The organism is Halomonas sp. IOP_6 (genome assembly GCF_021151565.1).
In the GTDB taxonomy this organism is placed as follows: Bacteria; Pseudomonadota; Gammaproteobacteria; order Pseudomonadales; family Halomonadaceae; genus Vreelandella; species Vreelandella alkaliphila.
Genome location: NZ_JAIRBO010000008.1, coordinates 1 through 57,671, shown reverse-complemented (window position 1 = coordinate 57,671; position 57,671 = coordinate 1). Strand labels below are relative to the sequence as shown.

At 53.9% G+C, this 57,671-nt stretch carries 49 protein-coding genes and 1 pseudogene (1 of these 50 running past the window's edge); 26 read left to right on the top strand and 24 right to left on the bottom strand.

All coding sequences use genetic code 11. The features are described from left to right. The 6 genes in view from K7H08_RS14690 to cobT are tightly spaced (at most 11 nt apart) and all read right to left on the bottom strand, a layout consistent with a single transcriptional unit that may run on beyond the window. Positions 1-117: the 5' portion of a histidine phosphatase family protein gene (locus K7H08_RS14690; protein WP_231658369.1), read on the bottom strand. Its footprint begins 537 nt before the window's first position; only the first 117 of its 654 coding nucleotides appear in the window; it begins with the start codon at positions 115-117; its stop codon lies off the left edge, out of view. After that, positions 54-830, bottom strand: coding sequence for an adenosylcobinamide-GDP ribazoletransferase (cobS, locus tag K7H08_RS14685; protein WP_231658368.1), 777 nt, complete (start codon positions 828-830; stop codon positions 54-56). The genes K7H08_RS14690 and cobS overlap by 64 nt, the downstream gene beginning before the upstream one ends. Beyond that, on the bottom strand, positions 827-1,360 hold the full coding sequence (locus K7H08_RS14680) for a bifunctional adenosylcobinamide kinase/adenosylcobinamide-phosphate guanylyltransferase (RefSeq protein ID WP_038483339.1): 534 nt from the start codon (positions 1,358-1,360) through the stop codon (positions 827-829). The genes cobS and K7H08_RS14680 overlap by 4 nt, the downstream gene beginning before the upstream one ends. Further along, the gene (gene cobD, locus K7H08_RS14675; protein WP_231658443.1) at positions 1,344-2,459 is read right to left on the bottom strand and encodes a threonine-phosphate decarboxylase CobD; all 1,116 of its coding nucleotides are present in this window, start codon (positions 2,457-2,459) and stop codon (positions 1,344-1,346) included. Before cobD ends, K7H08_RS14680 begins: the two co-directional genes overlap by 17 nt. Continuing rightward, complete coding sequence (gene cbiB, locus K7H08_RS14670) at positions 2,456-3,463, bottom strand: adenosylcobinamide-phosphate synthase CbiB (RefSeq protein WP_231658367.1); 1,008 nt, start codon at positions 3,461-3,463, stop codon at positions 2,456-2,458. Before cbiB ends, cobD begins: the two co-directional genes overlap by 4 nt. An 11-nt stretch (positions 3,464-3,474) precedes the next feature. Beyond that, complete coding sequence (gene cobT, locus K7H08_RS14665) at positions 3,475-4,524, bottom strand: nicotinate-nucleotide--dimethylbenzimidazole phosphoribosyltransferase (protein ID WP_095604271.1); 1,050 nt, start codon at positions 4,522-4,524, stop codon at positions 3,475-3,477. Positions 4,525-4,817: 293 nt separating this feature from the next. Here cobT and edd point away from each other — a divergent pair, with 293 nt between their 5' ends. The 4 genes from edd to K7H08_RS14645 are packed head-to-tail and all read left to right on the top strand — an operon-like array spanning position 4,818 to position 9,558. Further along, positions 4,818-6,707, top strand: coding sequence for a phosphogluconate dehydratase (gene edd, locus K7H08_RS14660; RefSeq protein WP_089037972.1), 1,890 nt, complete (start codon positions 4,818-4,820; stop codon positions 6,705-6,707). After that, entirely contained in the window at positions 6,707-7,672 is a 966-nt protein-coding gene (gene glk, locus K7H08_RS14655; protein WP_198349923.1) for a glucokinase, read from the top strand. Before edd ends, glk begins: the two co-directional genes overlap by 1 nt. Positions 7,673-7,688: 16 nt before the next feature. After that, the gene (locus K7H08_RS14650; protein WP_231658366.1) at positions 7,689-8,558 is read left to right on the top strand and encodes an aldo/keto reductase; all 870 of its coding nucleotides are present in this window, start codon (positions 7,689-7,691) and stop codon (positions 8,556-8,558) included. Between the two features lie 40 nt (positions 8,559-8,598). Next, the gene (locus tag K7H08_RS14645; RefSeq protein ID WP_231658365.1) at positions 8,599-9,558 is read left to right on the top strand and encodes a carbohydrate kinase family protein; all 960 of its coding nucleotides are present in this window, start codon (positions 8,599-8,601) and stop codon (positions 9,556-9,558) included. A gap of 65 nt (positions 9,559-9,623) precedes the next feature. Here K7H08_RS14645 and K7H08_RS14640 read toward each other — a convergent pair whose 3' ends face one another. From K7H08_RS14640 to zwf, 4 genes are all read right to left on the bottom strand, one after another. Then, positions 9,624-11,120 carry a glycoside hydrolase family 32 protein gene (locus K7H08_RS14640; RefSeq protein WP_231658364.1) on the bottom strand — a complete coding sequence of 499 codons (1,497 nt, stop codon included), beginning with the start codon at positions 11,118-11,120 and terminating at the stop codon, positions 9,624-9,626. 190 nt (positions 11,121-11,310) lie between these two features. Next, complete coding sequence (locus K7H08_RS14635) at positions 11,311-11,973, bottom strand: bifunctional 4-hydroxy-2-oxoglutarate aldolase/2-dehydro-3-deoxy-phosphogluconate aldolase (protein ID WP_038483316.1); 663 nt, start codon at positions 11,971-11,973, stop codon at positions 11,311-11,313. Between the two features lie 56 nt (positions 11,974-12,029). After that, on the bottom strand, positions 12,030-12,695 hold the full coding sequence (pgl, locus tag K7H08_RS14630; protein WP_231658363.1) for a 6-phosphogluconolactonase: 666 nt from the start codon (positions 12,693-12,695) through the stop codon (positions 12,030-12,032). A 1-nt stretch (position 12,696) separates the two neighbouring features. Beyond that, positions 12,697-14,190 (bottom strand): glucose-6-phosphate dehydrogenase, encoded by a 1,494-nt coding sequence (gene zwf / locus K7H08_RS14625; protein WP_089037965.1) that lies wholly within the window; start codon positions 14,188-14,190, stop codon positions 12,697-12,699. A gap of 376 nt (positions 14,191-14,566) precedes the next feature. Between zwf and malE the strand changes: the two genes are divergently transcribed. The 7 genes from malE (at position 14,567) to trkA (ending at position 23,168) form a co-directional block, all read left to right on the top strand. Then, complete coding sequence (gene malE / locus K7H08_RS14620) at positions 14,567-15,754, top strand: maltose/maltodextrin ABC transporter substrate-binding protein MalE (protein ID WP_231658362.1); 1,188 nt, start codon at positions 14,567-14,569, stop codon at positions 15,752-15,754. A gap of 59 nt (positions 15,755-15,813) precedes the next feature. Then, positions 15,814-17,382 carry a maltose ABC transporter permease MalF gene (gene malF, locus K7H08_RS14615; protein ID WP_231658361.1) on the top strand — a complete coding sequence of 523 codons (1,569 nt, stop codon included), beginning with the start codon at positions 15,814-15,816 and terminating at the stop codon, positions 17,380-17,382. A 10-nt stretch (positions 17,383-17,392) separates the two neighbouring features. Further along, entirely contained in the window at positions 17,393-18,283 is an 891-nt protein-coding gene (gene malG / locus K7H08_RS14610) for a maltose ABC transporter permease MalG (RefSeq protein ID WP_120387142.1), read from the top strand. Positions 18,284-18,483: 200 nt separating this feature from the next. Further along, positions 18,484-19,971 (top strand): TrkH family potassium uptake protein, encoded by a 1,488-nt coding sequence (locus K7H08_RS14605; RefSeq protein ID WP_231658360.1) that lies wholly within the window; start codon positions 18,484-18,486, stop codon positions 19,969-19,971. 11 nt (positions 19,972-19,982) lie between these two features. Continuing rightward, entirely contained in the window at positions 19,983-21,077 is a 1,095-nt protein-coding gene (locus tag K7H08_RS14600; RefSeq protein ID WP_231658359.1) for an ATP-binding protein, read from the top strand. Next, on the top strand, positions 21,067-21,798 hold the full coding sequence (locus K7H08_RS14595) for a response regulator (RefSeq protein ID WP_231658358.1): 732 nt from the start codon (positions 21,067-21,069) through the stop codon (positions 21,796-21,798). The genes K7H08_RS14600 and K7H08_RS14595 overlap by 11 nt, the downstream gene beginning before the upstream one ends. After that, positions 21,795-23,168, top strand: a complete 1,374-nt coding sequence (trkA, locus tag K7H08_RS14590; protein WP_095604285.1) for a Trk system potassium transporter TrkA — start codon at positions 21,795-21,797, stop codon at positions 23,166-23,168. Before K7H08_RS14595 ends, trkA begins: the two co-directional genes overlap by 4 nt. 52 nt (positions 23,169-23,220) lie before the next feature. Here trkA and K7H08_RS14585 read toward each other — a convergent pair whose 3' ends face one another. The 7 genes from K7H08_RS14585 to K7H08_RS14555 all read right to left on the bottom strand — a co-directional run bounded on the left by K7H08_RS14585 (position 23,221) and on the right by K7H08_RS14555 (position 32,696). Next, positions 23,221-23,943 (bottom strand): anti-sigma factor, encoded by a 723-nt coding sequence (locus K7H08_RS14585; protein ID WP_231658357.1) that lies wholly within the window; start codon positions 23,941-23,943, stop codon positions 23,221-23,223. Continuing rightward, on the bottom strand, positions 23,940-24,521 hold the full coding sequence (locus K7H08_RS14580) for a sigma-70 family RNA polymerase sigma factor (protein WP_231658356.1): 582 nt from the start codon (positions 24,519-24,521) through the stop codon (positions 23,940-23,942). Before K7H08_RS14580 ends, K7H08_RS14585 begins: the two co-directional genes overlap by 4 nt. Before the next feature lie 174 nt (positions 24,522-24,695). After that, positions 24,696-25,220: a DUF3455 domain-containing protein gene (locus tag K7H08_RS14575; protein ID WP_231658355.1), complete on the bottom strand. Its 525-nt coding sequence runs from the start codon at positions 25,218-25,220 to the stop codon at positions 24,696-24,698. Between the two features lie 159 nt (positions 25,221-25,379). Then, entirely contained in the window at positions 25,380-26,495 is a 1,116-nt protein-coding gene (gene ugpC, locus K7H08_RS14570) for a sn-glycerol-3-phosphate ABC transporter ATP-binding protein UgpC (RefSeq protein WP_089037953.1), read from the bottom strand. After that, a complete protein-coding gene (locus tag K7H08_RS14565) occupies positions 26,483-28,177 on the bottom strand; it encodes an alpha-amylase family glycosyl hydrolase (RefSeq protein ID WP_231658354.1) in 1,695 nt (564 codons plus the stop codon). The genes ugpC and K7H08_RS14565 overlap by 13 nt, the downstream gene beginning before the upstream one ends. Positions 28,178-28,335: 158 nt before the next feature. Continuing rightward, positions 28,336-31,041: an HTH-type transcriptional regulator MalT gene (malT, locus tag K7H08_RS14560; protein WP_231658353.1), complete on the bottom strand. Its 2,706-nt coding sequence runs from the start codon at positions 31,039-31,041 to the stop codon at positions 28,336-28,338. A 131-nt stretch (positions 31,042-31,172) separates the two neighbouring features. After that, entirely contained in the window at positions 31,173-32,696 is a 1,524-nt protein-coding gene (locus tag K7H08_RS14555; RefSeq protein ID WP_231658352.1) for a carbohydrate porin, read from the bottom strand. A 630-nt stretch (positions 32,697-33,326) separates the two neighbouring features. Between K7H08_RS14555 and K7H08_RS14550 the strand changes: the two genes are divergently transcribed. The 6 genes from K7H08_RS14550 (at position 33,327) to K7H08_RS14525 (ending at position 40,514) form a co-directional block, all read left to right on the top strand. Then, a complete protein-coding gene (locus K7H08_RS14550; RefSeq protein WP_193059722.1) occupies positions 33,327-34,598 on the top strand; it encodes an ABC transporter substrate-binding protein in 1,272 nt (423 codons plus the stop codon). A 14-nt stretch (positions 34,599-34,612) separates the two neighbouring features. Continuing rightward, entirely contained in the window at positions 34,613-35,599 is a 987-nt protein-coding gene (locus tag K7H08_RS14545) for a carbohydrate ABC transporter permease (protein WP_038483262.1), read from the top strand. Next, complete coding sequence (locus K7H08_RS14540; RefSeq protein ID WP_009723678.1) at positions 35,599-36,441, top strand: carbohydrate ABC transporter permease; 843 nt, start codon at positions 35,599-35,601, stop codon at positions 36,439-36,441. The genes K7H08_RS14545 and K7H08_RS14540 overlap by 1 nt, the downstream gene beginning before the upstream one ends. 37 nt (positions 36,442-36,478) lie before the next feature. Continuing rightward, positions 36,479-38,095 carry an alpha-glucosidase gene (locus K7H08_RS14535; RefSeq protein WP_231658351.1) on the top strand — a complete coding sequence of 539 codons (1,617 nt, stop codon included), beginning with the start codon at positions 36,479-36,481 and terminating at the stop codon, positions 38,093-38,095. Between the two features lie 92 nt (positions 38,096-38,187). Next, positions 38,188-39,294, top strand: a complete 1,107-nt coding sequence (locus K7H08_RS14530) for an ABC transporter ATP-binding protein (protein ID WP_231658350.1) — start codon at positions 38,188-38,190, stop codon at positions 39,292-39,294. A 188-nt stretch (positions 39,295-39,482) separates the two neighbouring features. Then, a complete protein-coding gene (locus K7H08_RS14525) occupies positions 39,483-40,514 on the top strand; it encodes a LacI family DNA-binding transcriptional regulator (RefSeq protein WP_269438925.1) in 1,032 nt (343 codons plus the stop codon). A gap of 14 nt (positions 40,515-40,528) precedes the next feature. On the opposite strand, the gene gap is transcribed toward K7H08_RS14525, so the two are convergent. Further along, positions 40,529-41,533 carry a type I glyceraldehyde-3-phosphate dehydrogenase gene (gene gap, locus K7H08_RS14520; RefSeq protein WP_193067667.1) on the bottom strand — a complete coding sequence of 335 codons (1,005 nt, stop codon included), beginning with the start codon at positions 41,531-41,533 and terminating at the stop codon, positions 40,529-40,531. A 211-nt stretch (positions 41,534-41,744) separates the two neighbouring features. On the opposite strand from gap, the gene pyk reads away from it, so the two are divergent. Together pyk and K7H08_RS14510 are read left to right on the top strand one after the other, a co-directional pair. Further along, positions 41,745-43,211, top strand: a complete 1,467-nt coding sequence (gene pyk, locus K7H08_RS14515; RefSeq protein WP_038483243.1) for a pyruvate kinase — start codon at positions 41,745-41,747, stop codon at positions 43,209-43,211. Between the two features lie 49 nt (positions 43,212-43,260). Then, positions 43,261-43,737 carry a methylglyoxal synthase gene (locus K7H08_RS14510; RefSeq protein WP_038483239.1) on the top strand — a complete coding sequence of 159 codons (477 nt, stop codon included), beginning with the start codon at positions 43,261-43,263 and terminating at the stop codon, positions 43,735-43,737. 69 nt (positions 43,738-43,806) lie between these two features. On the opposite strand, the gene cra is transcribed toward K7H08_RS14510, so the two are convergent. After that, positions 43,807-44,784 carry a catabolite repressor/activator gene (gene cra / locus K7H08_RS14505; protein ID WP_231658348.1) on the bottom strand — a complete coding sequence of 326 codons (978 nt, stop codon included), beginning with the start codon at positions 44,782-44,784 and terminating at the stop codon, positions 43,807-43,809. Between the two features lie 226 nt (positions 44,785-45,010). Between cra and ptsP the strand changes: the two genes are divergently transcribed. From ptsP to pgi, 4 genes are all read left to right on the top strand, one after another. Next, complete coding sequence (ptsP, locus tag K7H08_RS14500) at positions 45,011-47,878, top strand: phosphoenolpyruvate--protein phosphotransferase (protein WP_231658347.1); 2,868 nt, start codon at positions 45,011-45,013, stop codon at positions 47,876-47,878. Further along, positions 47,878-48,849 carry a 1-phosphofructokinase gene (gene pfkB / locus K7H08_RS14495; RefSeq protein ID WP_231658346.1) on the top strand — a complete coding sequence of 324 codons (972 nt, stop codon included), beginning with the start codon at positions 47,878-47,880 and terminating at the stop codon, positions 48,847-48,849. The genes ptsP and pfkB overlap by 1 nt, the downstream gene beginning before the upstream one ends. Then, entirely contained in the window at positions 48,846-50,582 is a 1,737-nt protein-coding gene (locus K7H08_RS14490) for a PTS fructose-like transporter subunit IIB (RefSeq protein ID WP_095604299.1), read from the top strand. The genes pfkB and K7H08_RS14490 overlap by 4 nt, the downstream gene beginning before the upstream one ends. A 249-nt stretch (positions 50,583-50,831) precedes the next feature. Next, on the top strand, positions 50,832-52,496 hold the full coding sequence (gene pgi / locus K7H08_RS14485) for a glucose-6-phosphate isomerase (RefSeq protein ID WP_089037939.1): 1,665 nt from the start codon (positions 50,832-50,834) through the stop codon (positions 52,494-52,496). A 126-nt stretch (positions 52,497-52,622) separates the two neighbouring features. Here the strand turns inward: pgi and K7H08_RS14480 are convergent, their stop codons facing one another. The 4 genes from K7H08_RS14480 to K7H08_RS14465 form a co-directional block, all read right to left on the bottom strand. Continuing rightward, complete coding sequence (locus K7H08_RS14480; protein ID WP_231658345.1) at positions 52,623-53,018, bottom strand: GFA family protein; 396 nt, start codon at positions 53,016-53,018, stop codon at positions 52,623-52,625. Positions 53,019-53,076: 58 nt separating this feature from the next. After that, positions 53,077-53,442, bottom strand: coding sequence for a glyoxalase superfamily protein (locus K7H08_RS14475; protein ID WP_231658344.1), 366 nt, complete (start codon positions 53,440-53,442; stop codon positions 53,077-53,079). 90 nt (positions 53,443-53,532) lie between these two features. Continuing rightward, complete coding sequence (locus K7H08_RS14470; RefSeq protein WP_231658343.1) at positions 53,533-54,216, bottom strand: HAD family hydrolase; 684 nt, start codon at positions 54,214-54,216, stop codon at positions 53,533-53,535. Positions 54,217-54,334: 118 nt separating this feature from the next. Beyond that, on the bottom strand, positions 54,335-54,913 hold the full coding sequence (locus K7H08_RS14465; RefSeq protein WP_231658342.1) for a TetR/AcrR family transcriptional regulator: 579 nt from the start codon (positions 54,911-54,913) through the stop codon (positions 54,335-54,337). A 129-nt stretch (positions 54,914-55,042) separates the two neighbouring features. Here K7H08_RS14465 and K7H08_RS14460 point away from each other — a divergent pair, with 129 nt between their 5' ends. Further along, positions 55,043-55,525 (top strand): HPP family protein, encoded by a 483-nt coding sequence (locus K7H08_RS14460; RefSeq protein WP_231658341.1) that lies wholly within the window; start codon positions 55,043-55,045, stop codon positions 55,523-55,525. A 142-nt stretch (positions 55,526-55,667) separates the two neighbouring features. Here K7H08_RS14460 and K7H08_RS14455 read toward each other — a convergent pair whose 3' ends face one another. Then, positions 55,668-56,534 (bottom strand): hypothetical protein, encoded by an 867-nt coding sequence (locus tag K7H08_RS14455; RefSeq protein WP_231658340.1) that lies wholly within the window; start codon positions 56,532-56,534, stop codon positions 55,668-55,670. Positions 56,535-56,760: 226 nt separating this feature from the next. Here K7H08_RS14455 and uraD point away from each other — a divergent pair, with 226 nt between their 5' ends. Both uraD and aceE read left to right on the top strand, forming a co-directional pair. After that, on the top strand, positions 56,761-57,294 hold the full coding sequence (gene uraD, locus K7H08_RS14450; protein WP_231658339.1) for a 2-oxo-4-hydroxy-4-carboxy-5-ureidoimidazoline decarboxylase: 534 nt from the start codon (positions 56,761-56,763) through the stop codon (positions 57,292-57,294). A gap of 103 nt (positions 57,295-57,397) precedes the next feature. Continuing rightward, a pseudogene (gene aceE / locus K7H08_RS14445) lies at positions 57,398-57,671 on the top strand (pyruvate dehydrogenase (acetyl-transferring), homodimeric type); the annotation flags it as partial.

Here is a 57,671-nt window from a genome sequence, read left to right as displayed (position 1 = left end):
TTCTGCATCAGGAAATAGCAGCGGAATATCGCGCTGCCCTTGGTAGCGGCGCTCTAAATTCCAGGCGGTGATACCGTGGCGAACTGCCACCAACTCCACATTAAGACCAGTAGCCAAAGCTCTCCTCCTTCAATGGTGGCACCTACCATATCGCCATTGATGCCGTTAAATAGCCGCAGCATTGCCCTTCTGGCGATTGCTACCCACACGATGATGACCAACCCCCAGACCAGCAATGCTGGTGAAACCGCAACAACCAGCGCCAACGGTAGCAAGGCATAACCAGCATCACGGGCGCTAAGCGACTGCTGCCAGCTCCACGCGAGCCCCTTCGAGTGAGCGCAGGGAGTAAAAATCAGCAGTGCGACCCCAGCAAATCGACCTAATGCAGGCACTGCTACCAGCCACCACAGCGGCGCCTGATAAGCCACCAGTGCCCAAAGCAATACGCCCTTCCAGGCCAGCAAAAACAGCAAGGCCAGGATGCCGAAACTGCCTATCTGAGCGTCTTTCATGATTTCCCAACGCCGCTCAAGGGGCTGGTTACTGCCTAACGCATCGGCAAGGTCCATTACGCCATCAAGATGTAAACCGCCCGAAAGCGCTACCCATAGGCTTAGCAGTAGCAACACAGTTATTGGCGCTGGTGACGCTATGAGACTTAATAGCAGCGCGCTTAACGCCAGCATGCTGCCAATTAACAACCCTACCAACGGATAGGCGCGAATTGCCCAGCGACGGGTGGCAGGTGTCCATGGGCAGGCAACAGGAAGGGGAATTCGGGTTAGAAACTGCAGCGCGAGTATTAGGCCGAACAGCGCATTGTTCATTGTTTCCACTCCACAGCACAGCCCGCGATGACCTCAAGCACTGAGTCAGCTTCCAGCGCTAACCAACGGTGTAAGCACTGGATAAACTCAACGTAGCGCCAGGTAGTCGGCTGATCAGGAATCAGCTCTTCGTTAAGATCGTTCGACACAATCACCAGTGTTAGCCCCCGTGCTTGTGCATCACGCAGGCAGCGAGCCAGCAGCGCTAGACCTTGCTCATCACTGAATTCTTCATTTGGCTCAGCGCCAAACAGCACTTGTCCTGCCCAGAGAGTTAAACAATCGAGCAGCACCGCGTGGTGATCGGGCACTTGGGCAATGGCTTGGTCAATCGCCAGGGGCGCTTCTAGCGTTACCCATTGGCCTTCCCGGCGTGCCTGGTGGCGCGATACCCGGTCGGCCATTTCGGCGTCGTAAACTTTAGCGGTGGCAATGTAATAGCAGTTGGCGTCACCCGCCGCGCTGAGCACACGCTGCTCCGCTACTTGGCTTTTTCCAGAGCGAGCGCCCCCACTAACAAAGACAATCATGCAGCACCTTTAGCAAGCGGTTATTTGCCGACTCATCACGCAGTGCCAAGCGTAACCAACTGCCCTCAAGCCCTTTAAAGCTGTGGGTATGCCTCGCCAGTAGCCCTTTATAAAGCATACGTTCAAACAGGTCTGCGCTGGTCACGCCGCGTTCACGCTGTAAAACACCTGGCCGCACAAGGAAAAAGCAGCTGTGACTGGGCACCACCTCAAGCCCTAGCGCCTGCAACGCCTTGCCCAGACGTGGCTGCTCACTGGCCAGCCACTGCTGGGTGAGCCGTGCAAACTCGCTATCCGCTAACAGCGGTGCCACCAGTTCAGCAGCAAGATGGTTCACACTCCAAGGCGGTTGATGGTGGCTCATGGTGGCTACTATGTTTTTCGAAGCCAGCACGTAGCCTAGGCGCAATCCAGGCAAGGTATAAAACTTAGTCATTGAGCGTAGCAGCACTAAATGACAGTAACGCTTAAGCAGCGGCGTCAGCGCCTCGACGTCTATTGATAGATCGATAAATGCTTCGTCGACCACCACTTGGGTTCCGGTAGCCTGCGTATGCGCTAGCAGTATCTCTACTGCATCGATGGGTATCAGTGTGCCAGTTGGGTTATTCGGACGACACAGAAACACCACGTCGGCGTTTGCTGCGTTCTTTAGCAAGTCGGCCATATCACAAGCGAAATGCGGCTCGCGCAATACATGCTCGGTCATTTCAATACGGTGGGCAGAACAGGCTCTGGCATATTCACCAAAGCTGGGAGCCAGTAATAAGGCACGCCCACTGGCATGCAGCGCAGCGGCAAGAAAAATCGCCTCCGCCCCACCATTGCTCAGCAGTACTTGTGCTGGTTGAACACCGTTGTGCGCCGCAATGGCCTGCCGAGCTGCAGCGTAGTCCGGCGAGGGATAGCGGCTAAGCCCACCAAGCCTTGTTACCAACCAGCTTGCCAGCCATTCGGGCGGCCCAAGCGGGTTAAGGTTAGCGCTTACATCGTCAATCACATGATCGGCAGGTAGCCCAAAACGCTTCAGCAGCGCTGCGGCCTGGCCACCATGGCTTGGCCAATCAGCCGCCCCGTGAACATTGGTTTGACAACTCATAGCCATGAAATCCCCGCGCCTGCCGACCCCATTAATACGCCCGTTAATACACTCATCAACACGGCCATTAACAAGAAAAACAGCAGGCAAGCACCGTGCATTAATTTAATTGTGGCGTTGATATGCGAACACGTCAGCGTTTCCAGTGGCGAGCCAAGAGTTGCTCGATGAGAAACCGCACCCTGATAAACATTGGTGCCGCCCAATTGCACACCCAACAGGTTCGCGACCATGGCTTCTGGCCACCCCGCATTAGGGCTTGGGTGGCGAGGCGCTTCGCGGCAGGTAGCCAACATGGCCCGACGCCAATAGTGCGCCGATGATTGCCAGCTGATCAGCCCCCCGGCAACCCACAAGCATAGCGCGGTCAGCCTGGCGGGCAGCCAGTTAGCTATATCATCGAGCTTCGCCGAGGCATAGCCGAAGTCGCTATAGCGTTCGTTTTGATAGCCCACCATGGAGTCCAGCGTGTTGATCGCTTTATAAGCCAGCGCCAGCGGCGCACCGCCGATAAACGCGAAGAATAGCGGCGAGGTGATGCCATCCACCGTATTTTCTGCAATGGTTTCCACCGCACCACGGGTAATTTCCGCTTCATCCAGTTGCTCGGTATCACGCCCCACCACCATGGAAAGTGCCTTTCGTGCCGATACTAAATCACCGTTAGCCAGCGGCACGGCAATGGCGCGCCCCGCTTCCGCCAAGCCTTTTATGGCCAGCGTTGTCGCCAGCAACCAAAGCTCAGCAGCTAGCCCAAGCCAAGGGTGCACCCAAGTCAGTAGTTCCAAACTCAGCCAAGCGAGGCTAAACGTGCCCAGCACAATGGTGGCGGTGAGTAAAAAACCCAGGAGTCGACGGCGCTTGTCACTTCCCTGGTTCCAGCGCTGCTCAAGTACGCTGATGGCACGCCCAATGATGACGACTGGATGCGGCAACGAACGCGGGTCACCAACGACTAAGTCGATGACAATCGCCAGTGCAACAATAACGATCTCGCCATACATGACGCCCCCAGTCATGGCGCACTATTATCGTGAATACCCGCATCGGCAAAAGTGGCCATCTCACTGAGCATCGCGGCGGCGGCCTGCAATAACGGAAACGCCAATGCCGCGCCACTGCCTTCTCCCAGGCGCATTCCCAAGGCTAACAGCGGCGACGCATCAAGTGCCTCAAGGGCCGTGGCATGGCCGGGCTCTTCAGAGCGATGTCCAAAAATCAAATAACCACGCACCGCCGGACATAAACGGCAGGCCGTCAGGGCGGCTACTGTAGCAATAAAGCCATCCACAATGGCCGGCAGTCGGTTTGCCGCCGCAGCCAAATAAGCCCCTGTCATGGCGGCGATCTCTAACCCGCCGAGCTTGGTTAGCACCTCCATGGGGTCTTCGGCATTGGCTTGGCGTGCCTTTAGCGCCCGCTCGATCACCGCTACTTTATGGGCCTGCTGAGTGCTGTTAATACCGGTGCCAGTGCCCACCAACTGAGCCACTGGCTTGCCGGTCAGAGCCGCCAGCATGGCGCTGCTTGCCGTGGTATTAGCAATGCCCATTTCACCAACAATAATACATTTCGCGCCCGCCTGAACGGCTCGCTCAACGGCCTCGCAGCCTACCTGTAATGCAGCTAACGCTTCGTCACGGCTCATGGCATCTTCAAGCACCATATTGGCGGTGCCCGCGCGCACCTTGGCATCGGTAATACCCGGCATCACTAGGTGTGAAGCAACGCCAACATCCACGACCTCAACCTGGGCGCCAATTTGTCTAGCAAAGACATTGATCGCCGCCCCGCCATGGGCAAAGTTAGCCACCATTTGCGCCGTCACTTCTTGTGGAAAGGCCGACACGCCCTCTTCAGCAACCCCGTGATCAGCAGCAAAAACAATGATCGCCGGTGGCGTGATGCTTGGCTGACATTCACCAGTGATCTCACTAAGCGTAACGGCCAATGCCTCTAACTGGCCGAGGCTGCCCGGCGGCTTAGTGAGCGTATCAATATAGCGAAGCGTCAATGCGCCAGTGTGGCTATCAAGTGGCGTGACTTGGTTAACGATGGGATGCATAGCAGCTCCAGGGCAGCAATCGAATTCATTTTGCGCCAGATGGTAGCAAAAGCGCGGCTGCTATACTTGCGCTTTAAGCTGCTTCAACACGCAACAACCCTATCCGGGGACGGATTGCCCTGTTAGCGGTAATGTTCATAAAAGCATCATCATTTACGACGATAGTTGCTATCAACCAGGGGTAATAAAACTACAAATATGGTTTTTATTGCCGTAAAGTCTCTTATATCGACACAAAAAGATGTAAAATAACTACAAACTTGACTCACCGTCTCTACCATGCAGAGGTCTCTATGCCGAGCTCAACACCCGCTACTTTAAATCCTACCGTTGCTGAGGTTACCCAACGCATTCGTGAGCGCTCTGCTGAGCGGCGTGCTCTCTATGAGCAACGCATGGCGGACCAGCATAAGCGTGGTGTGCACCGTGCAGAACTATCCTGCGGTAACCTGGCCCACGGCTTTGCCGCGTGTAGCCCCCAAGAGAAAGACTCCCTGAAGCTAATGAACAGCGCCAACTTGGGGATCATTTCTTCTTACAACGATATGCTGTCGGCCCACCAGCCGTTTGAAACCTTTCCGGAAACCATCAAAGCCGCTGCTAGCGCCATGGGGTCAACCGCCCAGTTTGCCGGTGGTGTTCCTGCCATGTGTGATGGGGTTACCCAAGGGCAACCGGGCATGGAACTGTCGCTGTTTTCCCGCGACGTGATTGCGATGGCTGCTGCAGTTGGGCTTTCACACAACATGTTTGATGCTGCCCTTTATCTGGGCGTGTGCGACAAGATTATCCCTGGTCTGTTTATCGCAGCGGCACGCTTTGGTCACCTGCCTGCTATGTTCGTACCCGCCGGCCCAATGCCCAGCGGCCTACCGAACAAAGAGAAAGCGCGCATCCGCCAGCTATACGCAGAAGGCAAAGTGGGCCGCGAAGAGCTGCTGCAAGCGGAGTCTGACTCCTATCACAGCCCTGGTACCTGCACCTTCTACGGCACTGCCAACTCAAACCAGCTGATGATGGAAGTGATGGGTCTTCACCTGCCAGGCACCTCGTTTGTGAACCCAGGCACGGAAATGCGCGAAGCCCTGACCCGCTACGCGACCGAACAGGCTATTCGCAACACTGAACCTGGCGGCGACTACCGCCCTTTCTATAAGCAGATCGACGAACGCGCCATCGTCAACGCGGTGGTAGGTTTATTGGCATCTGGCGGTTCAACCAACCATACGATGCATTTGATTGCCATGGCCGCTGCGTCGGGCATTACGCTGAACTGGGACGACTTCACAGATCTCTCCGCCGTAACGCCTAGCCTGATGCAGGTATACCCTAACGGCCAAGCAGACATTAACCACTTCCAGGCGGCAGGCGGCATGAGTTACCTGTTCCGCGAACTGCTGGGCGCTGGCTTACTGCACGGCGATATCCCGACGGTGTTCGGCACCGACCTGACGGCCTACACACAAGAGCCCTTCCTGGAAAATGGCAAAGTGGTTTGGCGCGAAGGCCCAGAAAGCAGCTTAGATGAAAACGTTTTACGCCCAGTCGCTACCCCCTTCGCAGCGACTGGCGGCCTAACAGTAATGAAAGGCAACCTGGGACGCGGCGTGATCAAAGTATCCGCCGTTGCCGACGAACATCGTGTAGTAGAAGCACCGGTGAAAATCTTCGCCGACCAGAACGAAATGAAGGCTGCGTTTGAATCCGGCGACTTAGATCGCGATGTCATCGTTGTGGTGCGCTTCCAGGGGCCAAAAGCCAATGGCATGCCGGAACTTCACAAACTGACGCCGTTCCTGGGCGTACTGCAGGACCGTGGCTTCAAAGTGGCACTGGTGACTGATGGCCGTATGTCTGGCGCGTCGGGTAAAGTACCCGCTGCGATCCATATCAGCCCAGAAGCACTGGACGGTGGCCCGCTATCGAAACTGCGCGACGGCGACATTGTGCGCCTGGACGCCAACGCAGGTACGCTGGAAGCCAAAGTAGAGGCGGCTACCTGGGCCGATCGCGAGCGCGTAGTGGCGAATTTGGACCACTACCACGTTGGCCTAGGCCGCGAACTGTTTAGCGGCTTCCGCCACCTGGCCATGCGTGGCGAAGAAGGCGCAGGCTCGCTGGGCGGCTTTGAAGCCGATGATCTCGCTCGCCAACAGGGCCAGATTCTTCAAGAGGATGCCTAATGCGACCGGCCTTAATTGGTGATATTGGCGGTACCAATGCCCGCCTGGCGCTCGTCACGCCAGGTGAGGTGACGCCCCACGATATTATTAATCTTCCCTGCGCGGACTACCCTGGGGTTATCGACGCGATTCAGGACTACCTGGAGCGCGTGGGCGCCACTGGGGAAAATGCACCGGTGGAAGCCTGTTTGGCGTTTGCCTGCCCGGTTCACGCCGAGCGGGTCAAGATGACCAATAATCACTGGGATTTTATGAAAAGCGATGTTCAGCAGACGCTGAACCTATCGCTGTTTAAAGTGATTAATGATTTTACCGCACAGGCTCTGGGCGTACCCCATGTAGACGCCGACAACCTGGTGGAAGTGCAAGCAGGTGTGGCTCAGTCTCACTCTACCCGCTTGGTGATTGGCCCCGGTACAGGTCTGGGCGTTGCTGGTGTTTTTCCCGGCCAACACGCCTGGATACCGCTTCCCACCGAGGGCGGCCACGTCACGTTCGCCCCCACTGACAGCACCGAGCGAGCGCTGCTGGATGTTTTTCTACAGCGCTACCAACGGGTCAGCGTAGAACGTATTTTATGCGGCCAGGGCTTGCTGGAGCTGTACCAGGCCCATTGTGCTCTGAACGAGCAAACGCCTAGCTGCACGACGCCAGCCGAGGTTACCCAAGCCGCCAACCAGGGTGACTCTATCGCCACCGCCAGCCTGCTGCGCTTTTTAAAAATCCTCGGCGATGTGTGTGGCGACGCGACCCTAACAATGGGCGCAAGAGGCGGCGTTTATCTATGCGGCGGGATTTTACCGCGCCTACTGGAGTGGCTACCCAAATCCGAACTGCGTAATAGCTTTGTGAACAAAGGTCGGATGGGCGCGTATAACGCCGATATTCCCGTGTGGATTGTTACTCACCCGTGGACAGGGCTGCTCGGCGCCGCCGAAGCGCTGCATAACGAAGAAGTCTTTTAACTTATTAGGAATGTCCATGCCTGCTCACACCTTCGATGTGCCTTTTGTTCTCGGCATGATGCGTCTGCATGAAGCACCAGAGATGCACCAGGCGAGCTATCTCGCCGACTGGATCGAAGCCCGTATCGCGCAGGGGTTGCACTGGTTCGACCATGCCGACATTTACGGGAACGGTGCGTGTGAGACGCTGTTTGGTCACGCGCTAAACACGCGCCCCGGACTATCAAAACGGCTTAAGGTGGTGACCAAAGCGAGCATCGCCAACGATAACCCAACCCACGGCTCTGGCAAGGTGAAACACTACAACGCCAGCCCGGATTATCTAAGCCGCGCCATTGACAATGCACTTAACCGCCTTAGCGTCGAGCGGCTAGATCACTTTTTAATTCATCGCCCTGACTTATTAATGAACGCAGAAGCAACTGGCCGTGCCCTTGATGACGCTATCGATGCAGGCAAAATTGGCGCTGCGGGCATTTCTAACCATTTGCCAAGTCAGTGGCGTAGGCTGCAAAACGCCATGCACCACCCTTTACGTGCCAACCAAATCGAACTTTCCATTAGCCATAACGCCCCCCTGTTTGATGGTAGCTTTGATGATCTATGCGCCGACGGCCATTGGCCGATGGCGTGGTCACCGCTAGCGGGCGGCACACTAATGCAAGGCGACGTCGGTAACGTTCTTAACCGCGTAGCTCGAGAGAAAAACGGCACCTCTAACGCGTTAGCGCTGGCTTGGCTGCGGTCACTGCCTGGTCGGCCGATTCCCGTTGTCGGCAGTGTGAAGCCTGAACGTATTGGTGACATGCTCGACGGGCCTGAGACGCTCTCAAGAGAGACATGGTACGAGCTGTTAGAGGCCGCGCGAGGCCACTGCGTCGCGTAACCCCTTCATCAATTAATAATATAATGACAAGGAATGACTTATGACGCCGGTGATTGCTTTCGGTGAAGCCTTGGTTGATATGTTATCCAGCCGCTTAGGCGATGACACTGGCCAAGAAACCTTCACGCCTTACGCGGGAGGCGCGCCTGCTAACGTCGCGGTTGCCTGTGCCCGACTTAACGTACCCAGCCAGTTTTTAGGCATGGTGGGTGACGATACGTTTGGTCACTTCCTGATTCGTGAGCTGAAAAGCCATGGCGTAGATACTCAGGGCGTAGTATTGACCAAAGAGGCACGCACTGCGCTGGCGTTTGTTTCCCGGGACAGCAGCGGCGAGCGCACGTTTGATTTTTATCGCCCACCGGCGGCCGACCTGCTTTATCGCTTAGAGCACCTGCCCCACGGCGTGTTTGAACAACCAGCGATTGTTCACTTATGCAGCAACAGTTTGACTGACCCTGAGATTGCCGACACCACCTTAGCGATTGCCGCTATGGCAAAGCGCGCGGGCTGTTTAGTCAGCGTGGATGCCAACCTCCGCCACAATCTGTGGACCGAAGGGTCAGCCAACCTCTGGCTGGTAACCGAGCTATTGGATAGCGCCGATCTCGTTAAAGTCTCACTGGAGGAGCTTGATTATCTTCGTGGCGGGCATTCTCAGGAAGCGTGGCTATCTCAGCGACTAGCCGCCGGGGTAAAAGTAATTTTAATCACTGATGGCCCTAACAAGGTGGTGCTGAAAGGTGTTGGCCTTGACCACACCATCACGCCACCTAAAGTGACCGCTGTTGACACCACGGCTGGCGGTGATGCATTTATTGGCGGCCTGCTGACTGAGCTTTCACGGCACGGAATTGATGAGAACTGGTACCAAGACAGTGCCTTTCTAACCCGCGCGGTGGATATTGCCTGCCGCTGTGGTGCTCACGCAGTGACACGCCCAGGCGCCTACGCCGCACTGCCGACCGATAGTGATATTGAAGCGCTAAGAAATACGTAACGTCTGTAGCAAAAAAGGGCGTGCAACAGCACGCCCTTAACTATGTAATTACACGCTAAATCCCACTAATGCGCTACCGCATCTTTACTCGATACCACACTGCCACCGAGCAACCCTGCGCTGCCTTCCAATACGTTGACCTCAATCGAGCCTGTTGTTTGACGTGTATAGCTCACCTGAGTAATCGCTCGTTGTTGCGTAACACCGTTCACCAGGATCTCCAGCGAGCCATGATCACACCACCACTCTAGCGTGATTGTTAAACCATCAACGCTGCCCGCTGCATGGTCACAGGCGAAATGGTCATCGAAAGCTGCTTGTCCGTTCACGCCGTTACGCGTGTAGCGAAGTGCAACGCCCTCTTCTCCCGCTTTAAGAGTAAGCTGTTGATGATCTCTCTGCTGAAGCGACAGCGCCACTCGGCTGCCAGCCGTTAAGGTCAGTTCAAGCACACCACGACTTACCGGTGGCAACGAGGTTAAGACGCTATATTGTCCAACACCCAGCATCGCCTGTGGCGGGATGACTTGCGGTACGGCTGTCAACGCCTCATGGCACTCGCTGGCGATACGTTGGCAAAGCTGAATGCCGCTCGATGTCGCACGCAGGGTTAACTCTCTGGGCAGACTCATCATTCCCCGCCAGCCAGCTTCAGGCGCATGATTGGCATACTGCCAATTATTCAGCCAAGCCACGGCTAAACGGCGCCCTGAAGTATTCGACCAGCTCTGCACAGCGTAAAAGTCACGTCCTTCGTCCATCATCATGACGTCATCAGGCGAGTGGTCGTTAGTAAAACGCTGGCCGTCGAACTCGCCCACAAAATATTGCGTGAACGAGCCAAAGGCATTATCTGGCGTAGCCCCAATGCCAACGATTAATACCCAGCGGCTAGATAGCTGCCCATTGCTAGCGCCTTCCACTGGCAGCTCGAACAAATCGGGGCACTCCCAAGGGTGCTGAGTATGCACGCCGTGGCCCTCTCCAAACGCACTGGCAAACTGCCAGTCCAATAGGTTTTGCGAGGTATAAAAATGAATTTCCTGACCACAAGCCAGCGCCATTACCCAACGCTGGGTAGCGGCATGCCACAACACTTTTGGGTCGCGAAAATCTTTAAACCCTGGCGCGGGTAGCACGGGGTTATTGGCGTATTGATGCCAAGTGCGCCCCTTGTCGCGGCTATAAGCCAAACACTGTGACTGCTCATAATCTTCAGGGTCATCGGAAAGCACTCGGTGGCAGGTATAAAACGCCAGCAGCCCCCGCTGGCCATCAAACAGACCCGTCACATCATGCTCATCCACGATGGCACTACCTGAAAAACATGCCCCTTGGGCGTCTGGCGCCAGCGCAATAGGCAAGTGCTCCCAACGGCAAAGATCGGTGCTTACCGCATGCCCCCAGTGCATGGGCCCCCATACCGTGCCGTGGGGATGGTATTGATAAAAGAGATGATACTCCCCTTCGAAATATACAAGCCCGTTGGGGTCATTCATCCAGCCAGTAGGCGGCGTAAAATGCAGCGTTGGCCTAAGAGGAGTAAATTTGACGAGATTCAATGTAAAAAACCCTAACTTAATCGATTAAGTTGAGGCTATCACGCTTTTTCCCTCTCTGCCCTACGCCGTTAGGTGGAGCGCATAAAAAAGCCCGAGCATGGCAATATGCTCGGGCAAATGACTTACCCACACGACCCGATATCAGTGAGGCAAGTAACGAGAGTGCTCGTGTCGATTTACATCGTATTCGTTAGTGGTGAAAACGCTCAGCGGCCTGACGGGCCAGCTCGCGAATACCGTCCCAATCCTCTGCTTCAACCATGGCTTTCGGTGTTAGCCAAGAACCGCCTACACACATAACATTGGGTAGTGACAGGTAGGTTTCAGCGTTATCAACCGTGATACCGCCGGTTGGGCAAAAGCGTGCTTCGGGAATCGGCGCGCCAAAGGCTTTAATGGCTTTGGCACCACCACTGGACTCAGCCGGGAAAAACTTGAAGCGGCGATAGCCGTATTGCCAGCCGGTCATCAATTCAGAGATCGTTGATACGCCGGGCAACATTGGCACCGGGCTCTCTACGCCATAGCGATAAAGTGCTTCTGTCGCGCCAGGGGTCACCACAAAATCTGCGCCCACCTGTTCAGCTTGGCGGTATTGCGCGGGCGTTAACACGGTACCTACACCGATGCTGGCTCCCGGCAGCGCTTCTTTCATGCGTTTAATTGCTTCCAACGCGCAGTCGGTACGCAAGGTAATTTCCAACACGCTTAAGCCACCTTCAACCAAGGCGCGACCTAGCGGTACCGCATCTTCAAGACGCTCAACGGTAATCACCGGAATGACCTCGGCCTTTAAGCAGATGCTGTCAAGCTCGGCAGTGCGCGTTGAGGGTAACTGTTTATCGATTGTCATCAGTGAGTCTCCAAGCAGGTGTTACTGGCAAACGTTTATTGGCGAAAGCCCAGGCGTTACGGCGCCCAGTAGATCGCTAACGGGCAAGATAAAAACGCGCGAATAGGTAGCTTACGGACATCATCACCATTCATGGCGTTTGCCAATACGCTGCGCTTATCATCGCCAGTCATATGTAAAATATGTCGATGCGCCTGATGCAGGCGATCTGCTGAGAAAGTAATACGCGGCTGCGGCTGACTAGGCGTGCGTACCGCGACAAGCGGCTCATCAGTAGAGAGCGCTAAACCTAGCTCTAGACTGTCAGGGAACAGCGACGCCGTATGGCCATCGCCGCCCATTCCCAAGATCACAACACTGGCGGGCCAAGGCAGAGATGCCGTGCGTTTGGCAACCTCATCAACCCCTTCTTCCGGCGTCGAGGCATCCGAGGTTAGCGGTACAAAATTGGCGTTCGCAGCCGCTCCTTGAAGCAGGTTTTCGCGCACCAGCTTGGCATTGCTATCGCTACTTTCCTCATCCACCCAGCGCTCGTCGGCCAACGTGATATCAATGCGCTCCCAAGGCAGCGGTTTGGCTGCCAGAGCTTTAAAAAATGGCACCGGCGTAGAGCCACCCGAGACGACCAGTAGCGCGCGTTCTTGGCGACTCAAGTCTTCGGCCAATGCCTGGAAGACCGCTTCTGCCAGCTGTTGTGCTAGCGCTTGACGTGCTTCGCTCATATTAATAGTCCTCGTACCAACTGCGGCCATCTTGGGTAATCATGGCGATGGAGGCGACCGGCCCCCAAGAGCCTGCCGGGTAACGGCGCGGCGGGGTTTCGCGGGCTTTCCAACCGTCGATGAGTTGGTCGCACCAACGCCAAGCGTGCTCAACTTCGTCACGGCGCACGAACAGATACTGTTGGCCTTTCATGACTTCCAGTAGCAAGCGCTCATAGGCATCTGGGATACGTGATTTGGGGAACGCGCTGTTAAAGTCCAGGTGCAACGGGCCAGGGCGCAGGCGCATGCCTTTATGCAAACCGCTGTCTTTAGTGAGCACCTGAAGCGCAATCCCTTCATCCGGCTGCAGGCGAATGATCAGCTTGTTAGACGCAATCCCCCGCTGATCAGGATCAAAAATGTAGTGCGGCTGCTGGCGGAAGTGGATCACGATTTGGGACAGTTTTTCAGGCATGCGCTTACCGGTACGCAGGTAGAACGGCACACCCGCCCAGCGCCAATTTGAAACCTCGGTTTTCATTGCCACAAAGGTTTCGGTCTGACTTTGGGTATTCGCCCCTTCTTCTTCCAGGTAGCCGGGTACCGGCTGACCATCGTTGGTGCCCGCAGTATATTGCCCACGAACTACATCACGCCCCAGCGCTTCACCGGTAAACGGCTTTAGGGCTTTCAGCACTTTTACTTTCTCATCACGAATCGCGTCGGCATCCAGGTTGGAAGGCGGATCCATGGCAATCAAGCATAGCAATTGGAGCAAGTGGTTTTGCACCATATCGCGAAGCTGCCCGGCATCATCGAAGTAGCCCCAGCGCCCTTCAATGCCGACCTTTTCTGCAACGGTAATTTCTACATGGGAAATGTGGTTCTGATTCCATTGCGTCCCGAATAACGGGTTAGCAAAGCGCAGCGCAATCAGGTTCTGTACCGTTTCTTTACCTAAATAGTGGTCAATACGGTAAATACGCGACTCAGGAAAAACGGCCCCAATCGCGTCGTTAACTTCTTCTGATGACACTAAGTCATAGCCGATGGGTTTCTCAACGATGACCCGCGTTTGCTCATCCAGGCTGCCACTCGCCTCAAGGTTGCGGCAAATATCGCCGTAGATCATTGCGCCAACGGATAAATAAACCACCATGGGGCGATCAGAGCCTTCGCGCCATTCACGTATTTGCTCAAAACCCTCAGCTTTTTTGAAATCCAGCTGGCAATAGTCAAGCCGATTTAGAAAACGCTCGAGGCTCTCTTTATCCTGCTCATCTTTTTTTAACCGCTTTTGCAGCGCGCCGCTGACCAATTGGCGGAATGCAGCGGTGTCATGCGCTTGACGTGCCAGCCCCATAATCCGCGTGCTTGCGGGCATTAAGCCCTCACGGTCGAGGTGATAAAGCGCAGGAAACAGCTTGCGCATCGCAAGATCGCCCAGCGCCCCAAACAGCGCTAAATCAATAGCGTGTTTCTGATCGCCCAGCGGGGAATGTGACTGGCTCATCTCAGCTCCTATTTATAATTAGATGATCTAATGTAGTTAGATTACCTAAAATCTATCTGATATCGGGCATTATACGCAACATTACATGTAATTTTACTACAAAAAAATAGTATTGCCTCCCCATTTACGTCTTTTAACGTTATTTACGTCTCTCTTTGAGCAGTGCCGTCTCTGATCAGTACCGATGCCGACACCTAACGTTATACCGCATTATTGTTACCTTTCATTCCACTCTACGCCCCTTGGATACGCCATCGCTACGCCCCTTGAGGATGAGGTGACGTTGCACGTAATTGGCGACGCTGGCACTGACTAAAGCGCTGCTTATCAAAATATTCGCAGCACTCTACGACAACAACAATGAGGTATTTACATTATGGCAACGTCTCGCCCCATTATGATGCCACTGTTAGCCGCCACGCTGGCTGCCAGTGCCCCCCTTCCCGCCGTTGCGTTTGAGGACGACCGCCTGACTATCTGGATGGGTGATAATAAAGGTCAAGAAGGCATTCGCGCAGTTGCCGAGCAGTTTCTTGAAGAAACAGGCATCGAAGTGGAGGTGGTATTTCCCGACAACCTTACCGACCGCTTTCAGCAGGCGGCGGGAAGTGGCCAGGGGCCGGACATCGTCATCTGGGCTCACGACCGCATGGGCGAGTGGGCACAAAGCGGCTTATTGAAACAAGTCGCCCCAAGTGACAGCTTCCGCGAGGCGTTTTACGACTTCACCTGGGAAGCTGCGCTGTGGAATGGTGAAACCTACGGCTACCCGATTTCGGTAGAGTCACTGGGCCTCATTTACAACAAAGCCCTGGTAGAAACACCGCCAGAAAGTTTTGCCGAGCTGATGGAGCTTGACGAAACGCTCTCTCAAGACGGAAAAAAGGCCATCTTATTTGATTACAGCGAGCCGTATTACGGCTGGACCTTACTAGCGGCCAACGGCGGCTACCCTTTCAAGCAGACTGACAGCGGCTATGACGTCAGCGATATAGGCGTTAACAACGAAGGTGCCTTACAAGGGGCAGAACTGCTGGTTGAGTTGATCGAAAGCGATGTACTCCCCCGCGGCACTGATTACAACCTGATGGACACCCGCTTTAACCAGGGCGAAGTGGCTACCATGATTAGCGGCCCATGGGCTTGGCCGAACCTGGAGCGTAGCGGAATTGACTACGGCGTCGCGTTACTGCCGAAAGTGGGCAATGAGCGTGCTAAACCCATGTTTGGCGTGATGACGGCAATGATTAACTCCGCCACACCTAATGATTTTCTCGCCGTGGAGTTTTTAGAAAACTACCTGCTTAGCGAAGAGGGCATGCACACATTCAACAGCGACGGCTCACTGGGAGCGGTTGCTCATATCGATTATCAGGCTGAGCTTGCTGATAACCCTAACATTGCCGCGACGCTTGAAAATGCCGAAGTCGGTATGCCCATGCCAAATATTCCTGAAATGGGTGCTTTCTGGGCAGCCATGGAGCCCGCCCTGCAAAACATCGGCAGTGGACGCCAATCGCCCCAAGAAGCGCTGGATGCCGCTGCACGGCGTATGCGCCAGTAAGCTTTTTCTGCCCTTCTGCCCGGTAGCCAATAACACCGGGCAGCTTTCAGGATGTCACTATGTATACCACTAACGCCTCTCGTGGCCTTCCCCGCCACCGCTCTCGCCATCTCACCGAACGCTACACCCGCTGGGCACTTCGCTGCGTCATTGCCACCTTGGTAATCGCGCTGTTATGGCTGGTAGTCGCCTTTCACCTTAACGGCCAGTGGATATTCGCGCTGCTCTTTCTAGTGCTGGGCGCCTCGCTAGGCGTGGTGTTTACCAAACGCACGTTAATGAGCCACCGGTATATTTTTCCTGCCGTGGCGGGGCTGGGCGTATTTGTTATTTTCCCGCTGCTTTACACCATCGGCATTAGCTTTAGTAATTACAGCTCAAGCAACCTGTTATCGGAAGAGCGCGTGCGCGGCCAGTTGATGAGCCAAACCTATCAACAGGAAGGCAACGCGTTTGAGCTAACGCTTTACCAAGCAGGTGAGCTTGTCCGCTTATACCTGGAAAACAGTGAGGCAGACACGCCCCAGCGTTTCGTTTCTTCACCGCTCAACTTCGCCAACCATGAAACCCGCCAAATAGGCATTCAGGCAGTAGACGCTTCGCCTGCCCAAGAGCCACTGGGAATGCGCGCTATTATCCAGGCACGTGATTCTCTGCAAGGGCTTAGGCTGCTGACACCGGATGGCGCGGAGCTGCGTATGGCAGGGTTACGCCAGTTTGCCCCTATGGTAGATCGCTATGAAGCTCGTGAAGACGGCTCGCTTTATGATCGCCGCGATGACCGCGTTCTTACCCCCGACCCCGCTAGCGGATTTTTTATCGCTGATAACGGTGAAAGCATCACGCCGGGATGGCCAGTCAATGTAGGGTTTACCAACTATACGAAGATATTCACCGACCCCGACATTCGCGGCCCGTTCATGCAAATTTTTGTGTGGACCTTTGTGTTTGCCGCACTGACGGTGGTCTTCACCCTAGCCGTTGGCTTTGTGCTGGCGTCACTGTTGCAGTGGGACCAACTCAAGGGCAAAGCCGTTTATCGCACGCTGTTAATTCTGCCTTACGCCGTGCCCGCCTTTATCTCCATCCTGATTTTTAAAGGCATGTTTAACCAACACTTCGGTGAAGTGAATATGATTCTGGACACGCTGTTTGGTGTTCGTCCAGAGTGGTTCACCGACCCGTGGCTGGCGCGCTCCATGCTGCTGATTGTTAATACCTGGTTGGGCTACCCCTATATGTTGCTGCTGTGCATGGGGCTAATCCAGGCTATCCCCCAAGATCTCTACGAAGCCTCGGCGGTAGATGGCGGCGGCCCCATTACCAATCTATTCAAGATTACCCTGCCACTGATTATTAAACCGCTAACACCACTGTTAATTGCCGCCTTTGCATTTAACTTCAATAACTTTGTGCTAATTGCGCTATTAACCGGCGGCAACCCTGACATTTTGGGCGCCAGCACCCCTGCAGGCACCACCGATCTATTGGTCAGCTACACCTACCGCATTGCCTTCCAGGATGCCGGACAGAACTTTGGGCTGGCAGCCGCCATCGCAACGCTCATTTTCCTCTTGGTCGCGGGTATGTCGTTGCTTAATTTGCGCCTTTCCAAGGTTAAGGTTTAGGAGGTTACTCATGGCCATGGTTCAACCCCGTTCTGTGGGCGCGCGCCGCTTGGGCGCTCACCTTGCACTGATCTGCTTTGTTTCGCTGATTGTCTTCCCACTACTGTTGGTGATTTCAATCTCATTCCGCGAGGGTAACTTTGCCTCTGGCAGCTTGATTCCCGAGAATTTCTCGTTGGAACACTGGTCTCTGGCACTGGGAATTCCCTGGGAGCGCCCAGATGGCAGTATTGTTCAACCGCCCTTTCCCGTGCTGTTGTGGCTGTGGAACTCGATAAAAGTGGCGGTAGTTTCTTCGGTGTTGATTCTAATGTTAGCGACGACGAGCGCTTACGCCTTCGCACGCATGCGCTTTAAAGGCAAAGAACCACTTTTGAAAGGCATGCTGATTTTCCAAATGTTCCCAGCCGTACTGTCGCTCGTGGCGCTTTATGCCCTGTTTGATCGGCTGGGGCAGTTTGTTGGCTGGTTAGGCATCAACACCCACGGCGCGCTGATTGTGGCATCACTGGGCGCGGTCGCGCTGCATATCTGGACCATTAAAGGCTACTTTGAGTCGATTGATGGCTCGCTGGAAGAAGCGGCTATGGTTGATGGCGCCAGCACCTGGCAAGCGTTCCGCTACATTCTGCTGCCGCTGTCGATTCCCATTTTGATGGTGGTTTTTATTCTGGCTTTCGTGATGAGCATCATGGAATATCCCATGGCCTCAGTACTGCTGGTGGATGAGCACAAACTCACCCTGGCGGTAGGTGCCCAACAATACCTTGCCGACCACAACCAGCGCTGGGGCAACTTTGCCGCTGCTGCTGTGCTTTCCGGCCTGCCCATTACCGTTGCGTTCTTGGTCTGCCAACGCTGGATTATTGGTGGATTAACCGCTGGGGGCGTCAAAGGCTAGATTCCTGGATTTAACCACTAAGTGCAGCACTCCCGATTCCTCGCTTGAGCACCTTGCTCGTCACCGGCTCTATTGATGGGGCCGGTTTTTTCATCATTGCATTCATTACTTGAGTATTTTTTAGAGAAATTTTACGGACTTTTTGCGCTTACCATGGTGTTATATCGCGATAAACATTAGGGCAATTTAAGAGCGGATATATGACCATCTTTCCCAGCGGGATTTACTATCGAGACGCTTACCGCAATTGGGCACAAATATTTAAAATCATGGCAGTGTTATGGTTAGTGCTTGCCATGTTTATGACACTGCCTTGGATTGTTCTGGTTATTGAAAAAGATCCTGACGCTCCCGCGTTCGGGATGTCGCTTCTCATTATTCTGAGCGCCACGCTGATCACTTGGTTGCTAACCCGCCGAGTATCGCTGGAGCTGAAGCCCTGGCAAATGTTTATATTGACGGCGGGCAGCTGGACCAGCATTAGCTGTTTTGCCAGCCTCCCGCTTATCTTAGGTGCGCCCCAACTTAGCGTTACGAATGCCGTCTTTGAGTCGGTCTCCGCGATTACCACTACCGGTTCCACCATTTTAACGGGGATCGAAGAGTTATCCGACGGATTAAAGCTGTGGCGAGGCTTAATGCAGTGGATGGGTGGTATCGGCATTATCGTCATGGGCATCGCTATTCTGCCATTTCTTAAAGTAGGCGGCATGCGGCTATTTCACACTGAATCTTCGGATTGGTCCGATAAAGTAATGCCTCGTACGGGAGGTATTGCAAAAGCAACGCTAACTATCTACGTGGCGCTGACACTACTGGCCATGTTGAGCTATTGGGTCGGTGGAATGCTGCCACTAGATGCCGTGGTTCACGGGATGACATCACTGGCGACCGGTGGCTTTGCCAACTCTGACGCATCGTTTGGTGCCTACGCTGAGCAACCGTGGTTGGTATGGATGGGTAGCCTTTTTATGCTGAGTGGCGCGCTACCCTTTGTCTTATATATTCGCTTTATTCGTACCTCCCGCAGCGCCCTGTGGAAAGACCAACAGGTGCGTGGTTTGTTAAAACTCCTGCTAGCGGCAATTTTAGTTCTTAGCACATGGCGCGTTTTACAAGGCGATGATTGGTTTGTCTCGCTCACCCACGTCACGTTTAACGTCATTTCAGTTGTAACCACCACTGGCTATGCATCCGACGACTATACGCTGTGGGGTTCATTACCCATCGCGGCGTTCTTCTATCTTACGTTTGTAGGTGGCTGTAGCGGCTCTACCAGCGGTGGTATGAAAGTTTTCCGGTTCCAAATCGCTATGCTGATGCTGCGTAATCAGTTGCGCTATCTGATTCACGCTAATGGTGTTTTCACAACGCGCTATAATCAGCAGCCGGTGACCAACGATATTTCCCGTAGCGTAGTGGCCTTCTCTTTCTTCTTTTTTATCACGATTGCAGTGCTTGCCTTGAGCCTTTCAGCATTGGGACTGGACTTAGTCACTGCCCTTTCCGGTGCGGCCACTGCGGTGGCGAATGTAGGCCCGGGTCTCGGTGACACCATTGGCCCGGCAGGTAACTTTGCAACACTACCCGATGCCGCTAAATGGCTACTGTGCCTTGGCATGTTAATGGGCCGCCTGGAGATTTTAACGGTCGTGGTGCTGCTCACACCGATGTTCTGGCGACGTTGAGGACTCTTTTCATGTCACTTTCCCTGCGCTTACCCAACCTTCACGAGCTTCTAACAGTTGTAGTGAGCAATTCCGTTGCCTTAGCCATCGCTTGTTGGTTGCATGAATGGTTGGCTCTGGCTAACCTCTCCTTGATCTTTCTAACCGCTGTATTAGCCTGCGCTATACTAACTAGTAGCTATGCAGCGCTTCTCAGTTCAGTTGTTAGTTTTATTACGTTTAATTTCTTTTTTACTACGCCTTACTTTTCTCTCGCGGTATATGAACGTGAGCAGCTGTTAACACTGCTGTTCTTCCTACTTATCGCGTTAGTGGTTGGCAAGACTGCTGGCGATAGTCGTAAACGCATGCTGGCACTCAACGCATCCCGGCTTGCCGAAGAACAAGAGCAGCTGCGTTCTGCTTTGTTAGCCTCTGTTTCTCACGACCTTCGCACCCCACTAGCGTCTATTATTGGGGCCACTAGCTCGCTTCGTACTCTAGACGAGCAATTAAGCCGACAAGATCGATTTGAATTATTAGACGGCGTGCTAAGTGAAAGCGAACGATTGAACCGCTACATTCAAAACCTGTTGGATATGACCCGACTAGGTCATGGTGAATTAGCCATTGAACGTGACTGGGTAGCTTTTGATGACCTAGTCACCTCGGCCATCAAGCGCCTAGCAAACACGTTGGTTCATTTAAAAATTGAACAGCAGTGGGCAACAGATACGCTGCCGTTGCTCTATGTTAATCCCGCTCTGATCGAGCAAGCTTTAGTTAACGTGATAGAAAATGCCGCACGTTTTTCGCCTTGCAACGGTGTCATCAATATTGCAGCCGCCGAAAGTGATGATGGACAAACGCTCCTGTTTTCAGTGACCGACCAAGGCCCTGGCATTCCGCCAGAAATGCGCGCACAAGTATTCGAAATGTTTTTTACGGGTAATCAAGGTGACCGAAGCTTACATGGAAGTGGGTTAGGGCTGGCAATTTGCCGAGGGATGCTAGGCGCCCATCAAGGCAAGGTTTATGCAGAGACAGGGCCAAATGGTATAGGCACCCAAATTATCATGATCCTGCCCCTTGCTACCGAAAACCAGGAGCCAATCTATGACGCTTGAGCGACCAAAGGTGCTAGTGATTGAGGACGAACCTCACATCCGTCAATTTTTGCGCATCAGCTTAAGCTCTCAAGGATTTCAAATCATTGAAGCTGACACAGGACAGGCAGGTATAAGAGCGCTAGTAACTTCAGAAAAAAGCGCCATAACTGGTGTTGATCTTGTGTTACTAGACCTCGGCTTACCCGATATGGACGGCCAACAAGTACTTGACGAAATACGCTGCCAAAGTGAGGTGCCGATCATCGTGGTTTCAGTAAGGGGTAACGAAACTGAAAAAGTAAGAGCTCTCGACAATGGAGCCAACGACTATGTGACCAAACCCTTTGGCATCCAAGAGCTCTTGGCACGTATCCGCGCATTACTGCGTAGGAGAGAGCTGAATACGACGCCCCACCGTTACCACTACGGTAACTTAACCGTTGATTTATCAGCACACGTTGTTACGCTAAATGACCATATAATCCACCTAACACCTAAAGAGTTCTCAGTCCTGACTCTGCTGATAAGTCACGCCGGCCGATTGGTCACACAGACACACCTATTACGCGATATTTGGGGTCCTACTCATCAAGAAGATACCCATTATCTGCGCATCGTCGTTAGCAAACTTCGTCAAAAACTAGGCGACAACCCTCAATCACCTTCGTTACTGCAAACCGAGCAGGGCATTGGCTATCGATTATGTGTTGACTTAGATCGTAAGGAACATCAGCAATGAAAATCATTATTTTGGGTGCCGGCCAAGTTGGTGCCACCCTGGCGGAGCACCTTGCCCGCGAAGAGAATGACATCACCGTTGTCGATACCGACGGCGCAAAACTGCGCGAACTGCACACCAAACTGGATATCCGCACCGTGACGGGCTCGGCGTCATATCCCATTGTGCTGCGTCAGGCGGGCTGTGAAGATGCTGATATGTTGATTGCGGTGACCAACACCGATGAAATCAACATGATCGCCTGCCAAGTCGCCCATACGCTGTTTCGCACGCCTACCAAAATTGCCCGCGTACGCTCAACCGCCTACCTCACCCGTAAGGGATTGTTTGCCCACGAAGCGATTCCTATTGATGTACTGATCAGCCCTGAACAAGTGGTCACGGATCATGTGCGCCGCCTGATTGAGCACCCCGGTGCGCTGCAGGTGTTGGAATTTGCCGGTGGTTTGGTGCAGTTGGTGGCGGTCAAGGCGTTCTACGGTGGCCCGTTGGTGGGACAGGATTTAGCCTTTTTAGCCAAGCACATGCCCAATGTGGAAACACGCGTGGCGGCAATTTATCGCCGCAACCGACCGATTATTCCCCGTGGCGATACGGTGATTGAAGCCGACGACGAGGTGTTTTTCCTGGCGGCACGGCGTGATATTCGCGCGGTAATGAGCGAACTACGCCGCGTTGAACGGGATTTCCGACGGGTAGTGATTGCCGGTGGGGGGAATATCGGTGAACGTTTAGCCGAACACCTGGAGCACAGCCATCAGGTCAAGATTATCGAGCACAGTTTAGAGCGCTGTACTGCGCTTTCCGAGCGGCTTGACCGAACAGTGGTGCTACACGGCAGCGCCACCAGCAAGCGGCTGTTGGAAGAAGAGAACATCGAAGACTGCGATATCTTTTGTGCTCTGACCAACGACGACGAGGTCAATATTATGTCGTCGCTGCTGGCCAAACGCTTGGGCGCCAAGAAGGTACTGACGCTGATTAACAACGCTGCCTACGTGGACTTGGTTCAGGGGGGCGAAATCGATATCGCCATTTCCCCCCAGCAAGCGACCATCGGTAGCCTGCTTACCCACGTCCGCCGCGGCGATATTGTCAACGTACACTCACTGCGCCGTGGCGCTGCGGAAGCCATTGAGGCGATCGCCCACGGTGACAAGCAGTCGTCCAAGGTGGTAGGCCGTACCATAGCTGAGATCAATCTGCCTGAAGGCACCACCATTGGTGCCATTGTGCGAGGCAAAGAGGTCATCATTGGCCATGGGGATGTGATGGTAGAGAGCGGCGACCACGTCATTCTGTTCGTGATTGATAAGCGGCGCATTCGTGACGTGGAGCGGCTGTTCCAAGTGGGTTTAACGTTCTTTTAAGCCACTCGGAACTCGCCTGTGATGTCGTTAGCATCGTTCATAATGCTATGCGTTAAATCTCCACCGCGCGGCCGATAAACTCAATCGGGCCAGTTGGTAAACCGGTGGGCGAACCAGTGTCCTCTTCTAGTGTGAGTTCAAAGAGCTGGTTATTCTCAAGCGGCGGTAACTGGTCTAAACGCAGGCGCAACGGTTGCCCTGGTTCTACTAGGCCAAGTGAAACCGGCGCTTGCCAATCATCCGCCTTGGTCCAGAACTCCAGTGCTTTTCCTTCGGGCACTTCAAAAGCGCCTAACGGGATCAGTTGAATTTCCTGGCGGTTGGCGGCCTGTACTACCCACCCGGCTGATTGAGTTTGCGGCGCTAACAGCACCACCATATATTCCGGCGTTGTTGGTGCAGTAGAGACATTGGTCAATATCACGCCCATGGTCACCGCGGCAGCCAAACCAAGGCCGGTAGCGGCGCGCCAAAATGGTAGGCTGTGCACCAAGCGGCGTGGCGTTGGTGCCGCCCTTGGAACACGCGCTGATCTTGTCGATGCGGCATGCATGCTGCGCTCTATGCGCGGCCATAAATAATCTGATGGGGTAACAGGATCAACGATCGCGGTGTAGGGGAAAAACTGCTCTTCCCAGTCAGCCACGATGGTCTGTAATTCTGGATCATTGGCTAAGCGTGCTTCAAAGGCTTCTCGCTCAGCAATGGGTAACGACCCCAATACGTACTCCCCTGCAAGTGCATAAAGGTCATCGTTTTCGTTTGAACGTGTCATGACATACACTCCCGCAGGCGAAGTAAACTTCGCTTAATCCAGGCTTTAACAGTGCCTAGCGGCGCGCCAGTGTGTGCAGCAATCTCGGCATGACTTAAACCATCCACGTAGGCATGTAGCACACAGTTGCGGCGCTCGGTTTCCAACTGCTGCAAACACTCATCCATCTGCTGGCCAGTCTGCCAGTCAAAGGCTTCCGCCGTTGTCGATAATGACTGTTGGAAGGTGTCATCATCGGCTATCTCGCCTGGATCGTTGATATCCACCCTGATTTCTCGGTCGCGCTGGCGAATAGCGTTTAATGCTAAGTGGCGGGCAATACTGAATATCCAGGTACGGGCAGAGCCCCGTTCGGGGTCGAAACTATCGGCTCGCTGCCAGATGTTCAGGCAAGCATCGTGGACAATGTCCTCAGCCATGCCGCGGTCTTTCACAATGCGCATGACAACGCCAAGCAGTCTGGCACCCTCTTGACGATAAAGCTGATGTAGCGCCGCTTGCTCACCACGCGCGCAGCGGGCAAGTGCATCAGCATAATCGAAGTCGTTAGCTATCGTAGACACGCCTATATCAGACACTTGCTAGCTCCCTGGTGACGCGCCGATACAGTCGCCACTACTGTTATCGCCGCTCTTTTGGCTAGCATAGCGGCTAGAGACTCGCGAGACGAGCCTCTAGCCTTACTTAGATGTGTTTCTTGAGAAAAACATTGCTTAGCAAAAGTGTTACTTACCACTAAGCAATAAAAGGACTTAGTTAGCTGTCCAGAAAATATAATCTGCTTGATAGGTGACGACTGCAGTGGCACCGTCATGGCCATCATCGCAAGCCACATCGGGTGCGACACCACCTTGAGTGTTCAGGCGTTGAATGTAGCTAACGCCAGTCATTGCGCCCTCACCTTCCGCAGGATTGGCTTCAACGAGCTGCAACGGGATATTGCCATCACCATTCGCGGCAGTTGCCAACTGAGTGCCGGTAACTTTGGAGCCATCCAACGCTTCCCAAGTAGCAGGCGGGCCATAGTAGCTGCCAACTTGAGCACCATCACTATCGTTCAGCGCAGCGTGGGGGCCTTTGAATACCCAGCCCATAGTACCGTCACCTTTAGCTTCGCACATGTAGGTAATCGCACCCACACCCACTGTTTCCAGAGCGACGGTATTGCCATCGGGCACTTGAACGTCGGCAGGCGTCATATCGGCCAGCGCAACGTGACTGAAGGATGCAATCAAGGTAGCGGCGAGTGCTGCACGCGTAAGAGGTTGGATAGTCATTTCAGTCTCCTTGGGTTTTGTATCAACCACTGCAAAGTGTGGCTGTATAGGGGATACACACGAGAAGACGTTTTGGATGCACTCTTTATAGAAAATAATTAAGAAAAAAGCGCCTAAAAAATTTGAGGCGCTTTTTATGTATATAAATCAGCTGATTAATTATTGGCTAACGCCATCTACTGCAACCTGCCGGGGGCAGGCATTGCCACTGTGATCAAACAGGTGGCAATGCTGGCCTGCAAGCCCCAAACGCACCGTTTGGCCCTCTTCCAGATGGGTCAAACCATCTAAACGCTGGGTGAGCGGAACGCTAATACCTGCTACCTGCCAGTGCGCCAACGTTTCGTAACCCAGCTTTTCCGCCACCATTAAGGTCGCACTCAGTGTGGCTTCTGCCTGTTCGGCTGCGACAAAATCTTCTGCCCGCAGCCCAAGCGTTGCGCTATCCCCTGCCTGAAGATGCTTGCCATTGACCGCCACTGCCAGCGTGTCACCGCTATGCAGACGCACGACTGTTTGACGTTCACCTGGGTCTACCACCGTGACGGGAAAGGTATTAATCCGCGGCGAGCCGATGAACTCGGCCACTTCAAGGGTTTTAGGGAAGTGATAGAGCGAAAGCGGCGCGCCGACCTGGGCGATACGGCCACGGGAAAGCAGCACAATACGGTCAGCCAGCGTCATCGCCTCCACTTGATCGTGGGTCACGTAGATCATGGTGGCGTTCAGGCGCTTATGCAGCGCCGCAATTTGCACCCGCATATCCACCCGCAGCGCGGCATCCAGGTTAGAAAGCGGCTCATCGAACAAAAAAACCGCGGGCTCTTTTACCAAGGTACGGCCAATCGCTACCCGCTGACGCTGGCCACCGGAAAGATCTTTAGGTTTGCGTTCCAGCAGTTCAGTCAAGTGCAACATGTCAGCGGCATGCTGAACGCGACGACGAATCTCGGCTTTATCAGTGCGCGCCAACTTTAAGCCAAAGGCCATGTTTTCCGCCACGCTCATGTGCGGGTAAAGCGCATAGGATTGGAAGACCATGCCGATATCCCGCTCCTGGGGCGGAATCTCATTGATCCGCTGACCATCAAGCTGCATATCACCTTCGGTGATATCTTCCAGGCCTGCGATCATACGCAGCAAGGTGGATTTTCCGCAGCCAGAGGGGCCAACAAAGACCACAAACTCGCCATCTTCGATCGTAAGATCGATATCCCGAGAGATTTCCACACCGTCAAAGGATTTACCAATACCGCTAAGCGTTAAACGTCCCATGGAGCATCCTCCTCGGACTGTGGGCAGCAGGCAATCGCCACGCCGTAAGGTGGTAGCCGTAGTTGCCCCTCCTGCCACTCGCCGTTTAGCCAAGCAGGCGAACCCTTCAGTGATTCAGCGCTTTTAGGCGCCACGCGAGTGACGGTTTGGTCGCTAAAATTCAGTACAATCAGCAGACGTGAGTGTTGATAGGTACGCTCTAAACAGAGCACCTCATCATGCACGGCGTGATAGCGCACCTGGCCTTTTACTAACGCTGGCAAGGTGCGGCGAAACGCTAAAAACTCACGGTAGGCATTGAGCAACGAACCGGCATCGTTATCTTGTTGATCAACGGCGAGACTGGCGTGCGAATCGGGCACTGGCAGCCAGGGCATGACATCACTAAAGCCCGCGTGTCGCGCGTCGGCTTGCCAAGGGTGTGGCGTTCGGCAGCCGTCGCGACCTTTATAGGCAGGCCAAAAGGTGATGCCCGCCGGGTCTACCAACTGCTCAAACGTCAGTTCGGCTTCTGGCAAGCCAAGTTCTTCACCTTGGTAAAGGCACACACTGCCCCGCTGGGTAAGCAAAAACACCATATAAAGTCGCAGCTTATCCAGTTGTCCTTCAGCCTGCCAGCGGGTGGCAAGGCGGGTGACATCGTGATTTCCTAGTGCCCAACAGGGCCAGCCGTCGCCAATCCGCGCCTCCATTTCGGTAAGCGTTTTATGCAAATAACCAGGGTCGGCTTTGTCGGTCAACAGGTTAAAGGAGTAGCACATGTGCAGGCGATTGCCGACTTGGGAGTATTCCGCCATCACGCCCAGGGCGTCATCATCACCAACTTCTCCCACGCTCGTCGAGCCTGGGTACTCATCGAGCAGGCCGCGCAGGCGCTCTAAAAACACCACATTTTCCGGCTGGGTTTTATCGTGCTGATGCAGCTGGTAGCCATAGGGGTTGTCCGGGCGAACACCTAAAAAGCTTTCGGTTACTGCTGCACGCGGAGGATTATCCTTGAGCTCGCCGTGGGTGCAGAAGTTCACAGCATCAAGACGGAAGCCGTCGACGCCACGCTCCAGCCAAAAGCGCGCTTCTTCCAGAATGGCATCCACCACGGCGGGAGTGCGGAAATTGAGATCCGGCTGGCTGGCCAGGAAGTTATGCAGATAGTACTGGCAACGGCGCGTATCCCACTGCCAGGCACTACCACCAAACACCGACTGCCAGTTGGTCGGTGGCGCACCATCAGGTTTGGGGTCGGCCCAGACATACCAGTCTGCTTTCGGGTTATCACGACTTTTGCGGCTCTCTTCAAACCAGGCGTGCTGGTCAGAGGTATGTGACATTACCTGATCAATCGTCACCTTCAGCCCTCTGGCATGGGCAGCTTCAACTAGGCGATCAAAATCTTCCAGGGTGCCAAACATCGGGTCAACACCACGGTAATCGCTAATATCGTAGCCGAAGTCTTTCATGGGCGAGGTAAAAAACGGCGACAGCCAAATGGCATCGACGTTTAGCGAGGCAATGTAATCAAGCTTATCGATCACCCCTTTTAAGTCACCAATCCCATCGCTCTGGCCGCCCTTTCCGTCGCTATCCATAAAGCTGCGCGGGTAAATTTGGTAAATCACTGCGCCGCGCCACCAGTCAGCGCCTTGGCTGCCAACGTAGTGGGAGGTGGAAGGCATCTGCATCATCGTATTGTCCTTATCCTTTAAATGGCCTGTTGATTGGCATGATGCAGCGTTGACCGAAAGATAAAATCCTCCCCTAGAGGTAGCAGTGGGCGTAGGTATTAGGAGTAGGTGTTAGGAGTAGCCGCTACCGCCGCCCTTAAGCACTGTTTACTCTCCTCTTATTCTCCTTGAATATGCGCCAGAAATTGCCCCGCCAGCGCAATGGCTTCATCCCGCCGCCGAATATTCTGTTTTTGATAAAGGCTGCGGATATGCGTTTTGATGGTGGTCGGCGCCACCGATAGCTGTTCAGCGATCTGCTCATTAGAGAGCCCAGCATGAATCAGCCCCAAGATTTGCCACTCTCGGCGAGTGAGTGGCGACGTACGGATAAGTTCAGGCACATCGGGCCGTGCCACAATGTTGGCAATGACTGTCTCGTCCAGCATCAAGCGGCGAGCACTGCCAAAATCTTTTTGGCGGCCAGCTAAGGTCAACAACCGCTCCGCACGAGCCTGTTCAAGGGGGTCTAAGCTGTTACTTGCTAATAGCGTCGACAGCAGCTCCCCCAGTGGTTTGCCTATCCGTAAAAAGCTGCCTACCAATGCGGTGCGGGAAGCTAAACTGAGTGCCTGCTGTATATGGTTGCTTGCCTGGGTGGTTTGCCCCTGATGCCAAGCCACCGCCGCTAAGCACAGCTGGTTGCGATTCGCGTCAGTCACTAATCCTAGCCGCCGGGTGTGGTCTTCAAGGGCATCCAGCAGTTCTCGGGCCTCTTCGTAGCGCCCCAATAGTGTTAATGCACGGGCATGGTTACGTACGTTGCACTGGGAAAAGTGATTGGTGGCATGCTCGGTAAGTGGTTCTGGCGCTTCTTGGCGCCAACGCTCGACCGCATCCATATCGTGTGTCGATTGCCACCACGCCAACAGCGTTGCATGGGCATTGGCTACCCAATCAATGTGGTAATCCCCTTCTGAGAGAATTTTACGCAGCCTACGAATGTGGTCGGCACACTGCGCTTGGTCTCCCCGGCTCTGGGCGACTTTAGCGAGCTGAATATGGCACTGCAGCGTCCAGCGCTCGCCTTGATTGTCTAACACCGCAATACCTTTCAACGCAGCCTGCTCGGCTTCGTCTAAGCGATGCCACTCCCAAAGCACCTGGCTGCGAATGCGGTACAAAAACTCCGCGACCGGCAAATGCTCAAGTTCGGCGCGTTCTAGATGAGCAAAGGCGCGCTCTTGAATATCGTAGGCGGCCTGCAAGCGTCCCTGAGCCACCAGGGTTTCAGACTGATGACAGTATGACCACAGCAGCAGCTGATGATCGCTGCGCTGACGAGCTTGGCGCTCTACTTCTCTAACGCGCTGAAGCGACTCTTCCAGATAGCCCAGAACAAAGCGTGCTTCACTAAGAATAGCGGTGGCGGTCAGTGGTGTTGACGCCAGATAGCGAGCAGGCGACGCGAGCGCTTGCTCAGCCAGTGGCGCTGCGCGCTCAGCATCACCCTGGTTAATTGCCAATTGGGCACGCAATGTGGCAAATTCAGCACTCAATGCCTGCCATGCGGGCTCATCCAGCTGCGCCTCTATCCATCCGATCACTCGTGCCGTGATATCAAACTGAAATTGCCCATGGGATACCCAACCATAGAGCAGCGTATGCTCAGGGCTTGTTGAGATCCGCGGCTCACCTAACAGCGCAAAACCTTGCGCTAATAACGCATAAGCTCCGCTGGCTAATAGCGCAGGCCCCTGCGCGGTCAACAAGCTGGCAACATCCTCTGGCTCCTCGGCTAAGATTGCCTGGCGTAGCGCCATGACCGGATCATTTAGCGCTAACCACGCCTGGCTTGCACGCTGGTGTAACCTTCGCTGAGTGGCTAAATCAAGCTCGTGTCGGCGGTGACGAAGATACTCGCCAAACAGTCGCTGAAAGCGGAACCACTGGCTATGCGGGTCGGGGCGTTCAATGAATAGCCCCGCTTGCTCAAACGCTTCCAAGCGCTGAGTTAACCGCTCTCCTTCCAAAAGGCGCGCCATTAGCTCGGGCGAAAAACGCTCTAACACCCCCAACTGAAGCATTAACTCGCGCTCTTCAGAGGGAAGCGCGGTAGCGAGCAGTTCATCAAACCAAGCGACAAAATCAGGGTGCGCACCGCTTAAGCGCTCTACCAGCGCATCAAATCCCGCGCGCGTGGTGGTTCGCTCAACCAACCAGTTAAGCGCTACAATCCAGCCACCGCTTCTACGCAACGCACGTTCAAGGCTTACTCGGGTGGGCGGAAAACTTAGCTGTTCGGCACACAAGGTGTGTGCTTCTTCGCTGTCAAAGGCCAAGCCATGAAGGTCGATCTCTTCAAGCTCCCCTCTCAATCGCAAACTCGCCAAACCAAGCGCGGGTCGCGAGCGGCTCGCCAGTGTCAAGGTCAACCAAGGCGGCTGATGACGCAGCCAGTGAGCGACGCCAGCCAAAATATCGGGATGGGTCACGTGTTCAAATTCATCGACGACGAAACGACACGGGGAACGTTGCTCGGGTAACTCGCCCAACCAGCGCTCAAGCTGTTCGACGCAGTCAGCATTGTCTGCCATGGGTGAAAGCACACAGGTGCCATTGAGCAGTTTATTCAACGCTGCCCGCCAGTAGGTTAGAAAGCGTGCTGGCTGGTTATCACGCTGATCCAATCGTAGCCAAGCGGCCTCCTGTTCCAGCGCGGGCAACCGTTCGGCCAGCAGTGTCGTTTTGCCATAACCCGAGGGCGCTGCCAGCACCAGCAGGCGGGTGCGCTCGTTTAAGGCGAAATGATCATTTAGACGTGGCCGGGCCACCACACTAAGCGGCAGCGGCGGAGCCTTTAGCTTTTCTTGGAGTAACGACATCAGCGCCTCCCGATATCAGTGCTTTTACATAACAAAAAGCCCGCGACACGTCGCGGGCAATCAGCATTGGAGAAACAGTTTTCGCTAGCGAGCAGCGGCTTACGCTTAGAACCTCTGCTTAGAACCTCTGCTCAGAACCATACTTCGGTTTGTACGCCAAAGGTAAATTCACCGCCAGTAAATCCATCGCTACCTAGAGAACTTGCACCGTAGCTATTAAGACTATCGTCCCAGTCGCTGTAAGTCGTGAATAGACGGATCTCAGGACGCTTCCAGAAACCACCTACTTCCGGCTTGAAAGTCGGTGCGATAGTGAACTTCATATAGTCACCATCAACCGCGTTACGGTCACTGTAACCCTGTGGATCTAAATCCATCCACTGATAGCTAGCTTCGTACTGCATTTCAAAATTCTGATTGATTTCATTGGCCAGACGTACGTTTAGCGTAGCCCAATCATAACTGTCACCATTGGCGAAACGATCTTCACTGGTTTCAGCCAGTATCGACGGTGCAATACGCCACTTCGGTGCAATATAGGTCGTTCCGTATAACGCCAGCCGCGTTGCGGTAGCATCATCCGTCAGGTCGCCGTTGCTACCCAACCCTTTAACTTCGGCCCCTAAGCCTTGGCCGTGCAGTACAGCGGCCTTAAAGTTACCTTCGCCCATGCCGAAGAAGCTGTCGCCGTGGTAAGCCACCATGGTATGCCAGCCGGTATCAGCCGCGGTTTGGCCCACGCCAATATCACGCTCATCGTTATCAGCAGCAGACATGCCGTTGACCATGACCTGCCAGTTACCGAAGTAATTATTAGAGGTCAGCACGAGGTTATCCGTATCGCTATCTTTCCCATCTAAGCCAGGGTTTTCACGGTTGACGACCGGATAGTCGCTGAAGCTGCGGCCATAGACTGAAAGGTTACTCTTCCAGTTATCGGCTAGCTGCATGTCGTATATACCGCCACCGGTACCGGCGAGGAAGACAACATCGCTATCTAGCCAATGGATATCAAAGTTATCACGGTCAAAGCGCTTACCGGCCCAAATGGAAGCGTTTTCAAACGCGCCGGTAAAGCTTGGTAAGTCACTAAATTCGGCGTACACCTGGCGCACGTTTAGGTTGGTATCGTCACCTACCCAATCGTTACTGGAATTAGTACCGGCAGCCAACATCGTGGTGTAACGAGCTTTTGCACCGTTATCAAACTGCATGCGGTAGTTCAGAATGGCTTCAGAGTATGTATCCGGCTCGTTGCCCAAACGACCAACAGCACCGCCATTGCCACCCGCGGGTGTCAGATAAGGACCACCTGGAGCGCTTTTGCCATCTTCACCAATTAGCAGGCCGGAACGCGCATAGACATTAAAGGAGAATCCCTCTTCACCGCTGGATTGGCGCTCTACACGGGCAAGGCGTTCTTCAATATCAGCATTGGTAGCGGGCGCACTTGACGATGGTGCAGCATGTCCCTGCTCAGCTAACTCCGCGCGACGCTCTGCAGCCTCCGCCCGCTGTTCGGCAGCCGCAATTCTTGCTTCTAACTGAGCAAATCGCTCTTCCAATGTTGTGTCGGCGCTAGCAGTGCCACACAGCCCAAAACTGGCAGCGGCGATGGCAATGGCGAGAGGTGTTTTGAATGTCATTTTGTGCATTGTTTTAAACCCTAATTTATTAAGCCCTTGTTTTAAAAGCCATACCCTTAAAACCCATGCTCTTAAAAGCTGTATTCCTAGGAGCTGTATCCCAAGGAGCTGTGTTCCTAAGAGCTATGCTTTAAAAAAAGCGTTTTAAAAATCGCTTTAAAAACTTGGCTTTAAATCTTTTATTTTTGAGATTTTGTTGAAAACGTAAGTTTCTGATGCTTTTGCTTTAAACCTTCCTTGCCTTCGATCCAAAGCCAGCAGTCTGTCGTTTTACCGCACGGATAGCCCCGCTTATCAACACGCCCAACGACTCTCCCACTGAGTGGCGCTAAACGCTGTTCTGCGAACCGAATTCAGCAGATTATGTTGCAAAGCAACTACGTTTTATCCCGCTAGATAACGGTAGAAAGAACTTAATCGATTAAGAGGTAGTAAACCAACAAGAAATCACTAATTATCGACCAATGTCTAAACCGTTCATTAGGTTAGAAAAAAGTAATGCAACGGCATTAGACAAAAGTCGCTATTGAACTTGTCACGAGGAGACGGCTAACTGGCACCTTACTTAATCGTTTAAGTAGGCGCTACAAGCGCTTTTAACACTCATTACCCATAACAACAAATGCCGAGGAACGCCCTATGAAAAAGACACTACTCACTTCTGCCATTGCTTTGGCTAGTCTCGCTAGCGCCACAGGTTCTGCCCAGGCGGCTGAGTTAACCATTTCTTGTGGAGCTGTTGGTGCGGAGCTTACCCTTTGCCAAGAAGGTGTCAGCGCCTGGGAAGAGAAGACCGGCCACAGTGTCGATGTGGTTTCAACGCCAAACTCATCTACTGAACGTTTGTCACTTTACCAACAAATTTTATCCGCCAACTCTAGCGACATCGATGTCATGCAGATCGATGTTGTCTGGCCCGGCCTACTCGCTAATCACCTGCTTGATTTAAGCGAAGTGCTTGGTGAAGACGCCGCGGCAGGCCACTTCGACACCATTGTCACGAACAACACTATCGATGGCCGCCTAGTTGCGATGCCCTGGTTTACCGACGCAGGTGTTCTGTATTACCGCGAGGACTTGCTGGAGAAACATGGCCATGACGTACCTACTACGTGGCAAGAACTGACCGACATCGCGCGTGATATCAAAGATGCCGAGCGCGCAGAAGGCAATGATCGTATGCAGGGTTTTGTCTTCCAGGGGCGTGCCTATGAAGGACTTACCGTCAATGCACTGGAGTGGGTATCAAGCTTCGGTGGCGGTACCGTGGTAGATCAGAATGGCGAAGTCACCATCAATAACGAGAAAGCTGCTGCAGCGCTGGATTTAGCAGCCTCATGGATTGGCGACATCTCTCCAGAAGGCGTGCTGAATTACACCGAAGAAGAAGCCCGTGGTGTCTTCCAGGGCGGCAATGCCGTATTTATGCGCAACTGGCCATACGCCTGGTCACTGGCTCAAAGCGAAGATAGCGATGTACGTGGCAGCGTCGGCGTCACCCAGTTGCCCGCAGGTGGAGAAGACGGTCGAAGTGCAGCTGGTTTAGGCGGTTGGAACTTAGCGGTATCCCGCTATAGCGAACATCCCGAGCTTGCCGCTGACCTGGTCGCTTTCTTAACCGGTGAAGAAGAGCAAAAGCGTCGTGCCATCCAAGCGTCCTACAACCCCACCATCGATGCGCTTTACCAAGATGAAGAGGTACTGGAAGCCGTGCCTTTCTTTGGCACTCTTTACGACACCTTCACCAACGCCGTCGCCCGTCCGTCAGCACCTACCGGGGATGCCTATGGCCGTGTTAGCAATGCCTTTTTCAGCACTTCCCATGATGTGCTTTCGGGCACTAAAACTGGCGCTGACGCCGTCGCTGACCTCGAAGGCGATCTACTCCGCCTGAAGCGTCGCAACTGGTAACCGCGGAGATACCTATGTCGACCTCTTCTAACAACAGCGCGCCCCTGGAGGCGCGCTCAGCCGCAGCGCCAGCGCGTCGGCATCGCGGCACTAAAGTACGCCGTCAGCGGGTCAAAGCGGCTTGGCTGTTCTTGGCTCCCATGCTGATCGCATTAACGTTGGTGGCCGGCTGGCCGTTAATGCGAACATTTTTTCTAAGCTTTACCGATGCCTCACTGTCGGACCTGGGTGCGGCGAATCTAATCGGGTTTGAAAACTATCTGGTTTACGACAATGGTCGCTGGTTCGGGGTTCTTGCTGACCCAGTCTGGTGGCAATCTGTTTGGAACACCGTTTACTTTTCGGTGGTATCTGTCTCTTTAGAAGTCATTTTCGGTGTCATTGTGGCGCTGATTCTAAATGCGGAGTTTAAGGGCCGGACGATTGTTCGCGCAGCGGTGCTGATTCCGTGGGCAATCCCCACCATCGTTTCCGCCCAAATGTGGGCATGGATGCTCAACGATCAGTTCGGCATCATCAACCACCTGCTGATGACGGTTGGGATTATCGACAATCCTATCGCCTGGACGGCTAGCGCTACTTACTCAATGTGGGCAGTCATCATGGTCGATGTCTGGAAAACAATTCCGTTTGTCGCCCTGTTGGTGTTAGCCGCCCTACAGATGTTGCCAAAAGATTGCTACGAAGCAGCAGAAGTAGATGGCATTCATCCCGTGCGTGTGTTCTTCAAAGTTACCCTACCGCTAATTACGCCTGCCTTGATGGTGGCGGTGATTTTCCGCCTTCTAGATGCCCTGCGGGTGTTCGACGTGATCTACGTACTGACTTCTAACTCGACCAGCACGATGTCGATGTCAGTCTATGCGCGTCAGCAGTTGGTTGAGTTCCAGGATGTTGGTTACGGCAGTGCTGCCTCTACCCTGTTGTTCTTGATTATTGCCCTGGCCACCGTTGCTTACCTCTATTTAGGCCGTAACAAAATACAACTAGGAGGTGACTGATGAACCAACGTCAGTTAGCCAAAATTGCCAAGCGCGTCGGCTTTTGGGCCTTAATTGCGCTGATTATGGTATACGCCGTTTTCCCATTTTATTACGCGGTCATTACCTCACTTAAACCTTCTAGTGACTTATTCCAGGTTGAACTTTGGCCCTCAAATTGGAACCTGGACAATTATGCGCAGATTTTTAGCCAGTCGAGCTTTATCCGTGCGATTTTTAACTCGGTAGTCGTAGCATTTAGCGTTGTTTTCATCGCGCTGCTACTGGGTATTACCGCCTCCTACGCGCTGGGCCGAGTTCGCTTCCGTGGTCGCTCGACCGTCATGCTGGTCATTCTTGGGGTTTCCATGTTTCCTCAGGTCGCGGTGCTCTCAGGCTTGTTTGAGGTGATTCGCGCACTAAATCTCTACAACAATCCCGCTGGTCTCATTCTGAGCTACACCATTTTCACGCTGCCCTTCACCGTCTGGGTACTTACCACCTTCATGAAAGAACTGCCCATGGAGTTGGAAGAAGCCGCCATCATGGATGGCGCTACGCCCTGGATTACGATTACTAAAGTTTTCCTACCGCTAATGTGGCCCGCCATGGCCACCACTGGCCTGCTTGCCTTTATTGCTGCGTGGAATGAGTTCCTGTTCGCCTTAACCTTCACACTCACTGATGCCCAGCGCACCGTGCCTGTTGCCATTGCACTGTTGTCAGGTGGTAGCGCCTACGAGCTTCCCTGGGGGCCAATTATGGCCGCGTCGGTCGTCGTCACCGTGCCACTGGTTATCCTAGTCATCATTTTCCAACGTCGCATTGTTTCAGGCTTAACTGCAGGTGCAGTTAAAGGCTAAGCGTGGGTGTTATTTACGTTTTATTAAGGATTTATTCATGCAAGACAATCTGACCTGGTGGCGCGGCGGCGTTATCTATCAAATTTACCCGCGCAGCTTCCTAGACAGCCGTGGCGACGGCATTGGTGACTTGAAAGGTATTACCGAAAAGCTCGACTACGTGGCCTCTTTGAACGTTGATGGTGTCTGGCTTTCGCCCTTTTTCACCTCCCCCATGCTCGATTTCGGTTATGACGTCAGCGATTACCGCGACGTTGATCCGATGTTCGGCACCCTGGATGATTTCAAGGCGCTGCTCGACAAGGCCCATTCGCTAGGCCTGAAAGTAATGATTGACCAAGTCATCAGCCATACCTCTGAACAGCACGCTTGGTTTAAAGAGAGCCGCCAGAATCGTACAAACCCCAAAGCCGATTGGTTTGTATGGGCAGACCCTAAGCCCGATGGCACACCCCCTAATAACTGGCTATCTATTTTTGGCGGCCCTGCCTGGACCTTTGATTCACGCCGCCAGCAGTATTATCTACACAACTTTTTGACCAGCCAGCCGGATGTCAACTTCCACAATCCGGAAGCCCGTCAGGCGCAGCTGGATAACATGCGCTTTTGGCTGGATCTTGGCGTTGATGGTTTCCGCCTTGATACCGTCAACTTCTACTTTCACGACGCTGAGCTGCGTGACAACCCACCGGTGCCCAAAGGCGAATCCAAGACCCTGGGCGCTCCAGAGGCTAACCCCTACACGTGGCAACGTCATGTCTACGATATTAGCCGCCCTGAAAACGTAGATTTCTTAAAAGACTTACGCGCCTTGATGGACGAGTATCCCGGCACTACGACCGTGGGCGAAATCGGCGATGACAACCCACTTGAGCGCATGGCTGAGTACACCGCAGGCGGTGACAAACTACACATGGCTTACACCTTTGACTTGCTCAATAAGCCACGCTCCGCTAGCTATATTCGTCATGTTATTGAGCGCTTTCAGCGCTTAGCGGGCGACGCTTGGCCCTGCTGGGCAACATCCAACCATGATGTTGAACGCAGCGCATCACGCTGGGGCGCTGAAGAAGATCCCATTGCTTATCCTAAAGTGATGCTCGCCATGCTGTTTTCCCTACGCGGCAGCGTCTGCCTTTATCAAGGGGAAGAGTTAGGGCTTCCGGAAGCTGACGTGCCCTTCGAGCGCATTCAAGACCCTTACGGCAAAGTGCTCTGGCCAGAGTTTAAAGGCCGAGACGGGTGCCGCACGCCGATGCCATGGACCGATGGCACCCAGGCAGGTTTCTCGGCCATTGAGCCATGGCTCCCCGTAGAAAAACGCCACCTGCCATTGGCGGTTAGCCAACAGCACACGACCCCAGACTCAACGCTTAACGGTGTGCGCCGGATGCTGGCTTTCCGCCAAGCGCACTCCGCGCTGTTTGACGGTGATTTACAGCTGATTGAGGTTGGCGAGGAGTTACTGGGCTTTATTCGTCAAAATGGCCAAGACAAAGTGCTGTGTGTCTTTAACCTGACGGGGAATGAGCTGCAAACAGCACTCCCCTTAGACATCATTGGTGACCTGGAAGGACACGGCTTCACTACGGCACGTCAAGATAATGTGCTGACGCTGCCCGCCTATCAAGCCGCCTTCATGCACGTTGCTTAGTCAAATCAATGGCAATAATCAATAACAACATTCAATAACGATAGTCGACCCGATACGAGGAATGCAGCATTGAGGCCGACAAGGAGCTAACCATGGCAAGTGTTACGCTTGAAAAGATCAACAAAGTATTTGGTCGCGATCACATTATTAAAGACGTTGACCTGACCATTGGCGATGGTGAATTTGTCGTCTTTGTTGGCCCATCCGGCTGTGGCAAATCTACGCTGCTGCGCCTTATCGCGGGTCTTGAGTCAATCACCGACGGTGACTTAAACATTGGTGACACGCTGGTCAATGACCTTCCCCCACGAGAACGTGGTGTGGGCATGGTGTTTCAGTCGTATGCTCTTTACCCGCATATGACCGTTTATGACAACATGGCTTTTGGTTTGAAGCTTGCCAAAACAGACAAAGAGACGGTCCATGAACGGGTAATGAGTACCGCTAAAATTTTGCAGCTTGAAGACCTGTTACACCGCAAGCCGAAAGCACTGTCGGGCGGTCAGCGCCAGCGTGTTGCAATGGGCCGTGCGATGGCTCGGGAACCTCGCATTCTGCTTTTTGATGAGCCACTTTCTAACCTGGATGCGTCGCTGCGAGTACAAATGCGCAACGAGATCGCCAGGCTGCACAATCGCCTGGGCTCTACGATGATTTATGTGACCCACGACCAAGTCGAAGCCATGACCCTGGCAGATAAAATCGTGGTGCTAAAAGGCGGCCATATCGAGCAAGTTGGCAGTCCACATGAGCTTTATCAACGCCCAGCCACCAAGTTTGTCGCCGGTTTTATCGGTTCACCGACGATGAATTTTATGCCTGCGGAGCTTGCCAGCGGTTCAAAAGATGGTTGCCGGGTGACTGCAAAAGGCTTGGGAGAGGTCGCACTTCCCCAAGCCGCTGATAGCTATCGCACGGGCAGCTCACTTAACTTAGGCATACGCCCCGAGCACCTACGCTTAGAGGCACCCAAGGGCGATAACTGCTTTGAAATTTTCAATGTCGAGTATCTAGGTAATGAGGTCTATGTCTACCTAGAACCCAAAGAGGGCGATACACTGCTTATCCACCGCAGCGAAGCCCCAAGCAAGTGGGAAGAAGGCCAAAAAGTATCCCTGGTGCCTGACATTGAGCATGTGCATCTATTTGATGAAAGTGGTGCGGCGTTGATGCTTTCTGAGACACGCTCTGCGGCTTAACGAACGCTATCAACTACGCTGTTGCTGAGCGAACAACGGCCTTTGATGCTACTACCTCTATAGCAACGGTAGTGGAAACAACGTCAAGGCCGTATTTTTGTGCGCCAGATTCAATTCATTAGCCTGCGATGTAAAATAACGCCCAAATAATTAAACAGGATAGGAAACCCGTGACTGCCCATCGTCGAATGACTCTCAAGGATCTTGCCACAGAACTCGGCGTTTCCACTGCGACAATATCAAACGCCTTCAACCGCCCTGACCAGCTTTCGCCACTTCTGCGCGATCGTATTTTAAGTGAGGCAAAACGCCTTGGGTATAACGGCCCAGATGCCAAGGCCCGCAGTCTGCGTACTGGGCGCTCCAGCATTGTTGCGGTTATTCTTGCCGAAAGCCTGACCTACAGCCTCAATGATGCTGTCGCCAGTGAATTTTTATCCGGTGTCGCTGAAGTACTCGATGCACATGGGCATACCATGCTGCTACTGCCTGGCCGGGGTCATGCCTCCCAGCCGCCAGGGTCTGCAAACATTGCCGATGGCTTTATCGTTTACGGCCTGATGCCTAATAACAAGCTGCTAAGCGAGCTGCCTGCGCAGCGGCCACTGGTGTCTGTGGATTTCGACATTGATGGCAGCCCGACTGTGCATATCGATGATCAGGATGCGAGCTACCACCTTGCCCAGCACGCATTAAAAACGCGGCCACAGCGGCCTGCGGTGATTAATCTTCGTCTGACAAAAGAGCATTGCAACGGCCGAATCACCAAAGCGCACACCCTACTGCCGGGCAGCAGCACCATCAGTCGTGCACGCCTGGCCGGATTTCATGCAGCACTCACCGAACATGGCTTTGATGCTGAACAGATCCCACTATGGAATATCGAAGAGAACGTGTTTGATGTGTGCTCACCGGTAATCACAGAAATCCTCGACCTGCCTGCCAATCAGCGCCCGGATCTGCTGCTATGCATGTCAGACCGCATTGCGCTTACCGCGCTGACGCTGGCCGAACAGCGTGGCATTCACGTACCGGGGGAGCTAAGAATTACCGGCTTTGATGGCATTGCTGAAGGGCAATATAGAGCACCGCGTTTAACGACCGTGCGCCAGGACAGTGCGGGCAAAGGCCGCGTGGCGGCAAAAATGATTCTAGGTCGGATACCAAAAACCCAGCAGCTACTCAAAACAGAGTTGCTGCTGGGCGACACTTGCCCATAAGGGTCAGTCAGGTGTTATTTGGCCGTTTTCTGCATAGCAAGGGCGGTATCTAACATACGGTTGGAGAAACCCCACTCGTTGTCGTACCACGCCATAATTTTCACCAGGCGGCCATTCACACGGGTGTGATTAGCATCAAAAGTAGATGAATGCGCATCATGATTGAAATCAATAGACACCAGCGGTTGTGCATTAACCGCTAGCACAGACGAGTTCGCCGCTGCTTTTTCAACAATGGCGTTGATCTCTTCTTTGCTGGTATCGCGACTTGCCGTAAATGTTAAATCTACCAGGGAAACGTTGATCACCGGTACGCGTACGGCTAACCCATCAAACTTACCTGCCAGTTCCGGCAAGACCAAACCAACGGCCGCTGCTGCGCCTGTTTTGGTCGGAATCATCGAATGCGTCGCACTACGCGCGCGGTAAGGGTCGGAGTGATAAACATCCGATAAGTTCTGGTCGTTGGTGTAGGCATGGACCGTGGTCATCAAGCCATTTTCAATGCCTACAGCATCGTTTAACGCTTTGGCGACAGGCGCCAAGCAGTTAGTCGTGCACGACGCATTGGAGACCACCGTGTGTTCAGCCGTCAAAATATCGTCATTAACGCCATATACGATAGTAGCGTCAGCATCGGGGCTTGGGGCAGAGATCAACACACGCTTAGCACCCGCTTCTATATGCTTGGCAGCGGCTTCTCGCTTAGTGAACAAGCCTGTGCACTCCATGACGAGATCAATGTTCATGGATGCCCAAGGAAGCTGGCTAGGGTCACGCTCAGAAGAGATCGCGATGCGATCGCCATCCACACGAATACTTTCGGCATCATGCTCAACGGCAAAAGGAAAGTGGCCGTGAACCGTATCGTGACGCAGCAGGTGCGAGTTTAGGGAAGGATCACCCAAATCATTAATCGCAACCACTCGGACACGATCCCGGTAGCCATTTTCGTACAGCGCACGTAGTACGTTACGACCAATCCGTCCAAATCCGTTAATAGCAACTCTTATTGTCATGATGGCACCTCAATCAAGCAGTGGTAGTCGATGGCGTATCCAGTAAAAAAATTACTAAAAATACGTATTTATTCGCCTTTAGGTCAATTTTTACCTATCCAAACTGCCCTTAAAGGCTAATAACATCCCAATATGTAGTAAAATTACTATATAAAGGCTATCGTAGTCCAATAATTAATCACCGCCAAGATGGTCAATAGGAGTAACTTTTATGACTCGCTCAACATCTCCCACTCCCCTTCGCCGCACCAAGATTGTCGCGACGCTTGGTCCAGCAAGCGATCGCCCTGGCGTGCTGGAAGCCATGCTAAAAGCGGGCGTTGATGTCGTGCGGCTAAATTTCTCCCATGGCGCCGCAGACGACCATCGCCGCCGCTTAAAAGAGGTACGCGAGATCGCCCAGCGACTAAATCGCAGCGTTGCCGCCCTGGGTGACCTGCAAGGGCCAAAAATCCGTATATCGCGCTTTGCCGAAGGTGCCGTTCACTTGGACATTGGCCAGGCCTTTGTGCTCGACATGGCGTTGGATGCCAACAGCGGCACGGCCGAGCGCGTCGGCTGTGATTACAAGTCGCTGATTGACGATGTCGCCCCTGGTGACCGGCTACTGCTGGATGACGGGCGTGTCGTGCTGGACGTCACCTCGATTATTGGTCAAGAAGTCCACACACGCGTTCACGTAGGTGGCAAGCTTTCCAATAACAAAGGCATCAACAAGCAAGGCGGTGGATTATCCGCCCCGGCGCTTACCGAAAAAGATAAAGAAGACCTAAAAACCGCGATCGATATCGGGGTAGATTACCTGGCGGTATCGTTCCCACGCAGCGCTGCTGATATGCAAGAAGCGCGCGACCTGCTCGGCGAAGCAGGCAAGGAAATAGGTCTGGTTGCCAAGCTTGAGCGCGCCGAAGCGGTTGCCGATGATGAGACACTGGATGGCATTATCGAAGCCTCTGAAGCCGTGATGGTTGCCCGAGGCGACTTAGGCGTAGAAATTGGCGATGCCGCACTGATCGGCACTCAAAAACGCATCATCAAGCATGCTCGCACGCTTAACCGCGCGGTAATTACCGCCACACAAATGATGGAGTCGATGATTGAGTCGCCACTGCCCACCCGCGCGGAAGTATTCGACGTGGCTAACGCGGTACTTGATGCCACCGACGCCGTCATGCTCTCGGCAGAAACCGCCGCGGGTGACTATCCGGTAGAAACCATTCAAGCGATGGATCGAGTATGCCTCGGCGCTGAACGCGAGCGTATTGCTCAGTCATCAGGCCACCGTATTCATGAAGGCTTCGAGCGCATTGATGAAACCATTGCCCTCTCTGCCATGTATGCCGCTAACCACCTCACCGGGGTACGCGCCATAGCCTGTATGACCTCGACAGGTTATACGCCACTGATTGCCTCACGCATTCGCTCTGGTCTGCCGATTGTTGGCCTTGCACACAGCCCGATTGCCCAACGGCGCATGGCGCTTTACCGCGGCGTCGTGTCGATCCCCTTCGACACCACCCATATGGACCCTAAAGAGCTCAACCAAGAAGCCGTCAAGCTACTCCAAGCGCATGGTTTGGCACACCCTGGCGATCATGTCATTCTTACCCGCGGCGACCACATGAACGCCCACGGCGGCACTAACACCATGAAAGTGCTGGCCGTTGAAGAAGCGTAAATCTAACAGCGACCTGAAATAGCCGGAATGTTAACTGGAGAGCCATGCCATGAGCGATGCACGTCCACCCCGCCAAGCCGTTCGTACACTGCAACCGCGTAAACGCATTGCGCTAATTGCCCACGACGGCAAAAAAACTGAAATGCTGGAGTGGGCAACACGCTGGCAGGAAACGCTCAGCCAGCACACTCTTATTGGTACGGGGACTACCGCTGGGCGGCTCAAAAATGCGCTTGGCCTAGAGGTCGAGGGATTGATGAGCGGGCCGCTGGGCGGTGATCAGCAAATTGGTGCGCGGATTGCCGAACAACAGTTAGACGTGCTGATTTTCTTCTGGGATCCATTTGCCCCTCAGCCCCACGATCCTGATGTCAAAGCGCTGCTGCGTTTAGCCGCGCTATGGAACGTGCCGGTGGCATGCAATGCGGCGAGCGCCGACTTTTTACTGTCGTCGCCCTATCTCAGTGAACGCTACGATATGTCTATTCCGGATGCGCAGGCCTGGGCTCAAGCCCGCACGGTATAGCTCTTAACAACTCAAGCTCTTAACAACTCAAGGTCTGAACAACTCAAGCTTTGAACGAATCAATGGGGCTTATCGGGTACGCAGGTGGCGCGCCACAACCTGCTGCCCGCACTGATAGTCACCGTTCATGGCATTCAGGGCGCAGCGCAGGGTGAGTTCAGCAATGCGATCATAATCTTGCAAGGCTGAATTCACCGGTTGCGGCAGAAAATCCAACAAACGGTGGTCGCCAAAGGTGGCCAACCGCATATTCTCTGGTAGCCCACCGCGCTCCAGAAACACGTCAAACACCCCTTCCATCAGCACATAAGACGCGGTGATCAACGCATCAGCACCGCCCTTCTCATCCAGCAGTTGAGCGGCAAGACGGGCGCCTTCGCTACGCTCGTAGTGCGTACCGCTAAGTAAAACCGGCTCGATAGAGGTGTCTTGTAGTGCTGACTGAAAACCCACCCTCCGCTCGCGACTGATCGACAAGCTAGGCATCGCTTCTAACCACGCCACACGCCGCGTGCTACCCGTAATGACCGAGCGGGTTAGCGCATATGCCGCGTCTTGATCGTTACTGACGACACTGGCAAAACGCGTCGGCGCAAGCCCACGGTCCATTCCCACCACGCACCAACCTTCGTCCACCAACTCAGAATAGAAGGTGTCCTCTTCGGCAAGGCAGCTGGCGGTAATAAGCACCTCACAACGCTGCGCGCGAAGCGCCAATGCCAAGGCGCGCTCGCTATCGGCACAGTCATCTGAGCTAGCCACCAACAGCTGATAACCCTTCTCTCTCGCGCCACGCTCTAAGCGCTTCGCGAGCCGCGCATAGCTGATATTTTCAAGGTCCGGCACGATCAATCCAATCAGCCGACTTGCCCCACGACGCAGCGCCGCTGCCTGCGGGTCAATGTGATAGCGATGCTGCCGCACGACCGCCATTACTTTCTCAATGGTGGCATTACTAATACGCCGTTGCTCGGCCTGGCCATTAATTACATAGCTCGCCGTGGTGCGCGATACGCCCGCAAGCCGGGCAATGTCGGCAAGTGTCATGCAATTCTCCCTCTGGTTGCCGGTGTAGTTTATCAGCCGTTTCTCCCCACCCAGACTAAAGTCTAGAAAGACAACCCTTGTGTCTTTAAGTGAATCGATTCAGCATAGCCAACTAACCACAGATGACACGATTCATCCAGCGAAGCTAAACGCTCTACGACCAACGTTTAAGCATGATCACGCTGCAGACATTACCCTTGGCTGACAGCGTTTACAGGAGAACCCTATGTTAACTCTCGGCCCAGATGACATCTTGCTCGACCGCCATGCGGACGACTGGCAAGCTGCACTCGACATCGCCGCAAAGGCGCTAACGGATGCGGGCTTAGTTGAGGCCGAGTACCGTGATGGTCTCCATGCCCGTGAAGCTCAGTCGTCAACATATCTTGGTAACGCGATTGCTATTCCACACGGCACGCCAGAAAGTCGTCAGCACGTAAAACATACCGGCGTGAGGGTGCTGCAGTTCCCCAAAGGCGTTCAGTGGCATGACGGCCAGACGGTCTATGTTTTGGTGACGATAGCCGCGCAAAATGACGAACACCTGGATATTCTGCGCCAGCTGACCCACGTCTTAGACCGCGAAGGCGTCGCCAGCCAGCTCGCCAGCGCTAGCTCGGCTGTCGAGGTAGCGCGTTTACTTTCCAAGCCAACGCTTGAGCCGCGCCTGGATGCCGATACGCTGTGCATTAACTTCCCTGCTCGCGACCCTCAAGAGCTTGCCTTGGCCGCTGCCGCTCGGCTGCGCCAAAGTGGCTGCGTTGATAACGCTTTTATTAGCGCCATTGCCAATGCTTCCCCCCAATGGCTGGGCAAAGGATTTTGGTTGGCAAGCCACGCCCAAGGGGTGACACAACCCGCACTAGGCGTTGCCACGCCAGCTGATCCTAAACTTGAGCATAGCGGCCACCCTGTCCACGCACTGTTCTGTTTAGCGGCCAGTGGCGATGCCCACCGCCCACTGCTGGAACAGCTATTAGCCGTGTTGGAGAACGGCGAGAGTGACAGCTGGGTGGGCAAAAGCAGCGCACAGCTGCTGGCCACGCTGGCGGGCGAAACCGCTAGCACTCAGACTCGTCGCGTGCGCGTCTTGAACCCCCATGGCCTGCACGCCCGCCCAGCAAAACAGCTGGTACAGATCGCCCGCGCACAATCAATGCCGATTAACGTACGCCTTGAAGAAGGCAGTGCTTCCACGGTTTCTGCCGCCAGCCTGACCAAAGTGATTGGCTTGGGAGCACGGCGTGGTCAGTGGCTTATCCTTTCTGCCGAAGGTGACCAGGCAAGTGCTGCGCTAGGCGCAGTAGCCGCCGCCGTTGAAGACGGTCTAGGTGAGAAAGTAACGCCGTTCGACGGCGGTTTTGATACCAAGTCGGTGACTAACACGAGCAAGCCCGTTGAGCCGTTAGTCGTTGATGCGCCCCACACCGGCGTTGCCGCTTCGCCGGGCTTAGCCATTGCGCCGGTGTTTGTGATTCGCCCGATGCAGTTCGACTATGCTGAACACGCCAGCGACCCCGAACAAGAAATTAACCGGCTGAAAGTGGCACTCAAAGAGGGGGCTGCTCAGCTTCAAGCACTGGTGCACAACGCCCCTGGCGGTGAAGTGGCCGACATTCTCTCAATGCACGAAGAGATGCTCGACGACCCCGAGTTGCACCACGCTGCCATTGATGCGATTCGTGAAGGTCGTTCAGCAGAAGCCGGTTGGTGGAATGCTATTGAAACCGCCGCCCACGCCCAGGAAATGCTCGCCGACCGCCTATTGGCCGAGCGCGCCGCTGACCTGCGCGACGTAGGCCGCCGCGTACTAGGGGTATTGTGCGATGTCCAACTGCCCGAGCCACCTGACCACCCGTATATTCTGGTGATGGATGACATCGGCCCTTCCGACGTTGCCCGCCTGGATACCTCACGCGTACGCGGCCTGCTTACCGTGCGCGGCGGCGCCACCGCACACAGTGCTATTCTGGCTCGTGCGCTGGGTATTCCCGCTGTTGTCGGCGCCGGTGAAGCCGTCATGGTGTTGCATAACGGTAGCATGATGATTCTGGACGGTGAACGTGGGCGGGTTACCTCCCAGCCTTCCGAAGAGCGCCTGCAGCGCGCGGAACAACAGCTTCTCGACCAGCAACAGCGCGAAGCTGATGCCTGGGAGCTGCGTTTTGAGCAAGCCCAAACCCGCGATGGGCATCGGGTAGAAGTGGCAGCCAACCTTGGTAACACCGCCCACGCCGCGGATGCGGTTGAACGCGGTGCTGAAGGCGTTGGCCTGCTGCGCACCGAGTTCCTGTTTATGGCCTACTCAAGCGCACCGGACCTAGCCACCCAGATTGCCGAGTACCGCGAAGCCACCGATGCCTTGGATGGCCGTCCGCTGGTCGCGCGTACTTTGGATGTGGGTGGCGACAAGCCGCTGCCCTACTGGCCGGTTCCCCAGGAAGACAATCCTTTCCTTGGCCTACGCGGCATTCGCTTAGCGCTGACCGAGCCGGAAGTGCTGGAAACACAAATCCGCGCGCTGCTGATGGCAGCCGTCGGCCGTCCGCTACGCATCATGCTGCCGATGGTTAAGGATGTCGCTGAATTCCGCGCCGCCAAAGTCATCTATGACCGCCTACTTAGCGAAATCCCACCACAGCAGCGCGCCACTGATGTGCAACTGGGCGTGATGATCGAAGTGCCCTCCAGCGCACTGCTAGCACCTACGCTGGCGGCCGAGGTGGACTTCTTCTCCGTTGGCACTAACGATTTAACTCAGTACACCCTGGCCATCGACCGCGGCCACCCAGAGCTTTCTGCCCAGGCCGATGGCTTACACCCCGCCGTGCTGCGTTTGATTCAAATGACCGTCGATGCCGCCCATGCCCACGGCAAATGGGTCGGCGTATGCGGCGAGCTTGCCTCGGACGCCATGGCCGTGCCAGTACTGGTAGGGTTAGGCGTTGATGAGCTTTCCGTCAGTGCGCGGCAAATTCCGCTAGTCAAAGCGCGCCTGCGTGAATTTGATCTTGCCGATGCAAAAGCCACTGCCCAATTAGCACTGAGTAAAGCCACCAGCGATGAGGTGCGTGACGCCCTGGAGGCCCGCTAATGGCCCAGGTAGTGTGCATTACACTCAACCCCGCGCTGGATTTAGCATTCAACCTTGAAACGCTGACACTCGGTCATGTAAACCGCCCCCACAGCGCCCAGTTAGAAGCCGCGGGCAAAGGCGTTAACGTAGCACGCGTGCTGGCCAGCTTAGGCCATCAAGTGATTGTTAGCGGCTTTCTCGGCCAGGATAACGACGCCCCGTTCAGCTTGGCATTCCCCCACTACGGCGTGGAAGATGCCTTTGTACGAGTACCCGGAAGCACGCGCATTAACGCCAAGCTGGCGGAACAGAGTGGCCGCGTCACTGATATTAACGGCCCCGGCATGCCGATTGAGGCTGCCCATCTAGATGCCTTACGAACTACCCTAGACGATTTGTTTCAGCGCCTCGCTCCGCCCCAAGCGGTCGTCGTTGCCGGTAGCCTTCCACCGGGTATTGATCAGCCGCTGTTTGCTGAACTACTAACCATCCTAAAAAGCTATGGCGTACCACTTTGGATAGACACCAGTGGCCCGGCACTGCTAACCGCCATTGCTGCTCAGCCTGCGGCTGTAAAACCTAACGAAACGGAACTCGCTGACTGGGCTGGCAGCGCGCTAAATTCAAATCAACAGCGCCAGCTCGCCGCCGAGCGACTGCACGCCAGCGGCATCGAGCACGCGCTGATTTCCGCAGGCTCAGAGGGCGTTTTATGGGTTAGCTCACAGGGCACTTGGCAATCTACCCCACCTAGCGTAAACGCCACCAATACCGTTTGTGCGGGCGATACCTTTGTGGCTGGCATGCTCCATGGGCTGCTCAGCGACTTCGCCCCACCAGACACCCTTCGCTTCGCAACGGCACTCTCTGCCGAAGCGGTTCGCCACGTCGGCGTGGGCACCCCCCACGCCGACGACTTTGACTTACTCCAACAACAGACTTTGGTACGGCGTCTTGACGACACCATCACCGAGGGAGCCACGCGATGAACCTGATTCTAATTACCGCCTGCCCCAGCGGCATGGCGACCACCTTTCTGGCCGCCAAGCGCCTTGAACAAGCAGCCACACGGATGGGCTGGAGCGCCCATGTGGAAATGCACGGCGAGATTGCGCCGCTGCAGGCTGCCACCGCCGAGCAAATTGCTAATGCCGATTTAATTGTGGTGGCCGCCGATCACGTTCCGGCCCCAGAACGTTTTGAAGGCAAACGACTTTTCCAGGCGCCGATTGCCAGCGCCCTGCCCGACCCCAGCGCCTTTTTAACTCAAGCCAAACGTGAAGCACCGATTTACACTGCTCCTGCAACCCCTACAGCCGCCGCAACTCCGGCGAGCAACACGGGTGGCAAGAAGATTGTCGCTGTTACCGCTTGCCCCACCGGTGTTGCCCATACCTTTATGGCCGCTGAAGCGCTAGCCGAAGCAGGCAAAGCCATGGGGCATGCCATTCGTGTGGAAACTCAAGGCTCAGTAGGCGCTCAAGATCATTTAAGCGAAGAAGAGATTGCCGATGCCGACGTGGTCGTACTAGCTTGCGATATCGACGTTGACCCAGCGCGGTTTGCAGGCAAGCGCATCTACCGCACCTCAACCGGCAACGCACTAAAAAAGCCACGTCCCACGCTGGAAGCCGCCCTTGTTGATGCTAGCGTAGAAAACGCCAACAGCGGTTCGGGCAACGCCAATAAGAGCGTTAAAGAGAAAGGCGTTTATAAGCACCTACTCACCGGCGTGTCGTTTATGTTGCCTATGGTGGTAGCGGGCGGCTTGCTGATTGCGCTCTCGTTTGTCTTCGGCATTGAAGCCTTTGAACAGGAAGGCACGCTGGCCGCTGCGCTCATGCAAATTGGCGGCGGCACCGCCTTCGCGCTAATGATTCCTGTTCTGGCGGGTTACATTGCCTACTCCATCGCCGACCGCCCCGGTATTGCTCCAGGTATGATTGGCGGTATGTTGGCGGCCGACATTGGCTCCGGGTTTATCGGCGGCATTTTGGCAGGCTTCCTGGCAGGCTACGTGGCCCTCGCGGTTACCCGCTACGTTAAGCTGCCCTCTAGCGTTGAATCGCTCAAGCCTATTCTGATTATCCCGCTGGTGGCCAGTCTGGTCACCGGCCTGACGATGATCTATGTGATTGGCGAGCCTGTCGCTGCATTGCTGAATGCGCTGACCAGCTTCCTGGCCTCTATGGGCTCTACTAACGCGGTGCTGCTGGGCATTCTATTGGGCGCAATGATGTGCTTCGATTTGGGTGGCCCCGTCAATAAAGCAGCCTATACCTTCGGCGTGGGCTTGTTGGCTTCAGAAACCTACGGCCCAATGGCAGCCATTATGGCGGCAGGCATGGTGCCAGCAATTGGCATGGGCATTGCCAGTTTCGTTGCACGCAATAAGTTCTCTGCACCAGAGCGCGAAGCAGGCAAGGCATCATTTGTACTGGGCATGTGCTTTATCAGTGAAGGGGCCATTCCCTTCGCGGCGAAAGACCCGTTGCGGGTTATTCCCGCTTGCATGGTGGGCGGTGCGATCACCGGTGCGCTTTCCATGCTGGTAGGCGCGAAACTAATGGCACCTCACGGTGGTATCTTTGTCCTGCTCATTCCCAACGCCATCACTCCTGCACTACTCTACCTTGGTGCGATTATCATCGGCTCGCTGGTAACCGGTTTAGGCTATGCCTTTATCAAACGCGGCGCCGCTCACGTCGCAGTTACCAGCTAAACACTTGAACGTCAGTGCTGGGCAGGCGGCTACCTGCTCAGCGCCTCTTTTGCTATGCATATCCCTCCTCAACCCCACACCGACAACGGTTTATTACTAATTTTTTAACCTCCAATCGCTTAATAGTTGCTTAAATCGGGGTTTTATGTAGTATTTTTACCTAAATAGACCCATAAATAGTACAAGGCACGAGCCAGCAACATAGCGCTCGTCACTTAATAATGATCTAAAACAACAGGACCGCCTTCTATGTTTCAACTCACCCGCAGCGTTACTTGGCAGGCACTTGAACGCCTGCGCGACAAAACCGCCAACGACCGCATTCGTGATTACTTCACCAATGACCCGCAGCGCTTTGAAAAAATGAGCCTACGGGTGGGCGGCCTGTTCCTGGATTACTCCAAGCATCACGTCTCTGATGAGGTACTCGCCAAGCTGCTTGAATTGGCCGACCACTCTGCCCTGGTTCAACGCCGAGCGCAGATGTTCTCTGGCGATATTATCAATGTCACCGAAAATCGCCCGGTACTCCACACCGCACTGCGCAATTTAAGCGATGAACCGGTGCATGTAGACGGCAACGACGTGATGCCGGAAATCAATCGCACCCGGGAACAAATCAAGCAGTTCTCAGAAGCGGTTAGAAGCGGTGAGTGGAAAGGCTATAACGGTCAACGCATCAAAGACGTGGTCAATATTGGCATTGGTGGCTCAGACCTTGGCCCCAACATGGCCGTACGCGCGCTACTCAAATACCGCCACCCGGAACTGCACTTCCACTTCGTCTCCAACGTCGATGGCACCCACATTCAGAAGGTGCTTTCACGACTAGACCCGGCGACCACGCTGTTTATCGTTTCCACTAAAACCTTCTCTACCCAGGAAACCCTGCTTAACGCCAAAACCGCACGGCGCTGGTTCGTGGAAAATGCCGGTGAAGATGCCGACGTAGGCGCCCACTTTATTGCCGCTTCCACTAACCGCAAAGCGGCGATGGAGTTTGGTATTCGTGAAGAGAACGTGTTCGAGTTTTGGGCCTGGGTGGGCGGTCGCTACTCCATGTGGTCATCTATCGGGCTGCCGATTGCGCTTTCGGTTGGTTTTGAAGGCTTTATCGAGCTGCTGGAAGGCGCCCATGAGATGGACCGCCACTTTATAGAAGCGCCCTTCGCGCAGAATATGCCAGTACTGATGGCGCTGATTGGTATCTGGTACATCAACTTTATTGGCGCCGAAACCCAGGCCATCGTGCCCTACGACCAAGCCTTGAACCAACTGCCTTCGTTCCTGCAACAGCTGGATATGGAGTCTAACGGCAAGTCAGTCGATATTTTCGGCCATCCGGTTAACTACAAAACCGGCCCGATTGTCTGGGGGCAAACAGGCTCTAACGGTCAGCACGCTTTCTTCCAGCTACTACACCAGGGCACCCGCTACGTGCCGATTGATTTTATTGCCTCACTGAAACCCGAGCCCGGCGTGGAAGACCATCACTTCGCCTTGCTGACTAATATGCTCGCCCAGGCCAATGCCTTTATGGAAGGCAGCCAAGGGGACAGCAAAGAGCTTAGCCAGCATGACCCCTACAGCTGCCCCGGCAACCGCCCTTCCAGCACCCTTTTGCTTGATGAGCTAACACCGAAAAACCTGGGCGCGCTGATTGCCCTCTACGAACACAAGGTGTTTGTGCAAGGCGTTATCTGGAACATCAACTCGTTTGATCAGTGGGGCGTGCAGCTTGGCAAACGCATTGCCGGTGAAATCAGTGAGCGCATCGACACCAACGCCGCCGACTTCGACACTTCAACACAAGGTCTACTGAAGCTGGTACGCGCCCACTTTCCCGGCGACAGCAGCGCAAAGCAAAGTGCGCCAGCCAGCGCTGATAAAAAGCCTGCTAGGAAGAAGCGTTAAGCGGAGAGTTGGGTAAACGTTAGATAAAAAAACGCCTTGGCTTTGCAGCCAAGGCGTTTTTGATTTGATCTTTGATGCCAGTATCGACACTGGTTGAAGGCAATCAGAAGCCCCGAGCCACCTAAATTAATCCGGCGCAAATTGCTCGAAGACCTGCTGTCCGGTCATTTTCTCTGTTTGGTTGTTAAACTCGTAATAATCGGGCTTCTCATCAATAAATATCTCGCTGGTGAGTTGGAACGTCTGATCCTGGAACAGGCCTGATGGGAGAATATACTCATTGCTGGGTAACAGGTGATAGAACAGATGCGTCCCGCAGGTTGCACAGAAGCCCCGCTCCGCCCAATCAGATGAGCGGTAAGCGGTAGGCTCAGCACCAGAGAACTCTACCGGACCACCGCAATGCACGGCGAACATAGGCCCACCCGACCAACGCCGACATAGTGAGCAATGACAAACACTGACCTGCTCGTGGTTAGGCGCAGTCACTTCGATGGAACCGCAAAGACATGTGCCTTTCATCGCAAACTCCTTTACCGTTAGCCTCCATGGCAGCCGCTATCGTGATGCCTAACCAATTTTAGGCTGCTGTAGGCTCATTGAACAATATTCTGTTGGAAAACGGATCGACCACTTCAAACACCCTATCGCCCCACGGAGCTGTGGTTATTTCCGGGCGGCTAAACTTGTAACCACGGGATAGGATCTCGCGGTACAAGCCTTCAAGATCATCAGTATTCACAAACGTTTTAGCGCCGGGGGAGCAATCCCCAGAATGTTCGCTAAGGTGAAAAACCAGATCGCCTCGGGATACCTGCATATAGACAGGAAAGTCTGCTTCGAAGCGATGCTCCCAATCAAGCGACATCCCCAAAAACTCAAGATAGAACGCCTTGGCTTTAGATTCATCAAAAATTCGTATAATCGGAATGGCTTGAAAATGCACTTATGCTCTCCTGACAAACAGCGCTTTAACGAATAGCTAGCCAGCTCTGGTTAGAAAGCCTAAAGCCCCCTTTACCCTTAGGCGTTCGATTTAAACAGGCGCAGAGTTGCTCTCTACGCCATAGCCATGGCGTATATACTCAACGGCTTCAGCCATGCCACTAAGCACCGCTGTCGCTGAATGAAAGTTTTGCTGTTGAGACATTTCCGTGGGTAGTGCCAAGCAGCTTATGCCAGCTCGAAAGGCGGCTTCAAGACCATGTTGTGTATCTTCAATGGCGAGACATTCATCCGCAGCAACGCCAAGCCGTTGCAGAGCCAGGAGATAGCATTCAGGTGCGGGCTTGCTGTTTCGGACATCATCGTTAGAAACAATCGTAGAGAACTTATCTTCAAACCCATTGGCCTGCAGCGTTTTTTGAACACCATTTGCACTAGCGCCTGTCACCACTGCCAGCTTCAAACCCGCACTGTGGAAGTAAGCAATCGCCTCTCGTACGCTAGGCATTAACGGGAATGCCTGGCTAGCAAGGTAGTCCTGCGTCGCGGCGTTCTTCGCTTCTATAAGTTGATCAGGGGACGCATCAATCCCAAACCTCTGCACCATATCCAGGGCATTGGCGCGCGTTGGCAGGCCTGCATAGTGGGTTCTGTACTGCAGCTCAGACAATTCCAAGCCATATTGACTCAGAATGTGTACCCACATTTGAAAATGGATGTGTTCAGAACTGACGATTGTCCCATCGTGATCTAGCAAAATTGCGCGAAGTGCCACAAGACCTCCTAGAAATAGCGTGTTTAAAACCCAAGGCAAAGCTACTATCGCATGAGCTGCAAGAGAGCGTTTACGAGTAAGTAAGTTACTTACTCACGGCCTTGAAAAAAACAAAACACTAAGGCTCTAACCTTGCCCTCAACAACTCTTTAGCAATTGCTTTGGCTTTTACGGCAGCTTTTAAATCCCCCATCACGTGGGCCTGAACAGTCGCCCCTTCTTTTAAAGTAGCTACCGCTTCCGACAACGTAGTCACCGTTTTTTCATCAACAAATATTTGTGACATATACCCGTTTATTAAGCCAAGTATGGCTCTTTTATGGCTAGCGCACTGTTGATGCACGGGATGATTTAAGTCACTGAATTCAGCACTGACATTGATGAAATAACAGCCATGGAAAGGATAAATTAGCGTTTCTCTCTCATTAAACCAATCATCCAACGCATCGAATAAAGCAAAAATTGCGCTTTGTCCATCAGGTGCGCCCTGGGTGCGCCCTTCAATCCAGGAAGAGAATTGTCGATCACGATAGTCAACCGTTGCAGCGATCAGGGCTTCTTTGCTGGAAAAATGATGGTACAGCGTTTTTTTTGCCACGCCTGATTCAGCGATGATCCGGTTAATACCAATGGCATGCACCCCGTGGCGGTAAAACAGCCCAAAGGCGACCGAAACCAACTGCTCTCTTCTGTCCACAGCACAACCTCACCTTCATTTTACGAGCAGCATAATATTGACGCGCAGAGACCGATCTGTCTACCATAGTCAAAAAAAGGAGACAGATCGGTCTCCCCTACCTCAACTCTTTCGCCCAAGGATGCATTTATGAGAATTTCCCTGTGTTTACCTGCTCAACAGAAAGCAGCCCTGCTCGCTGGCATTGGAGCGACTGGATGCATCACAGCACTCAGCTTGCTAAGTTCACACAGTGACGCGTTATGGCTAATGGCCCCCTTTGGCGCCACCATGGTGATACTGTTTGGATTACCCGCTAGCCCATTAGCCCAACCACGCAACGTGATTGCGGGTCACTTAATAACGGCGGCGTTAGGACTGATGGTGGCTCATTTTTTTGGCGTTCATGAATGGACGCTGGGCTTGGCAGTCGGTTTATCGATAGTCGCTATGATGCTTACCCACACCATCCACCCACCTGCAGGTGCTAATCCCCTACTGATTATGCTAGCGGGAGAGCACTGGCATTTTTTGATCACTCCCGTGGCGTCTGGAGCCCTTCTGATTGTGGGATTCGGATACGTCTATCACCGGTTTGTTTCAGGGCAACCGTACCCCAAACAATGGTTTTAGTTGAGAAGATGTTAACAGCACAAAATCAATGTCCAGGCCATACAAGCTCGGATTCGACATAACAGCATCTGAGGCATAAAAAAATACCCCTTGGCACTTTCGAACCAAGGGGTACCGGTTAAGCCAGTAGCAGTGGTTGGTTTTAGAAGTGCCATTCCAGATTAAAGGTCATGGCATCGGTATCGACACCCGGTTGGCTGTGGTTTCCGAATTTGTTGCGCCAATACTCATAACCGACGCCCATCCATAAGGAGTTTTCCGCCCCCCATGCAACTTGCCCGACGTCTAGCATCAGCGAGGTGCGCATTAACTGCTCAGGCTCGGTCGCTTCCCCAAAGTAGTCGTCTCCTTTTTCGCTATTGTAGTTATAGAACCCTTGGAATTTTAGCGGTAACGCCGCCGCTTCAAACGGCAGCCCCCAGGCCAAGTTAATTTGGTAATAGGGATCAAACGAAATGCTGTTCTGATTTTCTGGCAGTCCACAAGGTGGCAAGCCGCAGTGGTTCCACTCACGGCTATAGAACAGGCTCAGATCCACAAAGCCTCTCGGCACATCAAATTTAAACGTTGGCCCCACCACTAATTGGCGTTTACGTGGTGCAAAGCCAGTATTTTTGGTGTTTAGGTCAAACCCAAATGTCAGCGCCATGTCTTTGACGGGTCCGAAAGCGATGGGCTCATTGAACACTCCGCCCCCATGGAGTTGATGCCGATATGCTAAATAGGCTTCAGTCGCCCCTGAATCACTGTTATTGGCGGGATCTTGGCTGTTGGACTGAAGCACGTCCAGATTTAAAAAGTTTTGGCCCAGTGAGTAACCACTAACATGGGTAAGCTGAAGAATATGCTTCTCTATGTTCTCTGGGTTATTCGGCTCGGTAAACTGCGTTCCATAGCGATAACCCACGAACGTATCGCTCCATGTCGCTGCCTGGGTACTTACCGAGATAGCGCCAAGAGAAACGCCTATCGCCAGATACGTTGCCACTGCTCGATTGCTCTTCAACATGCAAAACCCTTTGTTGTTTGATTTTGTTTTTAGACATCTTTCTAAGAGCCCCACTATCAAGGCCCTTCTATAAAGACCTTTCTATAAGGACCTTCCTAACGCCGTTATACCCGCTTCTCGCGGATGCGATAGCGATTTTTTTGCGGAAACGGCACTTCTTAGAGTACATTTAGCAATATTTATTGTATACAATAAAACAGATAAACAAATACAAATGGAGGATACAATGTCGCATATTTTAAAAGCAGCTCGCCCCAGCAACCTTGGCTTAGACGCCTTTCTTGAGCATTACGGGGACGTTTTTGAACATTCACCCTGGGTAGCCGAAACCGCTTGGAAACAGGGGTTTACCGACCAACACGATGACCCGGATGTACTAGCTGACTGCATGGGCAATGTGCTTAAGGGTGCTGATATTGATCAGCAAATTGCTGTCATCCGCGCTCACCCAGACCTTGCCGGGAAAGCAGCTCTCGCGGGTGAGCTAACCCAGGACTCCACTCGCGAACAGGCTGGTGCGGGGCTAGATCAGTGTTCAACCGAAGAGTTTGAACGCTTTCAACGCCTGAATCAGGCCTATCAAGATAAGTTCGGTTTCCCCTTTGTGATTGCTGTTAAAGGGCTTGATCGACACGCCATCCTTTATGCGTTCGAAAAGCGTCTTGAAAACGACGCCGCTACCGAGCGTCAAACCGCTATTGAGCAAATCATCCAGATAGCGCGCTTCCGCCTTCACATGCGTGCGGCCGAGTCAGCGTAATTCTCACGCGCTTAGCGCTTCTATTTTCCTTTCAGCCTGACCTGTGGTGATCGGCCCTTCAGGCTGTGAGGCTTACCTTTTATCGTCATTCGGAGAGACCTCTATGAGTCTGGAGACAAGAGAAGATCTCGATCCGCTCGAAACCACGGAGTGGCTGGAATCCCTGGAATCAGTACTGGATCGTGAGGGCGAAGATCGTGCCCGCTACCTGATGACCCGCTTGGCGGATCGCCTGCGCCGGGACGGGATGAAGGTACCCTTCTCGGTGACAACCCCGCACCGGAATACGATCCCTGTGCATCGCGAAGCACCGATGCCCGGCGATCTATTTATGGAGCGCCGCATTCGGTCGTTGATTCGTTACAACGCCATTGCTC

What these genes read in the sequence shown, in the direction of transcription:
- cobS (WP_231658368.1), bottom strand. Translation starts at nt 830, where the DNA reads ATGAACAATGCGCTGTTCGGCCTAATACTCGCGCTGCAGTTTCTAACC.
- K7H08_RS14680 (WP_038483339.1), bottom strand. Translation starts at nt 1,360, where the DNA reads ATGATTGTCTTTGTTAGTGGGGGCGCTCGCTCTGGAAAAAGCCAAGTA.
- cobD (WP_231658443.1), bottom strand. Translation starts at nt 2,459, where the DNA reads ATGAGTTGTCAAACCAATGTTCACGGGGCGGCTGATTGGCCAAGCCAT.
- cbiB (WP_231658367.1), bottom strand. Translation starts at nt 3,463, where the DNA reads ATGTATGGCGAGATCGTTATTGTTGCACTGGCGATTGTCATCGACTTA.
- cobT (WP_095604271.1), bottom strand. Translation starts at nt 4,524, where the DNA reads ATGCATCCCATCGTTAACCAAGTCACGCCACTTGATAGCCACACTGGC.
- edd (WP_089037972.1), top strand. Translation starts at nt 4,818, where the DNA reads ATGCCGAGCTCAACACCCGCTACTTTAAATCCTACCGTTGCTGAGGTT.
- glk (WP_198349923.1), top strand. Translation starts at nt 6,707, where the DNA reads ATGCGACCGGCCTTAATTGGTGATATTGGCGGTACCAATGCCCGCCTG.
- K7H08_RS14650 (WP_231658366.1), top strand. Translation starts at nt 7,689, where the DNA reads ATGCCTGCTCACACCTTCGATGTGCCTTTTGTTCTCGGCATGATGCGT.
- K7H08_RS14645 (WP_231658365.1), top strand. Translation starts at nt 8,599, where the DNA reads ATGACGCCGGTGATTGCTTTCGGTGAAGCCTTGGTTGATATGTTATCC.
- K7H08_RS14635 (WP_038483316.1), bottom strand. Translation starts at nt 11,973, where the DNA reads ATGACAATCGATAAACAGTTACCCTCAACGCGCACTGCCGAGCTTGAC.
- pgl (WP_231658363.1), bottom strand. Translation starts at nt 12,695, where the DNA reads ATGAGCGAAGCACGTCAAGCGCTAGCACAACAGCTGGCAGAAGCGGTC.
- zwf (WP_089037965.1), bottom strand. Translation starts at nt 14,190, where the DNA reads ATGAGCCAGTCACATTCCCCGCTGGGCGATCAGAAACACGCTATTGAT.
- malE (WP_231658362.1), top strand. Translation starts at nt 14,567, where the DNA reads ATGGCAACGTCTCGCCCCATTATGATGCCACTGTTAGCCGCCACGCTG.
- malF (WP_231658361.1), top strand. Translation starts at nt 15,814, where the DNA reads ATGTATACCACTAACGCCTCTCGTGGCCTTCCCCGCCACCGCTCTCGC.
- malG (WP_120387142.1), top strand. Translation starts at nt 17,393, where the DNA reads ATGGCCATGGTTCAACCCCGTTCTGTGGGCGCGCGCCGCTTGGGCGCT.
- K7H08_RS14605 (WP_231658360.1), top strand. Translation starts at nt 18,484, where the DNA reads ATGACCATCTTTCCCAGCGGGATTTACTATCGAGACGCTTACCGCAAT.
- K7H08_RS14600 (WP_231658359.1), top strand. Translation starts at nt 19,983, where the DNA reads ATGTCACTTTCCCTGCGCTTACCCAACCTTCACGAGCTTCTAACAGTT.
- K7H08_RS14595 (WP_231658358.1), top strand. Translation starts at nt 21,067, where the DNA reads ATGACGCTTGAGCGACCAAAGGTGCTAGTGATTGAGGACGAACCTCAC.
- trkA (WP_095604285.1), top strand. Translation starts at nt 21,795, where the DNA reads ATGAAAATCATTATTTTGGGTGCCGGCCAAGTTGGTGCCACCCTGGCG.
- K7H08_RS14585 (WP_231658357.1), bottom strand. Translation starts at nt 23,943, where the DNA reads ATGACACGTTCAAACGAAAACGATGACCTTTATGCACTTGCAGGGGAG.
- K7H08_RS14575 (WP_231658355.1), bottom strand. Translation starts at nt 25,220, where the DNA reads ATGACTATCCAACCTCTTACGCGTGCAGCACTCGCCGCTACCTTGATT.
- ugpC (WP_089037953.1), bottom strand. Translation starts at nt 26,495, where the DNA reads ATGGGACGTTTAACGCTTAGCGGTATTGGTAAATCCTTTGACGGTGTG.
- K7H08_RS14565 (WP_231658354.1), bottom strand. Translation starts at nt 28,177, where the DNA reads ATGATGCAGATGCCTTCCACCTCCCACTACGTTGGCAGCCAAGGCGCT.
- malT (WP_231658353.1), bottom strand. Translation starts at nt 31,041, where the DNA reads ATGTCGTTACTCCAAGAAAAGCTAAAGGCTCCGCCGCTGCCGCTTAGT.
- K7H08_RS14555 (WP_231658352.1), bottom strand. Translation starts at nt 32,696, where the DNA reads ATGCACAAAATGACATTCAAAACACCTCTCGCCATTGCCATCGCCGCT.
- K7H08_RS14550 (WP_193059722.1), top strand. Translation starts at nt 33,327, where the DNA reads ATGAAAAAGACACTACTCACTTCTGCCATTGCTTTGGCTAGTCTCGCT.
- K7H08_RS14545 (WP_038483262.1), top strand. Translation starts at nt 34,613, where the DNA reads ATGTCGACCTCTTCTAACAACAGCGCGCCCCTGGAGGCGCGCTCAGCC.
- K7H08_RS14540 (WP_009723678.1), top strand. Translation starts at nt 35,599, where the DNA reads ATGAACCAACGTCAGTTAGCCAAAATTGCCAAGCGCGTCGGCTTTTGG.
- K7H08_RS14535 (WP_231658351.1), top strand. Translation starts at nt 36,479, where the DNA reads ATGCAAGACAATCTGACCTGGTGGCGCGGCGGCGTTATCTATCAAATT.
- K7H08_RS14530 (WP_231658350.1), top strand. Translation starts at nt 38,188, where the DNA reads ATGGCAAGTGTTACGCTTGAAAAGATCAACAAAGTATTTGGTCGCGAT.
- K7H08_RS14525 (WP_269438925.1), top strand. Translation starts at nt 39,483, where the DNA reads ATGACTCTCAAGGATCTTGCCACAGAACTCGGCGTTTCCACTGCGACA.
- gap (WP_193067667.1), bottom strand. Translation starts at nt 41,533, where the DNA reads ATGACAATAAGAGTTGCTATTAACGGATTTGGACGGATTGGTCGTAAC.
- pyk (WP_038483243.1), top strand. Translation starts at nt 41,745, where the DNA reads ATGACTCGCTCAACATCTCCCACTCCCCTTCGCCGCACCAAGATTGTC.
- K7H08_RS14510 (WP_038483239.1), top strand. Translation starts at nt 43,261, where the DNA reads ATGAGCGATGCACGTCCACCCCGCCAAGCCGTTCGTACACTGCAACCG.
- cra (WP_231658348.1), bottom strand. Translation starts at nt 44,784, where the DNA reads ATGACACTTGCCGACATTGCCCGGCTTGCGGGCGTATCGCGCACCACG.
- ptsP (WP_231658347.1), top strand. Translation starts at nt 45,011, where the DNA reads ATGTTAACTCTCGGCCCAGATGACATCTTGCTCGACCGCCATGCGGAC.
- pfkB (WP_231658346.1), top strand. Translation starts at nt 47,878, where the DNA reads ATGGCCCAGGTAGTGTGCATTACACTCAACCCCGCGCTGGATTTAGCA.
- K7H08_RS14490 (WP_095604299.1), top strand. Translation starts at nt 48,846, where the DNA reads ATGAACCTGATTCTAATTACCGCCTGCCCCAGCGGCATGGCGACCACC.
- pgi (WP_089037939.1), top strand. Translation starts at nt 50,832, where the DNA reads ATGTTTCAACTCACCCGCAGCGTTACTTGGCAGGCACTTGAACGCCTG.
- K7H08_RS14480 (WP_231658345.1), bottom strand. Translation starts at nt 53,018, where the DNA reads ATGAAAGGCACATGTCTTTGCGGTTCCATCGAAGTGACTGCGCCTAAC.
- K7H08_RS14460 (WP_231658341.1), top strand. Translation starts at nt 55,043, where the DNA reads ATGAGAATTTCCCTGTGTTTACCTGCTCAACAGAAAGCAGCCCTGCTC.
- K7H08_RS14455 (WP_231658340.1), bottom strand. Translation starts at nt 56,534, where the DNA reads ATGTTGAAGAGCAATCGAGCAGTGGCAACGTATCTGGCGATAGGCGTT.
- uraD (WP_231658339.1), top strand. Translation starts at nt 56,761, where the DNA reads ATGTCGCATATTTTAAAAGCAGCTCGCCCCAGCAACCTTGGCTTAGAC.